55 protein-coding genes and 2 tRNA genes (2 of these 57 only partly in view) are annotated in these 55253 nt (G+C 73.2%); 12 read left to right on the top strand and 45 right to left on the bottom strand.

The annotated features are described in order from the left end of the window. The 3 genes from TPA0908_RS10755 to TPA0908_RS10765 form a co-directional block, all read right to left on the bottom strand. On the bottom strand, positions 1-1106 hold the start of the coding sequence (locus tag TPA0908_RS10755) for a BTAD domain-containing putative transcriptional regulator (protein ID WP_281937059.1). 2053 nt of this gene lie to the left of the window's left edge; 1106 of the gene's 3159 nt are visible here — the first part of the coding sequence; it begins with the start codon at positions 1104-1106; the stop codon falls past the left edge of the window. A 62-nt stretch (positions 1107-1168) separates the two neighbouring features. Further along, on the bottom strand, positions 1169-1765 hold the full coding sequence (locus TPA0908_RS10760) for a hypothetical protein (protein WP_281937060.1): 597 nt from the start codon (positions 1763-1765) through the stop codon (positions 1169-1171). A gap of 88 nt (positions 1766-1853) precedes the next feature. Further along, positions 1854-2438 (bottom strand): GNAT family N-acetyltransferase, encoded by a 585-nt coding sequence (locus tag TPA0908_RS10765; RefSeq protein WP_281937062.1) that lies wholly within the window; start codon positions 2436-2438, stop codon positions 1854-1856. 39 nt (positions 2439-2477) lie between these two features. On the opposite strand from TPA0908_RS10765, the gene TPA0908_RS10770 reads away from it, so the two are divergent. Beyond that, positions 2478-2945 (top strand): SRPBCC family protein, encoded by a 468-nt coding sequence (locus tag TPA0908_RS10770; RefSeq protein WP_281937064.1) that lies wholly within the window; start codon positions 2478-2480, stop codon positions 2943-2945. A gap of 50 nt (positions 2946-2995) precedes the next feature. On the opposite strand, the gene TPA0908_RS10775 is transcribed toward TPA0908_RS10770, so the two are convergent. Continuing rightward, positions 2996-3370, bottom strand: a complete 375-nt coding sequence (locus TPA0908_RS10775; protein WP_281937066.1) for a VOC family protein — start codon at positions 3368-3370, stop codon at positions 2996-2998. Positions 3371-3574: 204 nt separating this feature from the next. After that, on the bottom strand, positions 3575-3964 hold the full coding sequence (locus TPA0908_RS10780) for a winged helix-turn-helix transcriptional regulator (RefSeq protein ID WP_281937068.1): 390 nt from the start codon (positions 3962-3964) through the stop codon (positions 3575-3577). A 102-nt stretch (positions 3965-4066) separates the two neighbouring features. Between TPA0908_RS10780 and TPA0908_RS10785 the strand changes: the two genes are divergently transcribed. After that, positions 4067-4690: an NAD(P)-dependent oxidoreductase gene (locus TPA0908_RS10785; protein ID WP_281937070.1), complete on the top strand. Its 624-nt coding sequence runs from the start codon at positions 4067-4069 to the stop codon at positions 4688-4690. A gap of 37 nt (positions 4691-4727) precedes the next feature. Here the strand turns inward: TPA0908_RS10785 and TPA0908_RS10790 are convergent, their stop codons facing one another. Continuing rightward, a complete protein-coding gene (locus TPA0908_RS10790) occupies positions 4728-5072 on the bottom strand; it encodes a nuclear transport factor 2 family protein (RefSeq protein WP_281937072.1) in 345 nt (114 codons plus the stop codon). Next, complete coding sequence (locus TPA0908_RS10795) at positions 5069-5503, bottom strand: MarR family winged helix-turn-helix transcriptional regulator (protein WP_281937073.1); 435 nt, start codon at positions 5501-5503, stop codon at positions 5069-5071. Before TPA0908_RS10795 ends, TPA0908_RS10790 begins: the two co-directional genes overlap by 4 nt. Before the next feature lie 61 nt (positions 5504-5564). Between TPA0908_RS10795 and TPA0908_RS10800 the strand changes: the two genes are divergently transcribed. Further along, positions 5565-5966, top strand: a complete 402-nt coding sequence (locus TPA0908_RS10800) for a nuclear transport factor 2 family protein (protein WP_281937074.1) — start codon at positions 5565-5567, stop codon at positions 5964-5966. Between the two features lies 1 nt (position 5967). Here TPA0908_RS10800 and TPA0908_RS10805 read toward each other — a convergent pair whose 3' ends face one another. Together TPA0908_RS10805 and TPA0908_RS10810 are read right to left on the bottom strand one after the other, a co-directional pair. After that, a complete protein-coding gene (locus tag TPA0908_RS10805; RefSeq protein WP_281937075.1) occupies positions 5968-6156 on the bottom strand; it encodes a hypothetical protein in 189 nt (62 codons plus the stop codon). Between the two features lie 278 nt (positions 6157-6434). Beyond that, positions 6435-7016, bottom strand: coding sequence for a DinB family protein (locus TPA0908_RS10810; RefSeq protein WP_281937077.1), 582 nt, complete (start codon positions 7014-7016; stop codon positions 6435-6437). 72 nt (positions 7017-7088) lie between these two features. On the opposite strand from TPA0908_RS10810, the gene TPA0908_RS10815 reads away from it, so the two are divergent. From TPA0908_RS10815 to TPA0908_RS10830, 4 genes are all read left to right on the top strand, one after another. Then, on the top strand, positions 7089-7352 hold the full coding sequence (locus tag TPA0908_RS10815; RefSeq protein WP_281937078.1) for a hypothetical protein: 264 nt from the start codon (positions 7089-7091) through the stop codon (positions 7350-7352). Between the two features lie 152 nt (positions 7353-7504). Next, positions 7505-8245 (top strand): ALF repeat-containing protein, encoded by a 741-nt coding sequence (locus tag TPA0908_RS10820; RefSeq protein WP_281937080.1) that lies wholly within the window; start codon positions 7505-7507, stop codon positions 8243-8245. Between the two features lie 740 nt (positions 8246-8985). Continuing rightward, a complete protein-coding gene (locus TPA0908_RS10825; protein ID WP_281937082.1) occupies positions 8986-9114 on the top strand; it encodes a hypothetical protein in 129 nt (42 codons plus the stop codon). Positions 9115-9131: 17 nt separating this feature from the next. Next, on the top strand, positions 9132-9521 hold the full coding sequence (locus TPA0908_RS10830; RefSeq protein WP_374709215.1) for a squamosa promoter-binding protein 15: 390 nt from the start codon (positions 9132-9134) through the stop codon (positions 9519-9521). Between the two features lie 731 nt (positions 9522-10252). Here the strand turns inward: TPA0908_RS10830 and TPA0908_RS10835 are convergent. From TPA0908_RS10835 to TPA0908_RS10855, 5 genes are all read right to left on the bottom strand, one after another. After that, positions 10253-10501, bottom strand: coding sequence for a hypothetical protein (locus TPA0908_RS10835; RefSeq protein ID WP_281937086.1), 249 nt, complete (start codon positions 10499-10501; stop codon positions 10253-10255). Positions 10502-10570: 69 nt separating this feature from the next. Then, positions 10571-10647 (bottom strand) — tRNA-Ile (locus tag TPA0908_RS10840). A gap of 115 nt (positions 10648-10762) precedes the next feature. Beyond that, positions 10763-11995 (bottom strand): FAD-dependent oxidoreductase, encoded by a 1233-nt coding sequence (locus TPA0908_RS10845; protein WP_281937087.1) that lies wholly within the window; start codon positions 11993-11995, stop codon positions 10763-10765. Beyond that, on the bottom strand, positions 11988-14123 hold the full coding sequence (locus tag TPA0908_RS10850) for an MMPL family transporter (RefSeq protein ID WP_281937088.1): 2136 nt from the start codon (positions 14121-14123) through the stop codon (positions 11988-11990). The genes TPA0908_RS10845 and TPA0908_RS10850 overlap by 8 nt, the downstream gene beginning before the upstream one ends. Before the next feature lie 169 nt (positions 14124-14292). Continuing rightward, a tRNA-Asn gene (locus tag TPA0908_RS10855) sits at positions 14293-14365 on the bottom strand. Positions 14366-14561: 196 nt separating this feature from the next. Between TPA0908_RS10855 and TPA0908_RS10860 the strand changes: the two genes are divergently transcribed. Together TPA0908_RS10860 and TPA0908_RS10865 are read left to right on the top strand one after the other, a co-directional pair. Further along, positions 14562-14954 (top strand): hypothetical protein, encoded by a 393-nt coding sequence (locus tag TPA0908_RS10860; protein ID WP_281937089.1) that lies wholly within the window; start codon positions 14562-14564, stop codon positions 14952-14954. Positions 14955-15079: 125 nt separating this feature from the next. Then, a complete protein-coding gene (locus TPA0908_RS10865) occupies positions 15080-16264 on the top strand; it encodes an ROK family transcriptional regulator (protein ID WP_281937091.1) in 1185 nt (394 codons plus the stop codon). Between the two features lie 698 nt (positions 16265-16962). Here the strand turns inward: TPA0908_RS10865 and TPA0908_RS10870 are convergent. The 19 genes from TPA0908_RS10870 to TPA0908_RS10960 all read right to left on the bottom strand — a co-directional run bounded on the left by TPA0908_RS10870 (position 16963) and on the right by TPA0908_RS10960 (position 40382). Then, positions 16963-17970 carry a sugar phosphate isomerase/epimerase family protein gene (locus TPA0908_RS10870; protein ID WP_281937093.1) on the bottom strand — a complete coding sequence of 336 codons (1008 nt, stop codon included), beginning with the start codon at positions 17968-17970 and terminating at the stop codon, positions 16963-16965. A 172-nt stretch (positions 17971-18142) separates the two neighbouring features. Next, complete coding sequence (locus TPA0908_RS10875) at positions 18143-20239, bottom strand: ThuA domain-containing protein (RefSeq protein WP_281937095.1); 2097 nt, start codon at positions 20237-20239, stop codon at positions 18143-18145. A 20-nt stretch (positions 20240-20259) separates the two neighbouring features. Beyond that, positions 20260-23106, bottom strand: coding sequence for an RICIN domain-containing protein (locus tag TPA0908_RS10880; protein WP_281937097.1), 2847 nt, complete (start codon positions 23104-23106; stop codon positions 20260-20262). A gap of 168 nt (positions 23107-23274) precedes the next feature. Continuing rightward, positions 23275-24342, bottom strand: a complete 1068-nt coding sequence (locus TPA0908_RS10885) for a polyprenyl synthetase family protein (protein ID WP_281937098.1) — start codon at positions 24340-24342, stop codon at positions 23275-23277. Then, complete coding sequence (locus TPA0908_RS10890; RefSeq protein ID WP_281937100.1) at positions 24339-25733, bottom strand: alkaline phosphatase family protein; 1395 nt, start codon at positions 25731-25733, stop codon at positions 24339-24341. The genes TPA0908_RS10885 and TPA0908_RS10890 overlap by 4 nt, the downstream gene beginning before the upstream one ends. Then, the gene (gene eboE / locus TPA0908_RS10895; protein WP_281937103.1) at positions 25730-26917 is read right to left on the bottom strand and encodes a metabolite traffic protein EboE; all 1188 of its coding nucleotides are present in this window, start codon (positions 26915-26917) and stop codon (positions 25730-25732) included. The genes TPA0908_RS10890 and eboE overlap by 4 nt, the downstream gene beginning before the upstream one ends. Further along, a complete protein-coding gene (locus TPA0908_RS10900; protein ID WP_281937105.1) occupies positions 26917-27768 on the bottom strand; it encodes a TatD family hydrolase in 852 nt (283 codons plus the stop codon). Before TPA0908_RS10900 ends, eboE begins: the two co-directional genes overlap by 1 nt. Position 27769: 1 nt before the next feature. Then, a complete protein-coding gene (locus tag TPA0908_RS10905; RefSeq protein WP_281937107.1) occupies positions 27770-28375 on the bottom strand; it encodes an EboA domain-containing protein in 606 nt (201 codons plus the stop codon). Positions 28376-28413: 38 nt separating this feature from the next. Continuing rightward, the gene (locus TPA0908_RS10910) at positions 28414-29310 is read right to left on the bottom strand and encodes a sugar phosphate isomerase/epimerase family protein (protein ID WP_281937109.1); all 897 of its coding nucleotides are present in this window, start codon (positions 29308-29310) and stop codon (positions 28414-28416) included. Beyond that, a complete protein-coding gene (locus tag TPA0908_RS10915) occupies positions 29307-30326 on the bottom strand; it encodes an SCO3242 family prenyltransferase (RefSeq protein WP_281937111.1) in 1020 nt (339 codons plus the stop codon). Before TPA0908_RS10915 ends, TPA0908_RS10910 begins: the two co-directional genes overlap by 4 nt. Beyond that, a complete protein-coding gene (locus tag TPA0908_RS10920) occupies positions 30323-31459 on the bottom strand; it encodes an inositol-3-phosphate synthase (protein WP_281937113.1) in 1137 nt (378 codons plus the stop codon). Before TPA0908_RS10920 ends, TPA0908_RS10915 begins: the two co-directional genes overlap by 4 nt. Positions 31460-31683: 224 nt before the next feature. Next, a complete protein-coding gene (locus TPA0908_RS10925; protein WP_374709216.1) occupies positions 31684-32880 on the bottom strand; it encodes a Gfo/Idh/MocA family protein in 1197 nt (398 codons plus the stop codon). A gap of 55 nt (positions 32881-32935) precedes the next feature. After that, positions 32936-33979, bottom strand: coding sequence for a substrate-binding domain-containing protein (locus tag TPA0908_RS10930; protein WP_281937117.1), 1044 nt, complete (start codon positions 33977-33979; stop codon positions 32936-32938). 89 nt (positions 33980-34068) lie between these two features. Next, positions 34069-35154 (bottom strand): ABC transporter permease, encoded by a 1086-nt coding sequence (locus tag TPA0908_RS10935; protein ID WP_281937119.1) that lies wholly within the window; start codon positions 35152-35154, stop codon positions 34069-34071. Beyond that, the gene (locus TPA0908_RS10940) at positions 35151-36716 is read right to left on the bottom strand and encodes a sugar ABC transporter ATP-binding protein (RefSeq protein WP_281938536.1); all 1566 of its coding nucleotides are present in this window, start codon (positions 36714-36716) and stop codon (positions 35151-35153) included. Before TPA0908_RS10940 ends, TPA0908_RS10935 begins: the two co-directional genes overlap by 4 nt. A gap of 119 nt (positions 36717-36835) precedes the next feature. Then, positions 36836-38014 carry an ROK family protein gene (locus TPA0908_RS10945; RefSeq protein WP_107155761.1) on the bottom strand — a complete coding sequence of 393 codons (1179 nt, stop codon included), beginning with the start codon at positions 38012-38014 and terminating at the stop codon, positions 36836-36838. A gap of 205 nt (positions 38015-38219) precedes the next feature. Beyond that, a complete protein-coding gene (locus TPA0908_RS10950; protein WP_281937122.1) occupies positions 38220-39236 on the bottom strand; it encodes a YihY/virulence factor BrkB family protein in 1017 nt (338 codons plus the stop codon). Positions 39237-39399: 163 nt separating this feature from the next. Further along, positions 39400-39588 carry a DUF397 domain-containing protein gene (locus TPA0908_RS10955; RefSeq protein WP_281937124.1) on the bottom strand — a complete coding sequence of 63 codons (189 nt, stop codon included), beginning with the start codon at positions 39586-39588 and terminating at the stop codon, positions 39400-39402. Beyond that, positions 39579-40382 (bottom strand): helix-turn-helix domain-containing protein, encoded by an 804-nt coding sequence (locus TPA0908_RS10960; protein WP_281937126.1) that lies wholly within the window; start codon positions 40380-40382, stop codon positions 39579-39581. Before TPA0908_RS10960 ends, TPA0908_RS10955 begins: the two co-directional genes overlap by 10 nt. A gap of 212 nt (positions 40383-40594) precedes the next feature. Here TPA0908_RS10960 and TPA0908_RS10965 point away from each other — a divergent pair, with 212 nt between their 5' ends. Next, positions 40595-40840, top strand: coding sequence for a flavin reductase (locus TPA0908_RS10965; RefSeq protein ID WP_281937129.1), 246 nt, complete (start codon positions 40595-40597; stop codon positions 40838-40840). Positions 40841-40852: 12 nt separating this feature from the next. Here TPA0908_RS10965 and TPA0908_RS10970 read toward each other — a convergent pair whose 3' ends face one another. Continuing rightward, positions 40853-41392 carry a GNAT family N-acetyltransferase gene (locus TPA0908_RS10970; RefSeq protein WP_281937131.1) on the bottom strand — a complete coding sequence of 180 codons (540 nt, stop codon included), beginning with the start codon at positions 41390-41392 and terminating at the stop codon, positions 40853-40855. Positions 41393-41478: 86 nt separating this feature from the next. Between TPA0908_RS10970 and TPA0908_RS10975 the strand changes: the two genes are divergently transcribed. Then, complete coding sequence (locus tag TPA0908_RS10975; RefSeq protein ID WP_281937132.1) at positions 41479-42807, top strand: lanthionine synthetase LanC family protein; 1329 nt, start codon at positions 41479-41481, stop codon at positions 42805-42807. 15 nt (positions 42808-42822) lie between these two features. Here TPA0908_RS10975 and TPA0908_RS10980 read toward each other — a convergent pair whose 3' ends face one another. The 11 genes from TPA0908_RS10980 to ppdK all read right to left on the bottom strand — a co-directional run bounded on the left by TPA0908_RS10980 (position 42823) and on the right by ppdK (position 53449). Then, on the bottom strand, positions 42823-43224 hold the full coding sequence (locus tag TPA0908_RS10980) for a type II toxin-antitoxin system VapC family toxin (RefSeq protein ID WP_281937133.1): 402 nt from the start codon (positions 43222-43224) through the stop codon (positions 42823-42825). After that, on the bottom strand, positions 43221-43475 hold the full coding sequence (locus TPA0908_RS10985; protein WP_281937135.1) for a FitA-like ribbon-helix-helix domain-containing protein: 255 nt from the start codon (positions 43473-43475) through the stop codon (positions 43221-43223). The genes TPA0908_RS10980 and TPA0908_RS10985 overlap by 4 nt, the downstream gene beginning before the upstream one ends. Positions 43476-43539: 64 nt before the next feature. Beyond that, positions 43540-44076, bottom strand: a complete 537-nt coding sequence (locus TPA0908_RS10990; RefSeq protein ID WP_281937136.1) for a hypothetical protein — start codon at positions 44074-44076, stop codon at positions 43540-43542. Next, positions 44076-45968, bottom strand: a complete 1893-nt coding sequence (dnaG, locus tag TPA0908_RS10995) for a DNA primase (RefSeq protein ID WP_281937138.1) — start codon at positions 45966-45968, stop codon at positions 44076-44078. The genes TPA0908_RS10990 and dnaG overlap by 1 nt, the downstream gene beginning before the upstream one ends. Positions 45969-46041: 73 nt before the next feature. Then, positions 46042-46293, bottom strand: coding sequence for a helix-turn-helix transcriptional regulator (locus TPA0908_RS11000; protein WP_091071236.1), 252 nt, complete (start codon positions 46291-46293; stop codon positions 46042-46044). 10 nt (positions 46294-46303) lie between these two features. After that, positions 46304-47155, bottom strand: coding sequence for an ABC transporter permease (locus TPA0908_RS11005; protein WP_281937141.1), 852 nt, complete (start codon positions 47153-47155; stop codon positions 46304-46306). After that, the gene (locus TPA0908_RS11010) at positions 47152-48126 is read right to left on the bottom strand and encodes an ABC transporter ATP-binding protein (RefSeq protein WP_281937143.1); all 975 of its coding nucleotides are present in this window, start codon (positions 48124-48126) and stop codon (positions 47152-47154) included. The genes TPA0908_RS11005 and TPA0908_RS11010 overlap by 4 nt, the downstream gene beginning before the upstream one ends. Positions 48127-48148: 22 nt before the next feature. After that, positions 48149-49009 carry a siderophore-interacting protein gene (locus TPA0908_RS11015; protein WP_281937145.1) on the bottom strand — a complete coding sequence of 287 codons (861 nt, stop codon included), beginning with the start codon at positions 49007-49009 and terminating at the stop codon, positions 48149-48151. Positions 49010-49053: 44 nt separating this feature from the next. Beyond that, on the bottom strand, positions 49054-50283 hold the full coding sequence (locus TPA0908_RS11020; RefSeq protein ID WP_281937147.1) for a deoxyguanosinetriphosphate triphosphohydrolase: 1230 nt from the start codon (positions 50281-50283) through the stop codon (positions 49054-49056). Then, complete coding sequence (locus tag TPA0908_RS11025) at positions 50280-50627, bottom strand: VOC family protein (RefSeq protein WP_107155743.1); 348 nt, start codon at positions 50625-50627, stop codon at positions 50280-50282. The genes TPA0908_RS11020 and TPA0908_RS11025 overlap by 4 nt, the downstream gene beginning before the upstream one ends. A 113-nt stretch (positions 50628-50740) precedes the next feature. Then, positions 50741-53449: a pyruvate, phosphate dikinase gene (gene ppdK / locus TPA0908_RS11030; protein WP_281937149.1), complete on the bottom strand. Its 2709-nt coding sequence runs from the start codon at positions 53447-53449 to the stop codon at positions 50741-50743. A gap of 311 nt (positions 53450-53760) precedes the next feature. Here ppdK and TPA0908_RS11035 point away from each other — a divergent pair, with 311 nt between their 5' ends. Beyond that, positions 53761-55253, top strand: partial view of a beta-N-acetylhexosaminidase gene (locus TPA0908_RS11035; RefSeq protein ID WP_374709198.1) — the 5' portion only. It continues 286 nt past the right edge of the window; only the first 1493 of its 1779 coding nucleotides appear in the window; the start codon lies at positions 53761-53763; the stop codon falls past the right edge of the window.

Below are 55253 nucleotides of genomic sequence, written 5' to 3' on the forward strand. Positions count from 1 at the left end.
TCCAGCACGATCAGCGTCTCGTCGGCGGCGAGCGCGTCGACCAGCCGGCCGAGCGTGTCGCGGATCGGGGTCCGGGCCGGTTCCAGCGTCCGATCCCGGCGACCGAGCGTGTCGAGCACGGCGCGTGGCACGTCCGCCGGGTCGGTGATCGGGGCCAGCTCGACCAGCCAGACCCCGCCCGGTACGCCGTCCGCCAGCCGGCCGGCCGCCACGCTCGCCAGCCGGGTCTTGCCGGCGCCGCCCGGCCCGAGCAGCGTGACCAGCCGGTTGCCGGCGAGCAGCCCGGTGAGCCGACGCAGGTCGTCGTCCCGCCCGACGAACGTGGTGAGCGCGGCGCGCAGGTTCCCCCGCCGGCCGGTGGGCGCCGGTGGCGGGGCCGCCTCGCCCCGCAACAACGCCAGGTGCGCGGCCCGCAGCTCGGGCGAGGGGTCCACCCCCAGCTCCTCGGCGAGCCGCTGCCGGATCCGCTCGTACGCGGCCAGCGCCTCAGCCGGCCGACCGGCGGCGGCCAACGCCCGCAGGCGCAGCGCGGCCAGCCGCTCCCGCAGCGGGTACGCGGCGGTCAGCTCGTCCAGCTCGGCAACCAGCAGCTCCGGCCGGCCGATCCGCAGCTCCGCCTCGATCCGGTCCTCCTGGGCGGTGAGCCGCAGCTCCGTCAGGCGCGCCACGGCGGCGTCCGCGTACGGCGCGTCGGCGACCTCGGCCAGCGCGGGGCCGCGCCACAGCGCCAGCGCGTCCCGCAGTGACCCGAGCGCCCGCTGCGGGTCGCCGTCGCGCAGCGCCTCCCGACCCTGGCGGGCCAGCCGTGCGAACCGCTCCGCGTCCACGTCGTCCGGGGTCAGGTCGAGCCGGTACCCGGTCGGGCCGCGGCGAACCCCGAGCCCGGGCACCGCGCGGCGCAGCCGGGACACCAGCGTCTGCACGGCGTTCGCGGTGTCGGCGGGCGGCGCGTCCGCCCAGAGCGCCTCGACCAGCGCCGGCACGCTCACCGGGCGGCCCGGGTCCAGGGCGAGACGGATCAGCAGCGCCCGCAGCCGGGCACCGGCGACGTCGACGGCCTGTTCGCCGTCGCGGACCTCCAGCGGCCCGAGGATCCCCACCCGCACGCCGTCACTCTCTCATTCGCGTCCACCGAGTCCCGCGCGTCGTGGGAGACCAGTCACGGAGGTCAGTCCGCCGTGCCCGGCCAGACCGTCACCCGGATCTTCCAGCCGGCCTCGATCGGTGCGACGAACTCGACGAACGCGACGTGGACGTCCTCCCGCGTGTGCACGCAGTATCGGCTGCCCTTGCGGTAGGTGGAGTCGATCGTCGCAAAGCCGTTGAGCAGGGAGACGCAGTCCTCCCGGGTCGGTGAGCCGGTGCGACTCCACCTGGCCAGGCCGGCCCAGATGGGAAAGCTCTGGATCGAGCCACCCCCGTCGTAAATGTCGATCTCGGGGTCCGGCCCGGTGGCCACCCTGGGCGGGTCGGCGTCGAGATCGACGCCGTTGTTGTTGAAGAGCAGTTCGAAGGGGCCGTCCCCGGCACTCTCCGGGGTGGCGGCCTGCGGTGGGGACGTCTCCGCGCCTGCCTCCCGGGGCGAAACCGACGGAGTGGGCGACCGCGTCGCCGGAGCGGCGGTGGAGCCGCCACCGGTGACCTGGTAGACGAATGCCGCGACGCCGACGAGCGCGGTGATCAGGCCGGCGACGGCGGTGAGTATCCCCGCCATCGACTGCCAGAACGACGTCCGTGGCGCGGTGCCGCGCTGTGGCTCGCTCACACGCCCTCCCGCCGGTGATCCCGGCATCGATCATCACACACGGCCGCTCCTTGACGGTGTCCCGCGCACGACCGACCCGGCGCGTGGGTCACTGGTCGCCGCGGACGCGGGCGTGCAGGTGCATGTCGTGTCGTCCGTCCGGGTGCACGGCGGCGTTGCGCCTGGTGCCCTCGGCCCGGAATCCGGCCTTGACGGCGACCCGGCAGGACGCCTGGTTGCGGGTCGAGTGGTCGAGTTCGAGACGGTGGAAGCCGGCGCCGAGCGCCCAGTCACTCACCGCCCGCAACGACCGGGAGGCCACGCCCGCGCCGCGGGCGGCCGGCGCCACCCAGTACGCGCACACCGCCACCCCGTCACCGAGGTCCACGGCGCCCAGCACCATGCGCCCCAGCGGCTCACCGCCGCCGTGCGTCATCGCCCAGCTCGCCGCCGTCTCCTGGTGCCACGCCTGGCGGTAGTACGCGAACCACTCGCGGACCTGGTCCTCGGAGTCGGGTCGGCGGGTGTGCCAGCGGCGGATCTCGGGATCCTGGTAGGCGGCGAGGAACGCCGGCGCGTCGGACGCCTGCCAGGGCCGCAGGACGAGGTCGTCGCCGACGGCGAGCGTCGGCTGCGGACCGGACGCGAGGGTGCCGGCGGGAATGGCGGGCGGCGTCGAGAGGGGAAATCTCACCCGCCCATCCTCCACTCGGCCGGCTCCTAGAATCGAGTGGTGAGCAGGATCGATCGGGCGCGCAGGACGATCGCCGCGGTGCCGGCGACGGTCTACGACGCGCTTCTGCACCGGGACGCGCTGGAGGCGTGGCTGCCGCCGGACGGCATGCGCGGGCGGATCGAGCGCTGGGATCCCCGCCCCGGTGGCGGCTTCCGGATGGCGCTCACCTATCTCGACCCCACCGGCAGCCCGGGCAAGACGTCGGACGCGACGGACGTCGTCGACGTCGGGTTCGCCGACCTGGTCCGGTCGGAGCGGGTGGTGCAGACCGCCGTGTTCGAGGCCGACGACCCGGCGTACGCGGGGATCATGACCCTGACCTGGCACCTGGCCCCGGTCGGCGACGCGACCGAGGTGACCGTCACCGCGACCGGCGTGCCACCCGGCATCGACCAGGCGGTGCACGAGGAGGGCATCGCGTCCTCGCTGGCCAACCTGGCCGCGTACGTCGAATCGCCGCGCTGACGTGCCGGCCGGGCACCGGTTTCGGCGTCCGGCCGGCACATCGACCCGAACTACAGGTACGGGCGGGTGATCAGCTCGATGGCGTGGCCCCCGGGGTCCTTGAAGTAGACGCCCCGGCCGCCGTGCTCGTTGTTGATCTCACCGGGTCGACGCATCTGCGGATCGGCCCAGTGCTCGACGCCCCGGTCGCACAGCCGCTGGTACGCCCGATCGAACAGGTCGTCGTCGATCAGGAACGCGTAGTGCTGCATCTGGATCTCCACCGGCGGCTCGGCGAACTGGAGCAGCACGCCGTCGGAAAGCTGCACGTTGGTGAACGGACCCCAGGACGGCGCCTCCGGCAGCTCCAGCAGCTCCCGGAAGAACCGGGCCGACGCGTGGCGGTCCCGGGCGGCGACGATGGTGTGGTTGAACGAAACGGTCATGCGGTTGACCTCACGGTGCTCGACACGAATGGGAACCATCGGTGCGCGAGCGGCGGGAGGTCCGCGGGCCCGACCTGGCGGGTGCCCGTGGCGCACCCGCGGCGCGGTCAGACCTCCACCGGATCACCAATCCGTGCATGGCCTCGGGCCGGTCCGGTGTTCACGAACGCTGACGCTAGTCGGCCCGGTCGACAGTCGCAATCGTCACGCCGGCCCGGCCCGCCGGTCGGAAGGCGCCGCGGCGTCGTACGACTCGCGTGCGTCGAGCAGCTCGTCCCAGTGCCGCTCGGTCCAGGCGCACGCCACCGCGATCGGTTCGAGCATGCTGCGGCCCACCGGCGTCAGCTCGTACTCGACGGCGCGTCCGGCGTGGACGGTGCGCGTCACCAGACCGTCCCGTTCCAGGGCGCGCAGCGAGCCGGTGAGCACCTTCGGGGTGACGCGGCGCAGCGGCACCCGCAGCTCGGAGAAGCGCCGGGGGCCGCCTTCGAGGCAGCGGATGATGAGCGCCGCCCACTTGTCGCCGAACCGGATCGGGTTGAGCGAGGACGGGCACAGCTCGTCGAACATGTCGGCGGGCAACGGTTGCCTCATGCCGCTCACGATAGCCGGTATCCCCGAGGTAACCAGGCCCGTCGATACCGTCGGCGCACCGGCCGGGCACAGGGCTCCGGCCCTGGTGAGAGGCGTCTTCTCATGAACATCGTGATCTTCGGGGCCGGCGGCCGCGCCGGACGCCGGGCCGTGGCCGAGGCGCGGCGGCGCGGCCACCAGGTCACGGCGGTGGTACGCGACCCCGCCCGGCACCGCGACCCGATCGACGCGCCGGTGGTGGCCGGCGACGTCACCGACCCGGGCAGCGTGGCGCGGGCCGCCGCCGGGCAGGACGCGGCGATCAGCGCGGCGGCGGACCTGACCGTGCCAGCGCAGGACTTCTTCCCCGCGTCGTCGCGCGCGCTGGCCGCCGGGCTTACCGAGGCGGGCGTACGCCGCCTGGTGGTGGTCGGTCTCGCACCGGTCCTGCCCGGGCCGTCCGGCACGCCCCTGATGGACGAGCCCGGCTACCCGGACGAGTACCGCCCGTTCTTCCTCGGCCATGCGGCGGGCCTCACCGAGCTGCGACACTGCGACCTCGACTGGTCGTACGTGGCACCGGCGGGCGACTTCGACCACGACGGCGTCCGCACCGGCCGCTACGAGTTCGCCGCGCACGGCGATCCGGCCAGCCGGATCAGCTACCCGGACTTCGCGATCGCGCTGCTCGACGAGATCGAGGCGCCCCGCCACCTACGGGGGACCGCGAGCGTCCGCGAGGCGTGAGCCCCGAGCCGGCCGGGCCCCGTCCCGACGAGGCTGGTCAGTGTCCGCGGTTGAGGGCCGACAGGCCCCAGAGTTCGGCGATGCGTCCGTCGCGTACCCGGAGAAACTCCAGCATGGTCGACGGCGGCTGGCCGGGCACGCCGTGCACGCTGGTGCGGACCGCGACCCGGTCCCCCTCGACGACCGTGTCCTCGACGACGACCCGGACGTCGGGGACCGCCTCGTGGAACCGCCGCCAGGCCGGAGCCACGTGCTCCGGCCCGGTGGTCCCCAGCGGATGACTGCGGAAGTCCACCGCGAAGATCCCCGGCACGGCGTCGTAGTCACGATTGTTGAACGCCGCGTACATGCGCCGGGCCACGGCGCGCCCGTGGTCGGTCACCGGCCGTCCGGTTCGGTCGCGTTGGCCCGGACGCGTTGCAGGACGCGCCGCACGGTCTGCCGGTCGCGGGCGGTGACACCGTCGAGCAGCCGCTCCTGGTACGCCTGGTGGGCCCGCGCCAGGTCGTCGGCCACGCGTACGCCGGTGGGGGTCAACGCGGCCAGGGTGTAGCGGTTGTCCGCCGGGTCGAGACGGCGGCCGACCAGCCCTTCGGCCTCGAACTCCTTGACCAGCCGGGTGATGCTCGCGCCGTCGACGCCCAACGCCCGGCGCAGGTCGCGGTGACTGGTCTCCCCCGCGCGTCGCAGCCGGACCAGCAACTGCACGCGCTGCGGGCTGATGCCCACGTGTCGGGCGAACGCCTGCCGCAGCTCAGCGCAGGTGCCGCCCAACTCCCGGAAGAAGGCGTCCTCGGACGTCTCGTCGGTCACGGTCTCTTTATATCGTCAACTCTTGATAGCATCAAGAGATCATGCGACGAGGGGGCGACCGATGACGTTGCCGGTGGCGGACCTGCTGGCGATCCACGAGTTGTTGGCCCTGCACGGGCATCTCGTGGACGCCGGCGAACTCGACCGGATGGGCGAGCTGTTCACCGCCGACGTGGTCTACGACGTGACGTCCTTCGGATTCGGCGAGTTGCACGGCCCCGAGGCGATCAGGAGCGCGGCCCTCGCCCTGGGGGACCGCAATCCGGTCGGGCACCACGTCACCAACGTCCACGTGACCGAGGACGCGGACGGCACGGTCCGAGCGGTGTCGAAGGGGATCGGCATCCACGCCGACGGGTCGGTCGGCAGCGTCGTGTACGAGGACGTCGTCCGCCGCGAGGGTGCCGGGTGGCGGATCGCGCACCGGAAGGTGATCCCCCGCCGCACGCCCCTGCGACCCTGAGTCAGTCCCCCTCGACGCCGGCGGCCCGCAGGATCTGCCGGACCCGCTCGCGGCTGTAGCCGGTGCGGCGAATGAGATCTACCTGGCGGGCACCGGCCCGGTACTCCGCCACCATGACGCGATGCAGCTCGACGCGGGCCGCCTCGACCCGGGCGCGAGCCTCGGCCTTGATCTGCCGGGCGGCCTGCACGGCGCGCTCGTCAGCACCGGGCAGCGCCTCTTCGGCGTCCCGCAGTGCCCGTGCGCGACCCGGTCACGCCGCTGCTGAACCGGTGATGATACAGAGCGCGACAGACGACACAGGAGGCGCTCGGGTGGCATTGTCGATCGCTCAGGTACGCGCGTTGCGGTATCGGCTGGGCAAGTCGCTCGACGCTGCCGGGCGCAGCCGGAGATGACCTGCTGCCGCCTGCGACTGGCCCCGGTCGCCACGGTCAGGGACGAGATGGCGGCTGGCCCGAGCAGACCTCAGCGCCCGGCGGCCTCCCGCGCGTTCCGCTCCACCATGTCCCGATGCTCAGCCACGGCCGCCGGGTCCAGGGCCGGCACGTTCGTCATGGTGGGGAGCAGACCGACCGCGCCGTCGATCAGCTCGCGGACGATGTCGGCGTGACCGGCGTGGCGCTGCGTCTCGGCGGTCACGTGCACCAGGACGTGGTGCAGCGTCACCTCGCCGCCGTCGCCCCACCACGGCACCCGACCGACCGCGTCCAGCGGCAACGCCTCGATCGTGGCGTCCGCGTGCGCCCAGGACCGTCGGTACAGCTCGATGACGGACTCGCGCGACTCGGTCGGCAGGGCCCATGCCTCCCACGTCTCCTCGCCCGCCGGCCACTGCGGAACGGCGTCACTCGGCCGACCGAAGGTCTCACCGAAGTAGCCGAACTCGCCTCGGGCCAGGTGCTTCACCAGGCCCAGCAGGTTCGTGCCGGTGGGCGTCAGCGGGCGGCGGATGTCGTACTCGCCCAGCCCGTCGAGCTTCCACACCAGCACGCTGCGCGCCCCGCGCAGGTAGTCGAGCAGGTCGGCCTTGGGGTCGAAGATCGTCATGGCGGACAGCATGCGGCATCCAACTCTGGCGGCACAGCCCCGACTCCCGACGATCGCCGCTAGGGTGGGTCGATGGCTGAGCTGCTGGCGATCGTGCTGGTCGTCGGTGTCCTGGCGGCCGTCCTGGGGCCTCTCGCGTGGCTGGCGGCCCGGGTCCGTCGCCGGGGTGTCGGCGACAACGTGATGGGGCCGTTCGAGGAGATCTGGCATCCGGCCGCGCACCGCTTCCGGGCCGAGATCCGGGTGTACGAGGAACGCATGGTTCCGTTACCGCCGGCGGAGGATCCGCGACGACGGGGTGACGTTCCTGGGCGCTCCCGGCCGGCTGATCGCTGACGGTTGTCGCTCGGACAGTGGCCGCGGGCTGCCGCCTCGAAGAGCTCGCGTGCCGCCCGTCACCGACGAAGGTCGATCCCACGGGGCAGTGCGGTTCGGCCGCTGTCAGTAGCATCTCCATGTTTTTGCCTGCAACGGGGAGGACCATCCACGTGCGATGGAAGTTGTCGGCCGGCGTCCTGGTGGCGCTGGCCTTTTTGATTCCGGCGGCGCCGGCGGCGGCTCAGGCTCAGGCGCCCGGGTTGGACGGAGCCTGCCAGACGGTCGAGCGGAAGGTCTACAAGGACTTCCGTGAGCTCATCGCCATCGACCTGGACACCGCCACCAACGCCGAGTTGCGGTTGCTGGCCTACCGGCTCCTCGCCGAGGCGAGCGCCGAATCGTTGCCCGGTCTGCCCAAGGCCATCGAGGACCAACTGAACGGCACCGCTGACGAGCTGCGCGCGTTCCTCAAGTCGGGCGTGCGGAGCGCCTGGCAGACGGCCCTGCGGGTCAAGACGGTCCAGACCTTGACCGGCGCCGGCCCCAACGTGCGGGCCGCGACGCAGAAGGCCCTCGATGATGGGTCCGTCGACGTTCTTCTGGCCTACCTGAACATCGGCCTGCACGACGCCCGCGCGCTCGACTGCGCGGCTCAACCGACGCCCACGCCCACGGCGACCTCAACGGTTCAGCCCACGCCGACGGCGAGCGCCACGCCCAGCGCCTCGGCGACGGCCGTGCCGACCGCTGCCCCCTCCGTCAGCCCGGGTGCTCCCCTCGGCGAGGGTGGCGGGCTGCCCGTGACCGGTTCCGACACCGCGACCGTAGCCAGCATCGGTGGTGCGCTTCTGCTCCTCGGCGGCGTGGGCTTCGTGATCGGCCGCCGGCGCCGTTCCCGCTTCGTGGCATAGCCGCGACGTGCCCGGCTCGATGCTCCGTCCGGCCGGGCACGGTCGGCGCGGTTCGTCCGGGCCGTCGACAGCACGGTCGACCAGGGATTCGACGTGGTGGGGCCGGCGGGGTTCGAACCCGCGACCGAGGGATTATGGGATCAAACTACCCGTTTCGCCGACCTGGGCACACGGCGGCTCTGCAGCGGAAACACCTCTCGACTTCTCACACCACTCCCCGCTGGCCGTCGACCTCTTGCGGACCGTCGCGCAGGCACGGTCACCTCGGAGCGCTGACAACCCTCCGCCCTTGCGTCTTCACAGGGCGGGGCCAACAATGTTGCCGTGCCCGATGGCTTAGGTCCGTTTGTATGCATGCTGATTCTGCTGTGCATTTGGTCAAGCGTGATCAGTGCACTGCTCGGCCGCCTGAGCTCGTGGGAGGCAGTACCAGGAGCATCGCCGTGGCGGTTTTGGGGACCAGGCGTCCTGGCGTGGTCATGGCCCATCGTCGTGGTCGGGTGCTTCGTCCTCAATTTCATCACGCCCTGGGCCGTGTATCTACTGGTCCTGGCTCCACTGACGCTCTTGGCCGCGACCGCACTGACTGTGGTGGAGTTCAGACGTCGGGGTGCTGAGGACCTTGAGGCAGAGACGCCTCGGCGCGCGACAGAATGACACCAGCTCGGGAAGTTGGCGCAGTGCCGCCAACAGTGGATTTTACCCGGCGGCCGGGCCTGAGGTTCAGAAGAAGATCGCGGATGGCTGGCAGCCTGGGCTCGACGCTGGTCGGCCTGTCCGTCACCGTCCGGCGCTATCAGCGCAAGCGGATGGTCTTGGCTGTACGAATGGCTGTACGGTCCCTGGTCGTGGATTGGGGGATGCGGTGAGCTGGGTTGCCAACGTGATGCTGTCGGTGGGTCCGGAGGACCGCCACAACGCTGAGGCGTTCAGCGGGTGGCTCGACAATGAGTGCCCCCGTCGCGAGCTAGGCATGAGGCCAGGCGGCAGCGGTAACCTGCGCCTGATTACCGCTGCGGACAACCAGTGGGGCGGACATAAGAACCCCGAATGTGAGGTGTTCGCCGGGGCGCTTAACCACGCCGACCTTACTGCTGTCGTGGAGCATTTCGGTTTCCTGGCCTGGCACAATCCCAATGCAGTGCAGCTCTTCGTGATGGACCAGGAGGAGTCCTTGTTCCGCGTCTGGATGATCCGCAACGGCGCTCTGCGGCAGTACGCCCCTTCGTCACCGGACGAGGAGGACGACGAGTTTTGGCCCACCGCCGGGTCGTAGCCGCAGTTCGGAAGGACACCTCGTCTGTCACGTACCGCCCCTCTACCTCAAGCCATCTCCGCCGCCCCATCTCTGTCGAAGATCCCCGCCGGAGGCATCGGTTCCGGGCACTTGGCGCAGTCTGCAATCGGCCGGCGCGCCGGCCGATGCCGGCGCTTGCGCCGCCAGCAGGCCGAGCGCGGGCGGCGCGGCCCGCTTGCGGGCCGCCTTGATGAGGCGGCAGACCGATGAGCGTGGTCAAACGGCCGAACGGCAAGTGGCGAAGTACGGCAGCAATTTTCAATCTGTTTCCGTGCTCGATACCTTGGTGGCGAAACGAAGCCGAGTATTCCGGTGCCGTTGGTGGGTGCGGGTTGGGCTGTGGCATCCCGGGCTTCTCCGCTTGATCTGCCGGGTTGACCGCGATCCAGCGCCACCGAACGGCCCGGCTCAGCGCACCGGACAGGATCCAGTGAATCTGCCGAATCGAGGCAGGGGCAAGCGGCTTGCACTCGTGCGGCCGGCACTTGTCGGTGCAGTCGTGGGGCCCTGCCTTCCGGTGCTCGATGGCCTTCCAGGCACCTCCACAGTGGTCCCGGCACTTCCGCAGCACCGCATAGAACGACTCCAGCGTCTCGGCGTCCAGCCGACCGACCGGCAGCTTGCCGAGCAACGGCCGTACGTGCTTGTTCACCTTCTTGACGTACCCCTGCCGGGTCGACGCCTCGACGTCGAACACTTCAAGCCACCGGTCAAGCAGCTGGTCGACCGTCGCGCGCGTCCGTGGGTTGCGCCGCTCGTCCACCTGGGCGATAAACCGCGTACGCGCCTTCTCGGCTTCCCTTCCGGGCCGTCGCACCGGGCGGAATCGTCTCAGTCAGGTAGTGCCGCTTCTTCGTGATGGGGTCGATGCCCGCGTAGACCTTCACCCTCAGTGAGCCGCTGGGCAGTTCCTCGATCTCGCCGCGCTGGCGCTTCCCGCGCCCGTTCGCCGTCGCCATGGGGGCCGACCGTAGCGCGCTCGCACCACGAGTAGCACCACGCGAAGATCGACGATCTAGTGTTTGCGCTGGTGGGGCGGGCGGGGTTCGAACCCGCGACCGAGGGATTATGAGTCCCCTGCTCTAACCGGCTGAGCTACCGCCCCGTCACGCGCGCGTCGGATCGTAACCCGCCGATCGGTCACCGGCCACGACGGCGTACGCCGCCGCCATGCCCACGACGAGCAACGTGAGGATAACAGCGCGCAGCCGAGCCCCGGATCAACCCCGCAACTCGTCGAGCACCGCGCCGGCGGTGCGCCAGCCACTGGCCAACGCGCCCTGGATGGACGGGCTGTCGCGGTGGTCGCCGGCCACGAACAGGCCGTCGCCGAGCGCCACCGGCTTGCGCAGCCGGCCCTGCGGCGGCGGGGCGGCCGGCAGCGCGTCGGGCACCGAGACGGTGGTGAGGTGGGTCCAGTCGGCGGTGGACCGGCCGTAGAGGCGGTCCAGCTCACGGCGGATCACCGGCTCGGGCGGGGCCTGCGGGCCGACCACCGACGTGGCCACCAGGTGCTGGCCGGCCGGCGCGTACGTGGGGGCGGCGTTGCTGATCACCACCGTGTTGACGACCAGTTCCCGCCGGTCGCCGTCGAGCAGCAGGATCGGCTCGTCCAGCGGCGGCGTGTCGGTGCGGTGGTAGTAGGTGGTGTACGCGTGCATGCGTACCCGCTCGACGGCCGGCAGCAGCGTGGCCGCCGCCTGCGGGTCGGCGGCGACCACGACGGCGCGGCAGGTGATCTCGCCGGTCTCGGTGCGGACCCGGCCGGGCGCGACTCCGGTGACCGGCGTGCGCAGGGCGAGCTGCTCGGCGGGCAGCGGCGCGGCGACGGCTCGGGGCAGCGCGCCCATCCCCCGCGCGGGCAGGCCGATCCGGCCCCGGGCGAACGAGCGCAGGATGACCGCGAGCACGTGGCTGGAGGTGGCCAGCTCACGGTCGAGCAGCACGCCGGCCAGGAACGGTCGGATCAGTTCCTCGATGATCGCGTCGGAGAGCCCGGCCCGGCGTAGCGCCGTCTCGGTGCTGGTCTCCGTGGCGGCGAGCAGCCGCCCGACGGGCAGGGTGGCGCAGCCGGCGGCGAGCGCGGCCAGGCGCAGCCGGTCGCGCAGCGACCCGACGCCGGCGGTCAGCGCGCCGGGCGCGCCGGTGGGCTCGCGCAGCGGGTTGACCAGCCGGGCCAGCCGGTCGCCGCGGCGTACCAGCACGCCGGAGGTGAACCAGCCCAGGTCGAGCGTGTCGAGGTCGAGCAGCGCGCCGAGCCGGGGGTAGGCGGTGTTGAGCACCTGGAAGCCGCGGTCCAGCAGGAATCCGTCGACCTCGTCGGTGGCGACCCGGCCACCGAGCCGGTCGCCGACCTCCAGCAGCCGCCACGACACCCCGGCGCGGTGCAGCCTGCGGGCGGCGGCGAGGCCGGCCAGGCCGCCGCCGACGATCACCACGTCGGTGTCAGGCACGGTCCACTCCCGCGCCGGCCCGGTCGCCGTCGCGGTGCGACCGGGACAGGCGGCTGGGCCACCACACCTTCGGCCCGATGTCGTACGCGAGCGCGGGCACCAGCAGCGAGCGGACCACGATGGTGTCGAGCAGCACCCCGACGGCGACCGCCACGCCCAACTCCACCAGCACGACGAGCGGCAGCACGGCGAGCGCGGAGAACGTGGCGGCGAGCACGATGCCGGCGGAGGTGATGACGCCACCGGTGACCGCCAGGCCGGCCAGCACCCCGGCGCGGGTGCCGCGTCGTACCGACTCCTCGCGGACGCGGCTCATCAGGAAGATGTTGTAGTCGATGCCGAGCGCGACCAGGAACACGAAGGCGAACAGCGGGAAGGACTGGTCGACGCCGGGGAAGTCGAAGACGTGTCGGAACAGCAGCGCGCAGAGGCCGAGCGTGGCCAGGAACGACAGCACCACGGTGGCGATCAGCAGCAGCGGGGCGACCAGGGCGCGCAGCAGCAGCGCCAGGATGATCGCGATGACCAGCAGCACCACCGGGATGATCACGTTGCGGTCCCGGACGGACGCGTCGGCGGTGTCCACGTTGATGGCGGTGAAGCCGCCGACCACGGCGTCCGCCCCGGGCACCGCGTGCACGGCCTCGCGCAGGTCCCGGATGGTCTGTTCGGCGCCGTTGCTGTCGGGTGGGTCGGCGAGCGTGACGTTGAGCTGCACCCGGCCGTCGACCACCTTGGGCGGGGCGTTCGGGTCGGGCGGCGCGTTCTGGCCCTGCTGGCCGAGCGGCAGCACCGAGGCGACGCCCTTGACGCCCTGGGCCACCTGGGCGACCCGCTGCGCGGCGGCCTGCTCGGTGAAGATGGTGGCCGGGCTGCCGGTGCCGGCCGGGAAGTGCCTGTCGATGACCTCCTGGCCGGCCACCGAGTCGGTGCGCTGGGTGAAGAGCTGGGACTGGCCGAGCGTGGTGGCGCCGAGCTGGGTCACCCCGATCGCGAGGGCCGCCAGCACCACGGCGGTGACGATCCAGACGGTACGCGCGCGGCGCGCCACGAAGCCGGCGATCCGCCCCCACAGGCCGTGCTCGGTACGCGGGTCGGCGTCGTCGTGCCGGGGTCGCCGGGGCCAGAACGCCCACCGGCCGCCGAGCACCAGCAGGGCGGGCAGGAACGTCAGCATCACCAGCAGCGTGGCGGCGATGCCGACGGCGCTGACCGGGCCGAGCGCCCGGTTGGAGTTGAGGCTGGACAGCAGCAGGCAGAGCAGGCTGACGATGACGGTGGCGCCGGAGGCGATGATGGCCGGGGCGGCGCCCTTCCAGGCGGCCTTCATCGCGTCCCAGGGGCGTTCGTGCCGGTGCAGTTCCTCCCGGTAGCGGGCGATGAGCAGCAGCGCGTAGTCGGTGCCGGCGCCGAAGACGAGCACGGTGAGGATGCCCTGCGCCTGCCCGTTGAGCTTCACCACGTCGTGCTTGGCGAGCTGGTAGACGACGACGGCGGCCAGCGAGTACGACATCCCGGCGGCCAGCAGCGGGAAGACCCAGAGCACCGGGCTGCGGTAGACGATCAGCAGGATGATCAGCACCACGACCAGGGTGACCAGCAGCAGTGGCCCGTCGATGGCGGAGAACACCTCGATCAGGTCGCCGAGCAGGCCGGCCGGGCCGGCCACGTCGACGCTGAGCCCGTCGCGGTCCGGGCCGGTGATGGCCCGCAGCTGGTCGACCACGCTGCGGATTTGTTCGCCCTCGGCGCTGTCGATCGGGACTATCACCTGGGCGGCCTGCTTGTCCTGGCTGACGACCGGCGGTGGCAGCGGGCCGACCACGCCGGGCACCTGGGCGAAGCGGGCCACGTCGGCCTGGATGCGCTGCTGGTCGGCGGCGGTGATGCCGCTGGTGCGCTCGTAGACGACCAGGGCCGGGGTGGTCTCCCGGTCGACGAAGCCGGCGGCGAGGTCCTGGGCGCGGGTGGCCTCGGCGTCGGCCGGGAGGAAGGACGCGTTGTCGTTGGTGGCGACGTCGCCGAGCTTGCCGGCGTACGGGCCGGCGACGCCGCCGACGATCAGCCAGCCGAGCACCACCGCCACCGCGATCAGCGTCGCGGTCCAGCGGCTGCGTCCTGCGGCCATCTCCACCACCCTCGAATCGACGCAACAATCGACGCAGCGGGAGTCTAAGTCGACCTCGACCATCCTGCCGTCCGAAACGGCGTTCGCGGGCGGAAACCGGGCGGCCGTAGCGGACCCGGCAATGAGAAACGCCCGTCGGCGTGGCCGACGGGCGTGAGGTGGAGCGAAGCTCCCCCGATTGGACTCGAACCAATAACCTGCCGGTTAACAGCCGGCTGCTCTGCCAATTGAGCTACAGGGGACCGTGCACCGCCCGGCTCGGATCTTCCCCGCGCCGTGCGACGGGAAAAGAATACAGGACATCGGGGGGTGGCGCGCCAGGGGGTTTGCCGGCGGCGCAGAATCGGGATAAATCGTCATCTCGGCACAGGCAGGCATGAGCGGCGAGCAGGATGGGTAGTTAGCCACCAACAGAGTTCAGGGACGGAAGGAGCCGCCATGCGCGGAAAGATCATGTTTCTTGGCGGGCTGGCAGCGGGGTTCGTCCTGGGCGCCCGTGCCGGCCGCGAGAAGTACGAGGAGCTGGTGGTCCGCGGGCGTAAGGTGCTCGACCACCCGACCGTCCAGGAGGCGGCCGGCGTCGCGCAGGCTCAGGCGACCCGGCTCTACTCCGAGGGCAAGGACAAGCTCGGCCAGACCAAGATCGGTGAGAAGATCTCGACCGGCAACGGCAGCAAGCCGGGGCTGAGCGACGCCGACAAGCCGTTCGCCGGCACGCCGGCCGCGGTGGGCAGCAAGGCCGGCACCAGCGGTACGGGGTCGACCGGCGTGACCGGTTCGACCACGACCGGCACGAGCACCAAGCCCAACGGCACGAGCAGCACCCTCTGACACAGACGGACAGCGGGCCGGCTCACCCTCGGGTGACCGGCCCGCTCCCGTGTGTCCTCCCCCCGCACGTCACGCCGCCGTGACGCCGGTGTGGCACATTCTCCGGTGGGGAGGTGGACGATCACATGACGATGGTCGGACCGGAGACCGCGGATCAGGCGCGGCTGCTGCGACTGCTGCGCGACGACGGCCCCCGGTCCCGGGTCGAGCTGGTCGACGTCCTCGGCCTGCCCCGGGCACGATTCGCCGCCGAGGCGGACCGGCTGGCCGCGCAGGGCCTGGTGGAGACCGCGGGGCCGGCCGCGTCCCGGGGTGGTCGCCGCTCGTCGTTGCTGCGGGTCGGCGCGCAGGTGCGCTTCGGCGCGGTGCTCGTCGGCGACGGCCGGCTGCGGGTCGCGCTCACCGACGGCGAGCTGAACCCGCTCACCCGGATCGACGAGCCCGTCGACGTGCGACTCGGCCCCGAGGTGGTGGTCGGCCGGGCGGTCGAGCTGCTCGGCAAGCTGCGGGCCGAGGCCGGGCTGACCCGGCTGACCGGCGTCGGGGTGGCGCTGCCCGCGCCGGTGGCGGTCAGCGACGGCACGCCCGTCTCCCCGCCCGCGCTGCCCGGCTGGCACCGGTTCCCGGTACGCGACACGCTCGCCGCCGAGCTGGGCTGTCCGGTGCACGTCGACAACGACGCGAACGCGATGGCGCTCGGCGAGTCGCACGCCGGCACCGGCCGCCCGTTCGACGACTTCCTGTACGTCAAGCTCGGCGACGCGATCGGCTGCGGGCTGGTGCTCGGCGGTTCGCTCCACCGGGGCGCGACGAGCGGCGCCGGCGACATCGGGCACCTCCAGCTGGCCGAGGACGGGCCGCTCTGCGGCTGCGGCAACACCGGCTGCGTCGAGGCGTACTGCGGGGACGCCGCCCTGGTCCGGGAGGCGGTGACGGCCGCACGGGCCGGGCGCTCGACGGTGCTGGCGGAGCGGCTCGCGGCGGCCGGCGCGCTGACGGTGGCGGACGTGGCCGCGGCGGCGACCGAGGGCGATCCGGCGGCGCAGACGCTGGTCCGGGACGCCGCCCGCCGGCTCGGGCAGGTGCTGGTCGGGCTGGTCAGCTTCGTCAACCCGGCCATCGTCATCATCGGCGGCGCGGCGCCCGGCATCGGGCCGGTCCTGCTCGCCGAGATCCGGGGCGTGGTCTACCGGCGCTCCACGCCGCTGGCCACCGGCAGCATGCCGATCGTCCTGTCCGACCTCGACGACCGCGCCGCCCTGATCGGCGCCGCCCGCCTCATCAGCGACCAGGTCTTCACCACCCGCTGACCCCGAACGCCACCGCGTCTGCCCCGCCCGCGCTGGTCGCAGCCACTACCTCAGCTCCGAACCTGACCAGCGGCTCGTTGCGGCAGCCTGTCCCCTGCGTCGGCCCGCTGGCGCGAACAGTGGTGCGACGCCGCTCGTTTGCCTCTCGCGTCCTACAAACTTGATGGCGCAGGTGGGTCACGGGCGGCGCGTCCAGCCGGACCGCCTCACGGGACCGGCGGTGGGACGCCAAGGAATGCCACGCAGGCCATCAGACATCCATACCGTTCCACCCACGCCGTCACCCCGCCGGGGTGGGTGTCCGGCCGGCAGCGAGGCGGCCCGCCGGGTTGACACAGCCGTCCGGATCAATGGAACCACGACGACAGGGCAGGCCAGGGCAACGGCAGCGGCCGGACCAGCGAGACCAGGGCGGCCTGCGGCGGGCCCAGCCGGGCCGCGACAACCACCGGACGAGTGGAGTCACGGCAACCGCCGGGCGAGTGGGGCCGGGGCGGCGGGCGAGTGGGCCGGGGCGGCGGGCGAGTGGGGCCGGGCCGGCGGGCGAGTGGGGCCGGGGCGGCGGGCGGGAGAGGCGCGGCGGTTGGCGACTCGTCTGTGCCATCAAGGTTGTAGGCGCCGCGAGGAATGCCCCGGGGTCGCGCCAGGGCTGCCGCGGCCGACGTGCCGGAGGGGGCACGTCGGCCGGGCCGGGGGTGTCAGTCGCGGCTGCTGAAGGCGGCGTCGAAGGCGGCGGACGGGGCGTCGAAGGCGAGGCGGCGGACGAACTGGAGCGCCTCCGGCGCGCCGACCAGGCGGTCCATGCCGGCGTCCTCCCACTCGATCGAGATCGGGCCGTCGTAGCCGATCGCGTTCAACGCCCGGAAGCAGTCCTCCCACGGGACGTCACCGTGGCCGGTGGAGACGAAGTCCCAGCCGCGCCGCAGGTCGGCCCAGGGCAGGTGGGAGGCGAGCCGGCCACGCCGGCCGTCGCCGGTGCGGACCTTCGCGTCCTTGCAGTCCACGTGGTAGATCCGGTCGGCGAAGTCGAAGATGAAGTTCACCGGGTCCAGCTCCTGCCAGACGAAGTGCGACGGGTCCCAGTTGAGCCCGAACGCCGGCCGGTGCCCGATCGCCTCCAGCGTGCGCTTCGTGGTCCAGTAGTCGTACGCGATCTCGCTGGGGTGCACCTCGTGCGCGAAGCGCACGCCCACCTCGTCGAAGACGTCCAGGATCGGGTTCCACCGGTCGGCGAAGTCCTGGTAGCCGCGCTCGATCATGGCGGGCGGCACCGGCGGGAACATCGCCAGCGTGTGCCAGATGGACGACCCGGTGAAGCCGACCACGGTGCGTACGCCGAGCTTCGCCGCGGCCCGCGCGGTGTCCTTCATCTCCTCGGCGGCGCGGCGGCGCACCCCTTCCGGCTCACCGTCGCCCCAGATCCGGGCCGGCAGGATGTCCTGGTGCCGCTCGTCGATCGGGTGGTCGCAGACCGCCTGCCCGACCAGGTGGTTGGAGATGGTGAACACCTGGAGGTTGTGCTTGGCGAGCGTGTCCCGCTTCCGCTCGACGTACGAGTCGTCGGCGAGCGCCTTGTCGACCTCGAAGTGGTCACCCCAGCAGGCGATCTCCAGGCCGTCGTAGCCCCACTCGGCGGCGAGCCGGCAGACCTCGTCGAACGGAAGGTCGGCCCACTGGCCGGTGAAGAGCGTGATGGGTCGCGCCATTGTCGTTCTCCCCTGTCGTGATGGGGGATTCCGTTGCGGGCCGGGGCGAGGGCGACCGGGGGACGGCGACGGCCGGCACCGGTGGACGCGTGAGCGTCTGCGCCCGACGGGTTGCGCCTCCCGACGGGTCACCGGCCACCTCGCGGTCGCCGTCCCCACTCTATGGCCTACCTCACGGCAGGGTCCAGCGCTGGTTGGCGGCCCCGGTGCAGGTCCACAGGTGCACCGGCGTGCCGTCGGCCGAGTTGTTGCCGGACACGTCCAGGCACTTGCCGGACTGCGGGTTGCGGACCGTGCCGTCGGCCTGCGCCGACCAGTTCTGCGCGCCGCTGCCGTTGCACGTGTAGAGCTGGATCTTCGTGCCGTCGGCGCTGCCGCCGCCCGAGACGTCCAGGCACTTGCCCAACGCCTTCACCGGCCCGTTCGGGGTCACCGTCCACGTCTGGGCCGTGGACCCGTTGCAGGTGTATAGCTGGATCTGGGTGCCGTCGGCGGTGGCCGCGTTGCGCACGTCCAGGCACTTGCCGGCCAGGCCCTTCACCGGGCCGGTCCCGGCCGTGCCGCCGCCCCGCACCAGCGTGAAGTCGTCCACGTCGAACAGCCCGGACCCGCTGCCGGTGAACGTCAGGTACACCGTCTGGGTTCCCGACGGCACGCCGCTCAGCGCGGTGGTGACGTCGGCGAACGTGGTCCAGCTCCCGGTGTTCGGCACCGCCACCTGGCCGAGCAGCGTGCCGGTCGGCGAGCCGGTGCGCACTCCGATGGTGCCGCCGGGCCCGCCGGAGACCACCCGGGCCCGCAGCGACGTCACGCCGGTCAGGTCCAGGTTCTGGTACGCGGCCCAGTCGCCCGGGTCGACGTACCCCAGGGTCTGCCCGCCGTTGGCGCCGGCCTTGGCGAACGCGCTGACGCCGCTGGCCGAGCTGAACGCCTCGGCCTGGACGGTGGTGGTGCCGCCCGGCGGCGGGGTGCCGCCCAGTTCCTTGATCCGGATGTTGCGGAACGACGCGTCGTCGCCGGTGCCGTGGTTCTGGATGCCGATGTGCCCGGCGAGCGACCGGACCGGGTCGGTGTTGGTGAAGTCGTTGACGCGCACGCCGTTGAGGAAGACCTGCAACCGCTCGCCCTCGACCAGGATCTCGTAGGTGTTCCACTCCCCCGCCGGGTTCAGCGCCGCGTCCCGGGCGGCCAGGTCGGCGGACTTGAAGCCGTAGATCGCGCCGGTGGTCTTGTCCGCCGAGTCGGTGGGGTCGATCTGCACCTCGTAGCCGTTGTTCACCGCCGAGTTCGGGTCGCTCGACGGTGGGAAGCCGACGAACACCCCGGAGTTGTCGTCGCCGGCCAGCCGCCAGTCCAGCTTGAGCGAGTAGTTGGTGAACTGCTTCGCGCTGTACCAGTAGAGGCCCATGCCGCCGACCGAGGTCAGCGTGGCGTCGCTGTTGGTGAAGCTGCCCGGCCCGGCCTGCGACCAGCCGGTGGTGCCGCCGTCGTAGAGCGCGGTGTAGCCGGTCTCCGGTCGGCAGTCGGCCTTCGTGCGGCCGGCGGCGTAGCGGATGCCGCCGAGCAGGTGCGCGCGGAACGCGGGCTCGGCGTACGACGCCTGGGTGTGCCCGCCGCCGGTGTAGAACGACCGGCCGCCGCTGTACGTCTTGCACCAGGCGTGCGGGTGGTCGCCGCCCATCGAGCCGCCGCTGTACGTGGACTCGTCGAGGCTGGCCAGCACGTGCGCGGTGGAGCGTGCGTTGGTGCGATAGTCGTACCACTCGTCGGTGCGGTTCCACCGCTGCGGCAGGTGCGCGGTGGCGGCGTGCGCCCGGTCCTCCACCTTGACCGTGGCCGGCTGGATCGCCGGGTGGGACGCGAACCAGGCGCCGACCAGGTTGCCGTAGAACGGCCAGTCGTACTCGGTGTCGGCGGCGGAGTGCACGCCGACGTACCCGCCGCCACCGCCGATGTACGCCTCGAACGCGGCCTGCTGGGTCGCGTTGAGCACGTCCCCGGTGGTGTTGAGGAAGATCACCGCCTCGAAGCGGGCCAGGTTGGCGGTGGTGAACTGGGTGGCGTCCTCGGTCGCGGTGACGGTGAAGTTGTTCGCCGCGCCCAGGTCACGGACGGTCTGCGTGCCGACCGCGATGGAGTCGTGCCGGAAGCCGGCGGTCTTGGAGAAGACCAGCACGTCGTACGGGGCGTCGGCGGCGCTCGCCGGGGTGCCGGCGACGGTGGCGGCGACGGCGGTCACCGCCACCAGCGCGGTACGGAGGAGTCTCATCGGTGTTCTCCTTGCCATCCTCACGGCAGCGTCCACTTCTGGTTGGCGGCCCCGGTGCAGGTCCACAGGTGCACCGGCGTGCTGTCGGCCGAGTTGTTGCCGGACACGTCCAGGCACTTGCCGGACTGCGGGTTGCGGACGGTGCCGTCGGCCTGCGCCGACCAGTTCTGCGCGCCGCTGCCGTTGCACGTGTAGAGCTGGATCTTCGTGCCGTCGGCGCTGCCGCCGCCGGAGACGTCCAGGCACTTGCCGTACGCCTTGACCGTCGAGTTCGGCGTGACGGTCCAGGACTGCGCGGCCGTGCCGTTGCAGGTGTAGATCTGGATCTGGGTGCCGTCGGCGGTGGCCGCGTTGCGCACGTCCAGGCACTTGCCGGCCAGGCCCTTCACCGGGCCGGTGCGCACGCTCGACGTGGTGATCGTGAACGCGTCCAGGTCGTAGAGCGCTCCGGTGCCGCCGGCGAACGTGAGGTAGAGCGTGGTGGTGCCGGCCGGCGGGTTGGTGATCGTGCCGGTGACCGTGGTGAACGAGTCCCAGGCGCCGGTGACCGGGACGGTGGCCGAGCCGAGCACGGTGCCGGTGGCGGAGCCGGCCCGCACCTGGAGCGTGCCGCCCGCGCCGGCCGAGGAGACCCGGGCGGTGAAGCCGGTGGCGTCGGCGAGCAGGTACGGCTGGAACGCGATCCAGTCGCCGTTGTTGATGTCGCCGACGGTCTTGCCGCCCTCGGCGGTGCCCTTGTCGAACGTGTTGATCCCGGACGAGGTCTTGAAGTGCTCGGCCTGCCGGTGCCGGGGCTGGAGCGTGTGCTGGGTGTGCGTGGTGAGGCCGCCGGCGTCGGTGTACTCGGCGTCGAAGATGGCGAAGATGTTCGCCGCGTCGTCGTGCTCGCCGTCGACCGGGATGGCGATCGTGCCGGTGCAGCCGGTGGCCGAGGTGATCTGGTGGCCGTGCTGGTCGTGCCCGAGCACGTAGGTCATCTTGACCTTGGTGCAGTCGATCGTGCCGTCCTCCGGGTCGGTGACGGTGATCCGGAACGGCACCGTGTCGCCGAAGGCGAACAACTTGCCGTTGCCGGGCGTCTCGATGACCACGGTCGGCGCGGTGTTGCCGACGGTGATCGTGACGCTGGCGGTGCCGGTGGCGCCCTGCGGGTCGCGGACGGTCAGCGTGGCGGTGTAGCGGCCGTTCGCCGCGTAGGTGTGCGACGGGTTGGCCGCCGTGGAGGTGCCGCCGTCACCGAACGCCCAGGCGTACGTCAGCGCGCCGCTCTCCGGGTCGGACGAGCCGGCCGAGGAGAACGCCACGGTCAGCGGCGCGGTGCCGGAGGTCTTGTCGGCGGCGGCGCGGGCCACCGGGGCGCGGTTGCCGCCGCCCAGGTAGTCGAAGCGGTACAACGCCGAGTTGGCGTCCCCGTTGAAGTAGCCGGTGCCGTAGTCGAGCACGTAGTAGGCGCCGTCCGGGCCGAACGCGGAGTCCATCACCTGCTTGCCGGTCCACGGGAACGCGTCGATGGTGCCGGGTGAGCCGTCCGCGTTGACGTGGATCGGCTTGATCCAGCCGCGGCCGAACTCGGTGGCGAAGAACTGCCCGTCGAAGGACTGCGGGAACTTGGTGGTGGACGGGTTCGCCGCGTCGTACCGGTAGACCGGGCCGCCCATCGGCGACTCGGAGCCGCCGCCGAACTCGGGCGGGCTGCCGGCGTCACCGGCGTAGCGGATCCAGGCCGGCTTGGCGGCCGGCAGCGTGGTCAGGCCGGTGTTGCGGAACGAGTTGTTGGTCGGGCCGCCGGTGCAGTTGAACTTCGCGCCGGCGGTGCCGGTGGCGAAGTCCCACTCGGCATACGTCTCGGCGGCCGTGTTGGTGCCGGTGCAGTACGGCCAGCCGTAGTTGCCCGGCCCGGTGACCCGGTCGAACTCGACCTGCCCGGACGGGCCGCGCGCCGAGGTGGTGCCGGCGTCCGGCCCGTAGTCGCCGACGTAGACGACGCCGGTGGCCTTGTCGACGCTCATCCGGAACGGGTTGCGGAAGCCCATGGCGTAGATCTCCGGGCGGGTCTTCGCGGTGCCGGGCGCGAAGAGGTTGCCGCTCGGGATCGAGTACGTGCCGTTGGCGTTGACCTTGATGCGGAGGATCTTGCCGCGCAGGTCGTTGGTGTTGCCGGCGCTGCGTTGCGCGTCGTATCCGGGGTTGCGGTTGGTCCGCTCGTCGATCGGGGCGTAGCCGGCGGAGTCGAACGGGTTGGTGTCGTCACCGGTGGAGAGGTAGAGGTTGCCGGCGGCGTCGAAGTCGATGTCGCCGCCGACGTGGCAGCAGAGTCCGCGGTCGGCCGGCACGTCGAGCACGTCGACCTTGCTGGCCTGGTTGAGCGTGAAGTCGGCGTTGAGCGTGAACCGGGAGAGCCGGTTGACGCCCTGCCAGGCGGAGAAGTCGGTGCCGGTGGCCGGCGCGTCCCCGGCCGGGGTGGACAGCGGCGGCGCGTAGTAGAGGTAGATGTGCCGGTTGGTGGTGAAGCCGGGGTCGACGCCGACGCCCTGCAACCCCTCCTCGTCGTGGGTGTAGACCGGCAGCGTGCCGATGGCGGTGGTGACGCCGGCCGCGTCGGTGCGGCGCAGCGTGCCGTTGCGGGCGGTGTGCAGGACCGACCGGTCGGGCAGCACCGCGAGGGAGATCGGCTCGCCGGTCTCGGCGACGCCGCGGGCGAGTTCGACCTGCTGGAAGTCGCTCGCCGAGATGGGGTGGGCGGACGCCGGGACGGGCGTCGTGGCCAGCGTGACGGTGCCGGCGGTGACCGCGAGCAGCAGCGCCGCGCCGGCGGCGAGCCGTCGTCGGGCCGGAGGGTGGGGGTGGTGGTGGGGGTGGCTGGACATGCCGTGCTGTCCTTCCTGACGCGCGCAGCCAGGACCGGGCGCGCGTCGCGCCGGATGCCGAAAGGGGGGAGCGTTGTGCTGGCCACGACATTAGGACCTTTCGATCAGCGTGTCCATAGCTTCTGATCGATCAGCTTTGACTTTTGACGCGTCACGACAAAAGTCGGGTCAGGCGCGGCGCTCGACGGCGTGTTCCGCGAGCGTGGCCAACGCCCGCCGCGCCGACGCCGCCAGCGGCAGCGCGTCCAGCGCGACAAGCGCCGCGTCCGCCCGCGCGCGGATCATCCGTTCCACCGTGTCCCGGGCCCCCGACGCCTCGATGAGCGCGCGGGCCTCGGCGGCCCCCGCCTGGTCCAGGGCCGAATCGCCGACCAGTGCCCGCAGCCGGGCCGCGCCGGCCGGACCGGCCGCCGCCCGGGCCAGCGCCAGCAGCACCGTCGGCTTGCCCTCCCGTAGGTCGTCCATGGTGGACTTGCCGGTCACCGCCGGGTCCCCGAACACGCCGAGCAGGTCGTCGCGGAGCTGGAACGCGTCCCCCAGCGGATCACCGAAGCCGGCCAGCGCGGCCACCACGTCCGGCGCCGCGCCGGCCAGCGCGGCCCCCACCTGGATCGGCCGGGTCACCGTGTAGCGGGCCGTCTTCAGCCGCACCACGGTGAGCGCGCTCGCCACCGAGCCGTCACCGGTCGCCGCCACCACGTCCAGGTACTCCCCCGCGATCACCTCGGCCCGCATCCGGGCCAGCAACGGATGCCCCCGGCGCAGCCGCCCGGCCGGCAACCCGCAGCCGTGGAACATCTGGGCCGACCAGGTGGCGCAGAGGTCGCCGCAGAGCAACGCCGCCGCCCGCCCGTACGCCGCCGGGTCGCCCGGCCAGCCCGCGCCGGCGTGCAGCCCGGCGAAGTGCCGGTGCAGCGTCGGCTCGCCGCGCCGCCGGTCGCTGCGGTCCAGGATGTCGTCGTGGATCAAGGCGAACGCGTGGAACAGCTCCAGCGCCGACGCGGCGACCACGATGGGCTGCCCGTCCGGGCCGCCGAAGCCCCGCCAGCCCCAGTAGCAGAACAGCGGGCGCAGCCGCTTGCCACCGGCCAGGACGAAGCGGCGCAACGCGGTGTGGACGGCCCCCGTACCGTCGTCCGGCCGACCCGGCCGCCGCGCGTCCAGGAACGCGGCGAGCGCGGCGTCGAAGCGGCCCCGCAGCAGGGCCGGGTCGGTCCGGTCGACGGCGACGGTCATGGGGCCTCCCGGGCCAGTCCGGCGAGCTGGAGCAGCAACGCCTTGACGTCGGTCGCCGCGACCCGGGAGCGGGCCGCGGCCGGGTCGGAGCAGAGCAGCACCGGCCCGTCCGCCGGGTCGGCGGGCAGCCGGCCGTGCGAGCCGCGCACCGCCCGCGCCCCGGCGTCCAGCCCGACCACGCTCATCAGGTAGCGCATCCCCAGCTTCTTGCGGGCCAGCGCCACCGCCGCCCGGCGCTTCGCGGCACCCGGGGCGGCCGGGTCGAAGAACAGCTCCGCCGGGTCGTAGCCGGGCTTGCGGTGGATCTCGACCAGCCGGGCGAAGTCGGGCGCCCGCGCGTCGTCCAGCCAGTAGTAGTAGGTGAACCAGGCGTCCGGCTCGGCCACCAGCACCAGCTCACCGGCTCGGGGATGGTCCAACCCGTACCCGGCCTGCCCGGCCGCGTCCAGCACCTCGGCGACGCCGGGCAGCGCGGCACAGCGCTTCGCCACCGCCGGCACGTCCGCCGGGTCCCGCACGTAGACGTGCGCCACCTGGTGGTCGGCGACCGCGAAGGCCCGTGACGTCCACGGGTCGAGGTACTCCATCCCGGCCTGCGTGTAGACGCGCAGCAGCCCCTCGGCGCGCAGCATCCGGTTGACGTCCACCGGGCGGGAGACGTCGGTGATGCCGTACTCGGAGAGGGCCACCACGGTCGCGTCGCGCTCCCGCGCCGCGTCCAGCAGCGGCCCGAGCACCGCGTCCAGCTCCGCCGCCGCGGCGGCGGCCTGCGGCGCGGACGGCCCGAAGCGTTGCAGGTCGTAGTCGAGGTGCGGCAGGTAGACCAGGGTCAGGTCGGGGGCGTGGTCGGCCAGGATCCGCTGCGCGGCCCGGCTGATCCACGCCGACGACGGCAGCCCCGCGCCCGGCCCCCAGTAGCTGAACAGCGGGAACGTGCCGAGCGCGTCGGTGAGCGTGTCGTGCAGCTCCGGCGGGTCGGTCCAGCAGTCCGGCTCCTTACGCCCGTCGGCGTGGTAGACCGGGCGCGGCGTGACCGTCCAGTCGACGTCCGCGCCCATGGCGTACCACCAGCAGACGTTGGCGACCCGGTAGCCCGGCTCGACCCGGCGCGCCGCCTGCCACACCTTCTCGCCGCCGACCAGCGCGTGGTGCTGCCGCCAGAGCAGCACCTCGCCGAGGTCCCGGAAATACCAGCCGTTGCCCACCACGCCGTGCCCGGCGGGCGGCTCACCGGTCAGGAACGTGGCCTGCGCCGAGCAGGTCACCGCCGGCAGCACGGTGCCCAGCTCGGCCGCGAAACCCGCCTCGGCCACCGCGCGCAGCCGGGGCATGTGCGCCAGCAGGCGCGGCGTCAACCCGACCACGTCGAGCACCACCAGCCGCCGGCTCACGAGGGCACCCCCGCCGCCGTGGCCAACCCGAGGCCGGTCAGCTCGTCGCGGGCGAAGGCCAGTTCGGCGGCGATGCCGGCGGCCAGCTCCGCGTCGCCGCGCGGCCGACGCGCCGCCGGCAGCACCCCCCAGGTGTACGTCTCCACGTCGAGGTGGTCGCAGCCGGCGGCCGGGCCGGCGAACAGCGCGGCGAGCGCGGCCCGCAGCACCGGCACCGTGGAGCGCAGCGGCGGCTCGGGTGGGGCGTGCAGCGGCACGTGGTAGTGCACCCGCCACGCCCCGGGCAGCCGCGCGTCCAGTGCCGCGTCCAGGTCGTCGGCGGCGTACGCCGGGTCGGCCGGATCGGTGGCGCCGGCGCAGCCCGCCGCGCGGGTCTGGTGCAGGAAGCGTGGCTCGACGAAGCGGCGCAGCGCGGCGGTCGCGCCGGCCGGGTCGGGGGCCTCGACGGCGGCGGAGACCTGCACCTTGACCACCGGCAGGCCGGCGTCACGCAGCCGGGCCAGCGCGTCGGCCGGCGCCTCCCAGGCGCACGCCAGGTGCGCCAGGTCCAGGCAGATCCCGAGCCGCTCGGTATCCATGGCTGACAATACCGCGCGGGCCTGTCCGGTGGACTCCACCAGACACCCCGGTTCCGGCTCGAAGCCGACCCGGACCACCCGGCCGGTGTCCCGCTGCACGTCGGCCAGCCCGGCGGCGAGCGCGTCGAGCATCCGCCGCGCCGACTCGGCCCGGCCGGCGTCCCACGGCGTGCGCCAGGCCACCGGCAGCGTGGAGACCGAACCCCGGGCCGCGTCGTCGGGCAGCAGGTCGGCCAGCACCCGGGCCAGGTCCAGCGTGTACGCCAGCCGCGCCGGCGTGGTCCAGTCCGGCTGGTACACCGCGCCCTTGACCACCGGGGCCTGGAACGCCGCGTACGGGAAACCGTTGAGCGTGACCACCTCCAGCCCGCGTACGGTCAGCTCGTGACGCAGCCGGCGGCGGGCCGCCGGGTCGGCGGCGAGCGCGGCGGCGGCCGGGGCGGCCAGCCACAGTCCCAGCCCGAGCAGGTCCGCGTCGAGGCGGCGACGTACCGCGACCGCGTACGTGTCGAGCTGCGCCAGGACGCCCGGCAGGTCCTCGGCGGGGTGGACGTTGGTGCAGTAGCCGAGATGGACGGTGCTGCCGTCGGCGTGCCGCAGCCGCATCACTCGCCTCCACGCAGGATGGAGTTGCCGGCGTACGTGGGCGCGGGCGCGTCCACGTCGCTGAGGTCGAGCCGGCCGGACTGGCCGTAGAACTCCACCGGGTTGCGCCACAGCACCCGGTCCACGTCGTCGGCGTCGAACCCGGCGGCCAGCATCGCCTCCCCGGTGTCCCGGGTGAGCAGCGGGTCGGAACGCCCCCAGTCGGCGGCGGAGTTGACAAGCATCCGCTCCGTCCCGTATCTCCGCAGCAGCTCGACCATCCGCGGCGGCGACATCTTCGTCTCCGGGTAGATCGAGAAGCCCAGCCAGCAGCCGGTGTCCCGGACCAGCTTCACGGTCACCTCGTTGAGGTGGTCGACGAGCACCCGCCCGGGCGCGATGCCCGACTCGGCGACCACCGCGAGCGTGCGTTCGACGCCGCGTGCCTTGTCCCGGTGCGGGGTGTGCACCAGCGCGGGCAGGTCGTGCGCGACAGCCAGCGCGAGCTGACCGGCGAACGCGGCGTCCTCGGCCGGGGTCATCGCGTCGTAGCCGATCTCGCCGACCGCGACCACGCCGTCCTTGTCCAGGTAGCGCGGCAGCACGTCGAGCACCGGCCGGCAGCGCGGGTCGTTGGCCTCCTTCGGGTTCAGCGCCACGGTGGCGTGGTGCCGGACGCCGAACTGCCCGGCCCGGAACGGCTCCCAGCCGACGAGCGAGTCGAAGTAGTCGACGAAGCTGTCCACGCTGGTACGCGGCTGGCCCAGCCAGAACGCCGGCTCGACCACCGCGCGCACCCCGGCGGCGGCCATCCGCTCGTAGTCGTCGGTGGTCCGGGACGTCATGTGGATGTGCGGGTCGAAGATGCGCATGTCACGCCTCCGTGGTGGGGATGGTGAGCCGGTCCAGCAGGTCGGCGGCGTCGTCGGGCATGCGCCGGCCGGCGGCGTGCCGTTCGGCGGCGTACGCGGCCAGCATCTGCGCCAGCTCGCCGTCGGCCCGGTCGGTCAGACTGTCGACCACGGCCAGCGGCACGCCGGTGAAGACGCACTTGAGCACCGCCTGCCGCCAGGCCGGCTGTTCCAGGTGCCGGGCGTAGGGGCCGAGCGCGGCGGCGACCAGCCGGGTGTCGTTGGTGCGGATCGCGTCGTGCAGCAGCGGCACGCACTCCGCCCCGATCGGCAGCAGCGGCAGCGCCCGCAGCACGGCCCGCTTCTCGGCCGCGTCGCCCTCCCGGTAGAGCGTCTCGGCCGCGCCGGCGTGCCCGGTGGGCAACGCGGAGAGCAGCAACGCGCGGGCCGCCTCGTCGACCGTCCAGCCGGGCGGGTCGGGCACCGGCCCGCGCCCGCACCGCCGGGCGGCGGCGGCGAAGTAGCGCGGGATCGCCGCGGGTTCGGTCGCGACGCGGCGCAGCGCCGCGTCCAGCCACTGCGGATCGGGTACGCCCCGCAGCGCGGCGCGCAGTCGGTCGGGTGTCATGCCGTCTCCCCTCTGCCGGGTGGTGGATGGTGGTCGCCTCACCGCCCCTCGCCGCGCCGGGCGGCGGCGCGCAGGAAGTCGAGTGAGCGGGCGGCGACGGTCGGGGCGGCGTGCGAGTGCCGGGGCAGTTCCACCGCGACCAGCCCTCGATAGCCGGCGTCGGCCAGCGCGGCCAGCACCGGCGGGAAGTCGATCTCCCCGGTGCCGAACTCCAAGTGCTCGTGCACGCCCCGGCGCATGTCGTCGATCTGCACGTTGACCAGGTGGTCGGCGACCGCTGCCACGCAGTCGGGCACCGGCAGCGGCTCCAGACAGCGGCAGTGTCCGATGTCGAGCGTGATGCCGAAGCCGGGCGGCGCGTCGAGCGCGTCGCGCAGCCGCCGCCAGCCGGCGATGTCCTCGACCAGCATGCCCGGCTCGGGTTCGAAGCCGAGCGGCACGCCGGCCGCCGCCGCCTCGGCGCACACCGTCGCGCAGCCGGCGACCAGGCGCTCCCACGCGACCGGTGGCGGCACCTCCGGCGGGCGTACGCCGGCCCAGCAGGAGACCGCCTCCGCGCCCAGGTCGGCGCCGATCCGGACCGCCCGGCGGAGGAACTCGACGCGGCGGGCCGGCTCGTCGTGCAGCAGCGTCGGGGCGTGCTTGTGCCACGGGTCGAGCAGGTAGCGCGCGCCGGTCTCGACCACCACGGCCAACCCCAGCGCGTCCAGCCGGCGGCGTACGGCGGCGACCCGGCCGGCCAGCCCGCTGGCGAACGGGTCCAGGTGGTCGTGGTCCAGGGTGAGCGCCACACCCTCGTACCCGAGGTCGGCGAGCACGGCGAGCGCGTCGTCGAGCCGGTGGTTGGCGAAGCCGTTGGTGCCGTACCCGAGGCGCAGCCGGCCCGGCTCGGGCGCGGGCCGGCGGGGCGCGGCGGCCGGGGTCACGGTGGTCATGTCGGCGAGACCAGCCGGGCCAGGCGGCGGCCGAGCGGCGCGGCGGCGGCCACCGCGAGGCCGAGCAGCCCGACGCCGGCGCGGGCGGTCAGCGCGCCCTGCAACGCGGGCAGCCCGGTGATGCCGGCGCCGACCGCGGCGCGCACCCGGGCCGGCGACGGGTCGGCGAGCACCCGGGCCTGCGCCCGCCCGTACCGCACGGCGTAGCCGGCCGCGAGCGCCACCGGCACCAGGGCACCGAGCCGAAGGAAGGGCCCCCTCTTAACGCATTCGGTAGAGGAGGGGGCCCCGCTTAACACGGTCGGCCGGCCCGGGGCGGCGAGCGCGATCAGCGCGGTGCCGGCCAGGGTGAGGCCCGGCAACCGCCGGTCCGCCACCCCGGTCACCTCGCGGCGGGACAGCGCGGTGACGGTCCAGGTGTGCGCGGCGACGGTAAGCGCCGCCGGCAGCGCCCGCAGCAACGCCGGTCCGACGCTCCCGCCCGACCCGCCGGCACCCCGGCCGCAGCCGGTGCCGGACGGGCCGCCGCCGGGCCACCGGTCGCCGCCTGCGGCGCATCCCCGGGCGGTCGGGGTCGTGGTCGCGCCGAGCAGGACGTCCAGCCCCCGGCAGGCGGCCATCACGGCGGGACCGGCGGCGGTGTCCTTCGCGCGCAGGTCGTACCCCCAGATGGTGGCCGCGAGCGGGACCGCGACGGCCGCCGCGCGGACGCCCCCGGCGGCGGTGGCGACGGCGAGGCCGGCGGCGGTCAGGCCACCGGCCAGGCCGAGCGCGACGCCGGGGCGGACCCGGCCGGACGGGATCGGCCGCTCCGGGCGCTCCACCGCGTCGAGCCGCCGGTCCGCCCAGTCGTTGGCGGCCATCCCGGCCCAGTAGAGCAGCACCGACGCGCCGGCCAACGCGGGCGTACGCCGGCCGAGCGTCCCGGCCGACGCGGCGCCGGCCAGCACGTCCCCGGGCACGGAGAGCGCGGCCGGCGCGCGGACCAGCTCGGCCAGGTCGGCGAGCCGGGTCACCGGGCCGCCTCCGCGTGCAGGCCGGCCACGAAGTCGCACAGCACCGCCCACTGCTCACCGAGCGCGTGGCCGGTGTCGCCGAGCGGGTCCTTGAAGAAGAACGCCAGCTCGGCGAGGGGGCCCCGGCGGCCGGCGGCGTGCGCGGCGGCGGTCAGCCGGGCCAGGTCGAGCACCAGCGGGGCGGCCAGCGCCGAGTCGCAGCCGTGCCAGGTGAACTCCATCCGCATCCCGGTGCCCAGGAAGCCGGCGAACGTGACCAGGTCCCAGGCGGTCTTGAAGTCGCCCAGCTCCTCGACGTAGTCGATCCGGGTGCTGCCCTGCGGCAGGTAGCCGAGCGTCTCCGCGAGCACCCGCTGCTTGCTGCCCACCTTGGCGGCGTTGGCGGCCGGCTCGGCGAGCGTGGCGCCGTCGCCGCCGCCGAGCAGGTTCGTCCCGGACCAGGAACGCACCGCCAGGTGCCGCATCGCGAACATCGGCGCGAGCACCGACTTGAGCAGCGTCTCGCCGGTCTTGCCGTCGTGCCCGGCGTACGGCAGACCGCGCTCGTCGGCCAACGCGGCCAGCGCCGGCAGCCGGGCCCCGGTGGACGGGGTGAAGTCGACGTACGGGCAGCCGGCGGTGAACGCCGCGTACGCGTACCGGGAGCTGGCCGGCAGCACGTCGAGCGCGGCGCGCAGCGCGGTCAGGTCGTGGTGGGCCGGGTGCGGGGCGGGCGCCGGCTCGGTGGCGGCCACGTTGACCACCACCACCCGGTCCAGGTCGTACCGGCGGCGGAAGTCGGTCAGGTCGTCGACCACGGCGGCGATCCGCGTGGCCGGGTCGCCCTCGGTCGGCGCGGGTCGCAGCGCCGCCTCGACGTCGGCCAGCTCCGGCGCGACGGCGTCGGCGAGCCGGCCGGGCAGCACGCCGGCGGCGGCGAGCGCCTCGGCGCGTTTGGTCAGCGGGGTGGCGACCACGTCGTGGCCGCCGAAGACGAGATCGGCGAGGCCCGGCAGCGCGGGACCCCGCAGGTCGGGCAGTTCGGTGACGCAGCCGGTCGGCGCGGTGAGCCCGGCCCGCAGGGCGAGCGCCCCGACCACGCTTGTGGTCGCGACCGAACCACGTGCTCCCACCAGCCAGACACCCGTACGCATCGCGTTACCTCCCCAGGTCGGTGCCGGTCCACCGGTGCGGCCGGGGAATCCCGGTCCGGCCGCACCGGAGGGCCGTGCTGGTCGTGCCTCCCGGAGGACTCCGGCGGCACGCTCCCCGACGCCGGCCTCGTGCCCGCCGCGGGGCGCAACCGCGGTGGGCCCTCGCCGGCCGGCGCCGGAAGGGTGTCGGCGGCGCTCGCGCGCCGCGCGGAGTGGGCGGATTGTTAAGCGGGGCCCCCTCCTCTACCGGAGGCGTTAAGCGGGGCCCCTTCCTTCGCCACCTCCGTGAAGGCGGCGGCTTCGGCGGAGCGCTCGACCGCGTCCAGCACGAGCTGCACCTGCAACGCGTCGGCGAACGACGGGGTCGGGTCGGTTGCGGTGGCGACCGCCTCGACGAAGTCGCGCATCTGGTGCGTGAAGGAGTGCTCGTAGCCGATGATGTGGCCGGGCGGCCACCACGCGTCCAGGTACGGATGCTCCGGCTCGGTCACCAGGATCCGGCTGAACCCCTGCTCGGCGGCGGGCCGGGTGGCGTCCAGGAACTCCAGTTCGTTGAGGCGTTCCAGGTCGAACACCACGCTGCCGCGTGAGCCGTTGATCTCGACCCGCAGCGCGTTCTTGCGGCCGGTGGCGAACCGGGTCGCCTCGTACGTGGCGAGCGCGCCGCCGTCGAGCCGGGCCACGAAGACCGCCGCGTCGTCCACGGTGACCGCGCCGGTGCCCCGGCCGTTGCCGTCGGCCTGCGCGGCCAGGCCGCTCGACCCGGCCGGCAACGGCCGCTGCCTGACGAACGTCTCGGTGAGCGCGCTGACGCCGGTGACGAGCTGCCCGGTGACGTACTGGGTCAGGTCGATGATGTGCGCGCCGATGTCGCCCAGCGCGCCGGAGCCCGCCCGGTCCTTCTGCAACCGCCACACCAGCGGGAACTGCGGATCGACGATCCAGTCCTGGAGGTAGACCGCCCGGACGTGCCGGATCTCGCCGAGCCGCCCGTCGGCGACGAGCTGCCGCATCAGGGCGACCGCGGGCACCCGCCGGTAGTTGAAGCCGCACATCGCGCGGACCCCGGACGCCCGGGCCCGGGCCGCGGCGGCGGTCATCTCCCGCGCCTCGGCGACGGTGTTGGCCAGCGGCTTCTCGCACAGCACGTGCTTGCCCGCGGCCAACGCGGCGAGGGCGATCTCGCCGTGGCTGTCCCCCGGCGTGCAGATGTCCACCACGTCGATCTCGTCGGACTCGACGAGTCGCCGCCAGTCGGTGGTGTACCCGTCCCAGCCGAGCCGGTCGGCGGCCTCGGCCACCTTCGGTTCGTCCCGGCCGCAGACGAGCGCCATCCGCACCCGCGCCGGCAGGTCGAACACGCGGTTCACGGTGCGCCACGCCTGCGAGTGCGCGGCGCCCATGAACGCGTAGCCGACCATGCCGACCCGCAGGATGCTGTCGTGACTGGACAAGCTGGGTCTCCCCCCGTGTGTGTCAGAACCCGAGCTTCAGGTAGTCGCCCGAGTTCTCCTTGGTGATCGTCTCGGAGGAGAGCACGATCTCCTTCGGTACCTGGAGTTCCACCAGGTCGGACATGCCCTTGCCCTGCCCGATCAGCCGGGCCAGGGAGATGGCCGAGGAGGCCATCGACGGGCTGTAGGTGACGGTGGCCTTCAGCACCGTGTTGTCGGCGGCGATGTCCTCCATGGCCTTCTTCGAGCCGGCGCCGCCGACCATGAAGAACTCCTTGCGGTTGGCCTGGGTGACGGCGGCGAGCACGCCGATGCCCTGGTCGTCGTCGTGGTTCCAGACCGCGTCGATCTTCGGCAGCGCCTGGAACAAGCCGGTGGCGGCCTGCTGGCCGGAGTCCACGGTGAACTCGGCCGGCCGGCGGTTGGCCACCTTCAGCCCGTACGAGGCGAGCGTGTCGGCGAAGCCCTTGGAGCGTTCCTGGGTCAGCTCCAGCGACTCGATGCCGGGGATCTCGCCGATCACCGGGTTGCTGACTCCCTTCGCCTTGAGCTGCTCGGCGATGTAGGTGGCGGCGGCCACCCCCATGCCGTAGTTGTCGCCCTTGATCTGGAGCCGGTAGGCCTTGGGGTCGGGGAACGCCCGGTCCAGGTTGACCACCGGGATGCCGGCCTTCATCGCCTCCAGGCCGAACGCGTTGAGTTCCTTGCCGTCGTGCGGCAGCAGGACGATGACGTCCGGCTTCTGGGAGATCAGCGTGGACAGCGCCGCCCGCTGGGCCGCCGCGTCCGCGCCGGCCTCCACCGACTTCAGCTCCACGTCGGAGTACGCCCCGGCCTGCGCCTTGGCGTTGTTGGTGATGGCGGCGATCCAGCCGTGGTCGGCGGCCGGGGCGGAGAAGCCGATGGTCACCTTCTTGCCCGGTTCGGCGGCGGCGCCGGTCGCGGCGGCCTTGGTCTGCGCCTCGGTCGGGGACTGCTCGTTGCTCGTACAGCCGGCGAGCAGCACCCCGGCGGAGACGGCGGCCCCGCCGAAGAGCAACCGACGGCGTGACAGGTCACTGGGCATGACGGCCTCCTGATGAGGTGGTGGGGGTGGTTTCGGGTGCGGTGGGCCGGGCCACCGTCTGCGCGACGGCGGCCTGGCGGTGCGGTGGGTCAGGTGGTGGTGGCCCGGTTGCGGGCGAGGAACTGGGTCAGGCTGCGGAACTGCACCTGCTGGACCAGGACGGCGGCGACGATGATGCCGCCCTTGACCATGTTCTGGGCCTCGGCGGAGAGGTTGTTGATGGCGAACAGGTTGGTGATCGTGGAGAAGATGATCACCCCGAGCAGGGAGCCGATGATGGTGCCCCGCCCGCCGCTGAGCAGCGTGCCGCCGATGATCGCGGCGGCGATCGCGTCCAGCTCGTAGAGGTTGGCCATCGCCGCCTGGGCGGAGGTGGCCTGCGCGGTCAGCATCACCGCGGCGATGCCGCAGCAGAGGCCGGAGAGCGCGTAGAGCAGCACGGTGTGCCGGCGTACGTTGATGCCGGCGAGCCGGGCCGCCTCCGGGTTGCCGCCGACCGCCACCGTGCGACGGCCGAACGTGGTCCGGTTGAGCAGCACCCACCCGGCCGCCACCACCGCGATCAGGATGTAGACGAGCAGCGGGATGCCGAGCACGTTGGTGGTGGCGATGCCGTTGATGAACGAGCTGGTGGAGACCTGGGTCTGCTTGTCGGAGATCTCCGCCGCGAGCCCTCGGGCGGCCACCAGCATGGCCAGCGTGGCGATGAACGGCACCAGCCGCCCGTACGAGATGAGCAGGCCGTTGACCACGCCGACGGCCAGCCCGACGGTGAGCGCGCTGAAGATCATGCCGCCGGCGCCGTAGCTCTGGGTGGCGAGCGTGGTGGACCAGACGCCGGCCAGCGCCACGATCGCGCCGACCGACAGGTCGATGCCGCCGCCGATGATCACGAAGGTCATGCCGACGGTGACCACGCCGACCACCGAGGCGAGCTTGAGGATGGTGAGCGTGTTGCCCCACACCCAGTTCGGGTCGCCGTACAGGTCGGGACGGGTCAGGATGCCGATGACCACCAGCACCACAAGCGTGGCCAGCAGGCCGAGGTTGCGCTTCGCGCCCTCCCCGCCGTCGCCGCGCCACCAGGAGAGCCGGGCCGGCGCGTCGACCTTGGCGGTCTCCGCCCGGTCCACCGGCGGCGACTGCGCGGGCAGCGTGGTGTGGGTATCGCTCATGCCGGTGCGCCTTCCATGAGGGACCCCGCCATCACGAGGTCGAGCACGGTGTTCTCGTCGAGTTCGCCGGCCGGGGCCTCGCGGACCACCCGACCCTCCCGCATCACCAGCACCCGGTCGGCCAGGCCCAGCACCTCGGGCACCTCGCTGGAGACCAGCAGCACCCCGACGCCCCGGGCGGCCAGGTCGCGGATCACCTGGTACAGCTCGGCGCGGGCGCCCACGTCCACGCCCCGGGTCGGCTCGTCGAGCAGCAACAGCCGGGTGTCCCCGAGCAGCCACCGGCCGACCACCACCTTCTGCTGGTTGCCGCCGGACAGCGTGCGCACCGGCCGGCGGACGTCCCGGGGGCGCAGCTCCAGCGCGGCGGCGATCCGGTCCGCCTCGGCCCGTTCCCGTCCGGCGTCGGTGAAGCCCAGGCGGGCGTACCGGCCGAACGTGGCGAGCGTGACGTTGCGGTAGATCGGCTCGCCGAGCAGCAGCGCCTGGCTCTTGCGCTCCTCGGGCGCCATGCCCATGCCGGCCCGGACCGCCGCGCCCACGCTGCCCGGACGCAGTGCCTTGCCGGCCAGCCGGACCGTCCCGGCGTGCGCCCGGCGGGCGCCGAAGATGGTCTCCAGCAGCTCGGAGCGGCCGGAGCCGACCAGCCCGGCGATCCCGACGATCTCCCCGGCCCGTACGCCGAGCGAGACGTCGGCGAACTCGCCGTGCCGGGTCAGCCCGTCCACCCGGAGCAGCTCCGCGCCGGCCCCGTCGTCGGCCGGGCGCTGCGGGAAGACGTACTCGATGGTCCGCCCGGTCATCCGGGCGACCAGGTCGCGGGTCGGGGTGTCACGCGCCGGCAGGCTCGCCGCCGTGGTCCGGCCGTCCTTGAGTACGGTGACCCGGTCGCCGATCTCGCGGATCTCCTCCATCCGGTGCGAGATGTAGATGACCGCGATGCCCTGCGCGGTGAGTTCCCGGATGATCCGGAAGAGGTTGCCCACCTCGTCGTGGGCCAGCACCGCGCTCGGCTCGTCCATGATGATCAGACGTGCCTCGTGGGACAGCGCCCGGGCCATGCTGACGATCTGCTTACCGGCCGCCGGCAGGTGCCGCACCAGCCGCCCGGGCGGGATCTCCGGGTGGCCGAGCCGGGCCAGGATCTGCCGGGTACGCCGGGCCATCTGCCCGCGCCGGACGAAGCCGAGCCGGCGCGGCTCGTGGCCGAGGAACGCGTTCTCCGCCACCGACAGGTCGTCGACCAGGTCGAGTTCCTGGTAGATGGTGGCGATGCCGGCGCGCATGGCGGCCTGCGGGTTGGCGAACGCGGCCGGTTCGCCGCGCCACACCACCTCGCCGGAATCCGGCCGGTGCACACCGGCGAGCACCTTGATCAGGGTGGACTTGCCGGCGCCGTTCTGCCCCAGCAGGCAGTGCACCTCGCCGGCCCGCACCTCCAACTGCACGCCGTCCAGCGCGCGTACGCCGGGGAACGTCTTCACCACGTCGGTGAGGCGCAGCACCACCTCGCCCGCGACGGCGTCGGCGGGCGCCTCGACCAGCGGCTCCTTCCCGGACATCTTCACCCCCTCGTTCATGCTGTGCTGGCTGGGCATGCCCTCACGGCCCTCGCTCCGCTCGGTGCGCTCGGTCATGCGGTGCTGGCTGGGCATGCCCTCACGGCCCTCGCTCCGCTCGGTCATGCGGCTTCCCCGAACGCGACGTCGCTGGCGAGCACGGCCGCGCCGGCGACGCCGGCGCGCGGGCCCAGCTCGGAGAGGACGACCGGCAGGTTGCCGGTGGCCAGTGGCAGCGAGCGGCGGTAGACCACGCTGCGGATCTCGGCGAGCAGGATGTGGCCGAGCTGGGCGAGCCCGCCGCCGATGACGATCATGGACGGGTTGGTGAAGCTGACCAGCCCGGCCAGCACGCTGCCGACCCGCCGGCCGCCGTCGCGGATGAGCTGGATGCAGGTGACGTCGCCCTCGATCGCGCCCTGGGCCACGTCCAGCGCGGTGACCGCGCCCCGGGCGGTGAGCCGCTCGACCAGGGCCGGTGAGACCTCGGCGCGGGCCGCGGCGGTCGCCTCCCGGGCCAGCGCCGCGCCGCTGAACACCGCCTCCAGGCAGCCGAGGTTGCCGCAGGAGCACATCGGGCCGTTCGGGTCGACCTGGATGTGGCCGATGTCGCCGGCACAGCCGTCGGTGCCCCGGTAGACCTCGCCGTGCAGGTAGATGCCGCAGCCGATGCCGGTGCCGATCTTGATGAAGAGGAAGTCGTCGACGGAGTGGGCGACGCCGCCGTGCCGCTCGCCGATCGCCATGATGTTGACGTCGTTGTCGACCACGGCCGGGCAGCCGTGCTCGCGGGTCAGCAGCTCGCGGACCGGGAAGCGGTCCCAGCCCGGCATGATCGGCGGCGAGACCGGCACCCCGTCGCGGAAGCTCACCGGGCCGGGCACGCCGATGCCGATCGCGTCGAGCCGCTCGTACGCGCCGTCCACCTTGGCCTTGTGCAGCAGGTCGTTGACCCGTTGCAGGGTCACCTTGGGGCCGGAGCGGATGTCGGCCGGTTCGGTGTACGCGGTCACCGGCTCCAGCCGGCCGTTGACCACCTCGACGTCGATCGAGCTGGCGCCCAGGTCGACTGAGGCGAAGCGCAGGTGCGGGCTCAGCTCGACCAGGGTGGAGCGGCGTCCGCCCCGGGAGGCGGCCAACCCGGCCTCGGCCACGTAGCCGAGGGAGACCAGCCGCTCCAACTCGGCGAGCAGCCGCGGGCGGGGCATCTGGAGGCGGTCACCGAGCTCGGCGCGGGAGATCGCGCCCTGGTCCCGGAGCAGCCGCAGGAGCCGTACGTGCAGGGGATCGACCGTCCGCACCGGCAGTCACCTCCGCATCGGAGTCGTTCACATCGACGCAATGCCGAGGTGTTGTGTCCGACACAGTAGGAGCCTTCCGGGTCGCCTGTCCATAGCTTCAGCGCATTTGGCGAAAACTTCTGTCCGTATGAACAAAAGCGTCTTCCGGATCATGAAAACGCGCCGCCCCGCCCGGTCGAACCGGGCGGGGCGGCGACGTTCGAGGTCAGCGTGGTGCGGGCGCGTTGCGCTTCTTCCGCAGCTTGCGGTCGTCGCGCAGCTCGACGTAGGGCTCCTTGTCCTCGGGGAGGCCGGCGGCGATGGCGCGACTGCGCTCCAGCTCGGCGTCGAACTCGGCGCCGAGCAGGATGGCCACGTTGCTCAACCAGAGCCAGACCAGGAAGATGATCACGCCGGCCACCGCGCCGTACGTCTTGTTGTACGAGCCGAAGTTGCTCACGTAGAGCGCGAACAGGCCGGACACCACCAGCCAGAGCACCACGGCGAGCACCCCGCCCGGGCTGACCCAGCGGAAGCCGCCGTGCCGGGCGTTGGGCGAGGCCCAGTAGAGGATCGCGAACATCAGGCTGACCAGCAGCAACAGCACCGGCCACTTGGCGATGTTCCACACCGTGACCGCGGTGGAGCCGAGCCCGATGGCGTTGCCGGCCTGCTCGGCCAGCCCGCCGGTGAACACCACGATCACGGCGCTGATCAGCAGCAGCACGCCGATCACCGCGGTCACGCCGAGCCGGATCGGCAGCGTCTTCCAGATCGGCCGCCCCTCCGGCACGTCGTAGATGCTGTTTGAGGCGCGCATGAAGGCCGCCACGTAGCCGGACGCCGACCAGAACGCGGCGATCACACCGATGACCGCCGCGACGCTCGCCAGCCCGCCCGCCTGACCGGCCTGGTCGATCGCCGTCTCGATGATCTTCCGGGTGTTCTCCTCCGGCACCGCCTGACCGACCGTGTCCCGGACGCCGTTGGTGGCCCGGTCACCGAGCAGGCCGAGCACCGAGATCAGCACCAGCACGCCGGGGAAGATGGAGAGCACGCCGTAGTAGGTGAGCGCGGCGGCCCAGTCGGTCAGGCTGTCGTCCTGGAACTCCCGGACGGTCCGCTTGAGCGTCGCCACCCAGCCCGGACCGGTCAGGTCGGTCGGGCTGTCCGGACCGTCGTCCGGCCCCACCGGCCCGGTGCGCTCGTGCCCCTCGCGGGCGGGAGACTCGTCGCTGGCCATCGCACCTCCCTCGTCGTCGTGTCGTCACTGCACGACTTGCCCCGAGGTCGGGTCGGATAACCAGCCAACGCCCAGACAACCTGCCGGTCCGCCGGAACGGGCGGGGCCGCATGAGCGGGGCGGCCGGGCGGGGGTCATCCCCGTCACACCGCCCCGGTGTGGGTCAGCGGTCGGGGAGCCGGTCGACGAACGCGCGCCAGGCGTCGGGCGCGAAGGCCAGCACCGGGCCGGCCGGGTCCTTGGAGTCACGCACCGCGACCACGCCGATCATGCCGTCCGCCACCTCCACGCAGGCTGCGCCCTGGCCGTTGCTGCGGCTGCTCTTGCGCCACCGGGCACTGCTCAGGTCCATGTCTCCGCCACCTCCGTCAAAAAGTCGAGGGACTGCTGGTGCGACAGTGCCTCGCCGCGGATCGACTCCCACACCTCGACCATCTGCCGCACGTGGTCGGCTCGGTCGATCACCTGCGCGTGGAGCTGCCCGTCCTGATAGACGACGTCCTCGCCGTGCGGCGGGGTGGCGAGCACGAACGGGCCACTCAGGCCAGGGTAGGCCCCGACGGTGAGCGGCACAACGTGGATCCGCACCCGGGGCAGCCCCGTGCCGGCCTTCACCAGGTGGCGCACCTGCTCGCGCATCACCTCCGCCCCGCCGACCCGGCGGCGCAGCACGTGCTCGTCGACGACGAACGTGAGCAGCGGGGGCCGCTCACGGGTCAGCAGCGCCTGGCGGTCCAGCCGCATCGTCACCTGCTGCTCCACCTCGTCCGGCGCGAACAGCCCGTCGCCTGAGAGCAGCGCGCGGGCATAGCCCTCGGTCTGGAGCAGGCCGGGCACGCAGAGCGGCTCGAACCAGCGCAGTGCGGTGGCCTCCGCCTCGATGCCGGGCCAGTCGCGGAACCACGGCACCACGGCCTCCCGGCCGATCCGCCGCTGGATGCGCTCGAAGCGCCCGTCGGTGCCGAGCACCGTGTCACAGCGGCGGGCGAAATCCAGGCTCGGGCGGCGCTCGCAGGTCTCCACCTTGGCCACCAGCGCGCCGGAATAGGTAAGCGCCTCGGCCAGCGACGTCTGGGACATGCCGTTGGCCGCGCGGGCGAGCCGTAACTCCTCCGCGAAGTGCTCCAGCATGGACGACAGTTCCACGGACAGCCTCCGTACATCCTCGACACACCCGGGGCCGGCCGCCGGACGCGCTGGTCGTCGCCGTGCCGGAGGCCCCACCGTAGTCGCCCCGTCACCAGACTGTCACGCAGCGGAACCGCTCACGGGATCGGACGGCGGGCGGAACCAGGCCGGGGCGTCGGCGCACGACGAGGTCCGTCGACGCCCCCTCCCACCGCGACGGAGGTTCACAGATGCCCCGGTACCGTCCGCACGTGGCGGCCCGCCCGTCCTGGCGCTGCCGGATCTGCGGCGCGGCGTGGCCGTGCTCCCCCGCCCGGCTGGCGCTGCTCGGTGAGTACCGCGAGGACCGGATCGCGCTGCTGGTGTACCTCGGCACGCTGCTCTGCGAGGCCACCGCCGACCTGGCCGCCGGCCGGGACGACGCCACCCCGCAGGGCCTGGCGCAGCGCTTCGTCGGCTGGGCGCGGGCCCGCTGACCGGCCCGCCGACTACGGCGTCCAGTCGCGCCGGAGCAGGCCGTAGATCACCAGGTCCGAGAAGCCGTCGCCGTCGTACGCGCGCTCCCGCTGGGTGCCCTCGTGGACGAAGCCGCACGCCTCGGCGGTGCGCCGCATGGCCGTGTTGCCGGCCAGTGTCTCCAGCTCCAGTCGGCGGAGGTTGCGGCTGCGGAAGCCGTACCGGCAGAGCAGCCGGATGACCTCCGTCCCGTAGCCCTGGCCACGCGCCTCGGGGACCAGCGAGATGCCGAGGTGGGCGAACCGCTCGAACGCGCTGATACCCCACAGCGTGCACCCACCGAGGAACGTGCCGTCGGCCACGGTCTCAGCCAGGAACGACACCCAGGTGCGGCTGTCTGGCGGCTCGGTGACCTGCTTCTCCAGCCGGGCCCGTTCCTGCCCGACGTGGCGCGGCAGGAACGGCTCGTCGTCGGTGAGCAGATGCAGCTCGGGGTCACCGTGCAGCCGGAACATGCTCGGCGCGTCGTCGGGCGTGGGCGGGCGTAACCGGACCCGGTCGGTGGCGAACATCCCGCGACGCTAACAGCCGATGAGCAACCCGCACGACCGGATAACCGGGGCACCGCGAGGTCGTCCGGCGCGCCTAGGGTGGCGGTGTGTCTGGTGCGGAAAGATACCGCGAGGTGGGGGAGGCCGGCTGGGCCTGGGTAATGAGCCAGGTCCGGAACGACGACGGACCGTGGCTGCCCGAGGTGGTCGGCGACGATCAACCTCGGCCGGCCGAGGACCGCGACTCGCTCTACGCGGGCATCGCCGGGCTGGCTCCCGTGCTCGCGGAGATCGGCCGGCACCGCGAGCACGACGGCGCCGAGACGGCACTGGCGGCGGGCATCGTCGACCGGCTGAGCCGCACGTTGCCCGCGGACCGCCTCGACGCGTCCCTGTACGACGGCCTCGCCGGTCGGGTGACCGCGCTGCGGTTGCTGGCTCCCGGGCGGGAGCGGGTGGCGATGCGGCGGCTGGCCGAGTCGCGCACGCCCGCCGGCTGGGACCCGCCGCCAAGCGTGGCGGCGGAATCGCACGGCCCGACGACGGACGTCGTCTCCGGCAGCGCCGGAGTGGTCCTGACCGCCGCCTGGGCCGGGGGTGAGGCCGCCGCCGCGGTCATGACGACCGGGTGTGAGGCGATCCTGCGGGTGGCCGAGCCGACCGAGGCAGGCGTGGACTGGCGGATGTGGCCGGGGTACCGGTCGAGCTGCCCGAACTTCTCCCACGGCACCGCCGGGGTGGCCGCGGCGCTGGCCGTGGCCGGGCACGCGCTGGACCGGCCCGACTTCGTCGACGCCGCCCGGCGGGGCGCCGAGCACCTCGTGCGCATCGCCTCGCTCGACGACGGCGGGTTCGTCGTGGAGCACACCATCCCCCGCTCGCAACGCGAGGTGGAGCCCGTGACGTACAACTGGTGCCACGGCCCGTCCGGCACCTCCCAGTTGTTCGCCGCGCTGGCCTGTGCCGGGGTCGAGCGGGTCGGCGGGTTCGAGGTCGGCGAGCTGCGCCGCCGCTGCCTGCACTCGGTCCTCAGGTCCGGCATCCCGCATCGGCTCCGCCCCGGTTTCTGGGACAACGACGGGCGCTGCTGCGGCACGGCGGGCGTCGGGGACATCCTGATCGACGCCGCCCAGGACACCACGGACGCGCCCTACGCGGCACTACTGCTGCGGGGCGCCGGCATGATGGCCGACGCCCTGGTCGAGCGCGCGATCCGCGACGACGCGGGGGCGCGCTGGCAGTTCGTGGAGCACCGGCAGGATCCGCCGCTGCTGCCGCCGCGTACGGCCTGGATGCAGGGGGCGGCGGGGATCGCCGCCTTCCTGCTGCGGTTCGCCCGCGTCCTGGAGGACGGCCCGACCGCTGCGGTCGTCGACCGTCCCGACCAGTGGTGGACCGTGCCCGAGCGGCTGTGCGTCAGCCGGGCCCGGCGGTGAACCCGGGCGGCCCGGTCAGGACGCCGCCAGCAGTCGGATCTCGCAGCGGACGCCACTGGCCTTGGCGAGCCGACCATCACCGGTCACGAGTGGGCAGGCCATCAACTCCGCCGCCGCGACGTAGGCCGCGTCGTACGCCGTGACGTTGCCCCGCAACTCCCACATCCGGTCGAGCAGCATCGCGACACCGACCTCGTCGATGACCAGCGACGACAGAGTGTCGATCGCCTCCTGAGCCCGAGCCTGGGCGAGCTTCCTCCCGAGGACCTTGCCTCTGATCACGGACATGACCTCGACCAGAAGATGGCTCGGCGCGGCCCAGTGCGGATCCCCGGTCAGTTCCGCCCGCGCCGCGGCGCCGACCGGTCCGTCATCGACCAGGGCATCGGCCAGAACCGACGCGTCCACGACGATCACGCGGCGCGCCCCCCAGGCCCGCGCTGCTCCCGCTGGTCGTTCAACTCTGCGGCACTCTCTCCCGGCAGGGAACGAGTGCCGTCCGACCGGCCGGCGAAGCGATCAAGGACCGCCGTGTTGCCCAATCGTCGAGCCTGCGTCTCCACCAACTCCAACAGGTACGCCTGGAGTGACTGCCCGCGCGCCCTGGCCTGGGCCGCCAGGGCGTCTCGTACGTCTTCCGGCACGTCCCGGATCTGGAGAGCAACCATGCATTCATTATGCATGCAGCATCGCTCGCTCGCGGGAAAACACGCGAACCCGCGCCGGTCGCGGTCAGACGTCGGCGGGCGTGGTGGCGGCGCGGGCCTCGGCCACCAGACGGCCGGTCTCGGCGACCACCGCCTCGTCGTCGGCCGGCGTCCCCGGGTCGTAGCGGACCGTCCAGGTCAGACCGTCCACGCCGGGCACCCGCCGGGCCGCGATCCGGCCCGCGCCGCCGGGCACCGGGTGGTGCGCGGTGTACGCCACCGAACCGGTGACCCGCGTCCGCACCTGGTGCGGCAGCTCCCCGGGATCGAGCAGCAGGTACGTCTCCGCCGGGGCGTCGGCGACCACCAGGTAGCCGTCCCGCTCGGTGACCGGCTCGGCCAGCGTGACGGTGAGTTCCCGGCCGGACCAGACCGCCTTGAGAACGTCGTGCCAGCCGAGGCGCTCGCCCCGGCCGGGCAGCCAGAGCCCCCGGTTGCTGGCGACCAGCACGCCGTCGCCCTCGCCGTTGCCGGCGGCGGCCCAGGCGAGCACCCGCTCGTCGGCGGCGAGCGGCGGACGGTCGGCCGGCGGCAGCTTCGAACGGCGGCGGAAGAGTCCCATCACAGTCCTCCGGCGGCCTGCTCGCGCAGGGCCCGCGCGTGTTGTTCGAGCGAGAGCAGCTCCCCGAACAGGGCGAAGTATTCGTCCTTGTTGCTCACCGGGTTGACCCGCTGGATCTTCGACTTGAGGTCGCGGATCCGGCCGGTGACCGAACTCCACTGCAACCGGGCCATGGTGATCGAGACGTACCTCGGGTCGGGCTCGCCGTCGATGCGCAACGGCTCCACCGCCAACTCCCCCACCAGGGCCTGGGCGGCCAGGTCGGCGCAGGCGTCACGGACCCGCTCGATCCAGACCGCACCGCCGGTGGCGCCGGCCGCACCGCCGGCCTCGGCGACGGCGACGCGCACCGCGGCGTGCACCGGATGTTGGTAGTCGCCGGCCTCGACCGCGTCGAACATCGGGCCGGCCAGCACCGGCTCCTGCAACGCCAGCTTCAGCGCCTCCCGCTCCACCATGGAACGGGGACTGTCCACGGCGGGCGTGGCGGGGCCGGGGCGGGTCGGCGCGGGCCGACCGTTGGCCGGCTGCCCGTTGCCGGCGGTCAGCACGGCGCGCTGCACCGGCTCGATCTCCATGCCGAGGTCACCGGCGAGCTTGCGGACGTACTCCGGGCGTTTCTCCCGGTCCTTGATTTTCGCGACCAGCGGCGCGGCGCGGCGCATCGCCTCGACCCGGCCGTCGACGGTGTCGAGGTCGAACCGGTTGATGACGTGCCGGAGCGCGAAGTCGACGAGCGGCTCGCGGCGGGCCACCAGGTCGCGGACGGCCAGGTCGCCCTTGGCCAGCCGCAGGTCGCACGGGTCCATGTTGTCCGGGCTGACCGCGATGAACGTCCGCCCGACGAAGCGTTGGTCGTCCTCGAACGCGCGCAGCGCGGCCTTCTGGCCGGCGGCGTCGCCGTCGAACGTGAAGATGATCTCCCCGGCCCGCTCGTCGCTGTCGAAGAGCACCCGGCGCAGCACCGAGATGTGGTCGCCGCCGAACGCCGTGCCGCACGTCGCCACCGCGGTCGGGACGTCGGCGAGGTGGCAGGCCATCACGTCGGTGTAGCCCTCGACCACCACCACCTTGCCCTGCTTGGCGATCTCCCGTTTGGCCTGGTCGATGCCGTAGAGGACGTGCGACTTCTTGTAGATCGGCGTCTCGGGGGTGTTGAGGTATTTCGGGCCGTCGTCGTCGTCGAACAGCTTGCGGGCGCCGAAGCCGATCACGTCGCCGGTGATGTCCCGGATCGGCCACATCAGGCGACGGCGGAACCTGTCGATCAGCGAGCCCGACCGGGCCGGGCGGGACAGGCCGCCGGTGACCAACTCGTCGTGGCTGAAGCCCTGCTGGCGCAGGTGCCTGGTGAGCAGGTCCCACCCGTCGGGGGCGAAGCCGCAGCCGTAGCGCTCGGCGGCGGCCCGGTCGAAGCCCCGCCGGGCCAGGAACTCGCGGGCCGGGCGGGCGCCGGCGGTGGTGAGCTGGGCCCGGTAGAACTCGACGGCGGCGGCGTGCGCGGCCACCAGGCGCTGCCGCTGCCCCTGCTGCGGCCGGGCGCGCGGGGTGGACCTGTCGTCCTCGACGTAGCGAAGCTGGATGCCCGCGCGGGCGGCGAGGCTCTCGACCGACTCGATGAAGCCGAGATGCTCGGCGTCCATCAGGAACTTGATCGCGTCACCGCCGACCCCGCAGCCGAAGCAGTAGAACACGTTGCGGGCGGGCGACACGTTGAACGAGGGGCTCTTCTCGTCGTGGAACGGGCAGAGCCCCTTGAGGTTGCCACCCCCGGCCGACTTGAGCGTCACCACCTCGGAGATGACGTCCGCGATGGAGGTGCGCTCGCGGACCAGCGCGATGTCCTCGTCCCGGATCCGCCCCGCCATGACCGCCACCTCCTCGGCGTACATCCTGCCCTGCCGGACCGACGATCCGGCGGCCGGGGGGACGGACGTGTGGCGGACGCCGCCCGTCCCGCCGGCCTCACGCCGAGCGGCCGGCCCCGGCCGCGGCGTCGCCGATCCGCGGGAACGGTTCGATGGAGAAGACCACCTCGACCGGCACCTCGAAGTACGCGGCGATGCGCAGCGCCAGGTGCAGGCTGGGCCGGAACTCACCGCGTTCCAGGTAGCCGACGGTCTGGTAGTGCACCCCGAGCGCGTCGGCGAGCTGCCGGCGGGAGACGCCCCGTTCGGCGCGCAGCACCGCGATCCGGTTGTGCACGGTCTCGCTCATCGCCGCCCTCTCATCCGAACCGCTGCATGGCCCGCTCCCGCCGGGCCGCGACCCGCGAGCCGGACTCCCGGCGGGCCATCCGGCGCAGCACCACCGGGGCCAGCACCCGCCCGAGCACCGCCCAGGCGCCGAGCACGCCCAGCGTCTCCAGGTGCCGCCAGGAGCCGCCCAGCTCGACCGCCGCCAGGTCGGCCGGGAGCAGCGCCGAGCGCATGCCCAAGCCTAGCCAGTAGAGCGGGAAGACCTGCGCGACGCCCTGGAGCCAACCGGGCAGGCCGTTGATCGGGTAGAAGATGCCGGAGAGCGCGATCAGGCCGAAGATCGGCAGCACCACCAGGCCCATGTTGCGCGGATTCTCGATCACCGAGCCGATCACCGCGCCCAGCGGCAGCGTCGCGACCAGCCCGAGCGGCACCACCCAGGCCAGGGTGAGCCAGGCGCCGGGGTCGCCGAGCCGCAGCCCATCCAGGAAGAACAGACCGGGCACGAGCTGGATGACCACGCCGATCAGCGAGATCGCCGAGATCAGCACCAGCTTGCCGACCAGGTAGCCGAGCATGCCGTTGGGGATCGCCTTGGCCCGCAGCAACGTGCCGTCCTCCCGGTCGACGATGAGCTGCTGGGCCAGCCCGAGCAGGCCGCCGAAGAGCAGGCCCATGCCGAGCGCGCTGGGCAGCGTCCGGGCGCCGAGCGAGAAGTCGGTGCCGGGCACGGTCGAGCCGCGCATGAAGAACATGGCGACCAGCAGCACCGCCGTGGGGAAGAAGTAGTTCCACAGGTCCTGGCCGTTGGTGAACGTGGCGCGCAGCTCGATCAGGCCGCGCCGCAGCCCGGCCCGGAGCGCGGTGGTGGTCGGGGTCATCGCGTCGCCTCCTGCTGCCACGCCCGCTCGGCCCGGCCGGTGCGGATGCCGGTCTCCTCCTCGTGCACCAACGCCAGGTACGCGTCCTCCAGGCTGGCCCGGCGCACCTCCAGCTCCCGGACCCGGTCGCCGTGCTCGCGGAGCAGGTCGCGCAGGAACGCGGTGGCGTCGGCGGTGGCGTGCACGTACCGCTCGCCGTCGCGGGTCCAGCGGACCTCGGCGTCGGAGGCAACGCGGCGGGCCAACTGGTCCGGTGACCCCTCGGCGACGATCCGGCCGCCGGCCAGGATGAGGATGCGGTCGGCCAGCTTCTCCGCCTCGGCCAGGTCGTGCGTGGTCAGCACGATGGTGGTCTCGTCGAGGTCGGTGAGGCGGTGCACCAGCTCGTGGAACTCGCGCCGGGCCGCCGGGTCGAAGCCGACCGTCGGCTCGTCCAGGAACAACAGCTCCGGCCGGCCGACGATGCCGACCGCCACGTCGAGCCGGCGGCGCTGCCCGCCGGAGAGCCGGGCCACCCGGGTGTCGGCGTGCCCGGTCAGCCCGACGGTGGCCAGCAGGTCGTCGACCGGCCAGGGCCGCGGCGTCCGGTCGGTCGCGTACGGCGCGTAGAAGTCGCCGAGGTGGGTGAGCAGTTCCCGGACCCGCCACTTGCCGTGGTCGCGCCAGGACTGGAGCACCACGCCGAGCCGGGCGCGCCAGCGCTCGTCGCCGCGGGCCGGGTCGACGCCGAGCACCCGGACCGTGCCGGCGGAGGGCAGCCGGAAGCCCTCCAGGATCTCGATGGTGGTGGTCTTGCCGGCGCCGTTGGGCCCGAGCAGCGCGACCACCTCGCCGCGCCGGGCGGTGAGGTCGACGCCGTGCAGCACGTCGACGGCGCCGTAACGCATGCGCAGGTCGCGGACGTCGAGGACCAGATCCTCGTCGGGAGGCCGGGGGGCCGCGACCGCCCCCGGGAGTTCGACCGCAGTCATGCCTCGGAATGTAGCACTCCTACTACATTCCGAGGGATACCCACTCACTCGCGGGGGTGGGGGTGGGTTCCTCGGCCTCGGCTTCGGCGTTCCAGGTGCGCTTGGTGGCGCGCCAACCCTCGTCGTCCAGGCCCAGGCGCCAGTAGCCGGAGATGGACAGGTCGGCCCGGGGCACGCCGCGCTCGACCCGCAGCAGCCGGCGCAGCTCCTTCACCGCGCCGGCCTCGCCGTGCACGAACACGTGCACCCGGCCGGGCGGGAACTCCAACGCCCGGACCGCCTCGACCAGTGCCGCGCCGACCGGACGCCCGGCCCGGTGCAGCCACCGCAGTTCCACCGCGCCGTCGCTGGCCAGCGGCAGCTCGTCGGCCGGCCCCTCGACCTCGACGAAGACCTGGGCCGGCGCGCCGGCCGGCAGCCGTTCCAGCGCGGCGGCGATCGCCGGCAGCGCGCTCTCGTCGCCGGCCAGCAGGTGCCAGTCGGCGGTCGGGTCCGGCGCGTACGCACCGCCCGGCCCGGTGAACAGCACCCGGTCGCCGGGGCGCAGCGCCGCCGCCCACGGCCCGGCCAGCCCTTCTTCGCCGTGGTGGACCACGTCCACGGTCAGCTCGCCGGCCGCCGCGTCCCAGGCCCGCACCGTGTAGGCCCGCAGCCGCGGCCACCGCGCCGCCGGGAACTCGCGTTTGATGGTGGCCAGGTCGGTGGGGTGCGGGTAGGTCACCCCGGCCGGCGGGAAGACGAACTTCACGTAGTGGTCGGTGTACGCGCCCACCGGCAGGCCGGTCAGCTCGTCGCCGCCGAGCACGAGCCGGATCAGGTGCGGGGTGGGCCGCGTGGTCCGGACGACCGTGGCGGCGGTGAGCGTCTTCGGGCGATCCGTCATGCAACTGAGGCTACCCTCACCTGCCCGCCGGGCCGGGCGGGCGGTCAGCTCGCCGACACCAACCGGGCGTGCCAGGCCAGCGCGGCCGGATCGGTGAGCGAGGCGACCTGGTCGATCACCACACGCAGCCGCGCGGCGTCGTCCGGGGCGTCCCGCCAGAGCGGCGCGAAGACCTCGTCGAGCGCGTCCGGCGCCCGGTCGAGCAACACGGCGACCAGCTCGGCGAGGAGTTCCCGCTGCCGGTCGTAGCGGCCACTGGCGCCCGGCCGACGCATCACGTACCGCAACGCGATGCCCTTGAGCAGCGCACACTGCGCCCGGATCCGGCGCGGCACCACCAGGTCGGCCGCGTAGCGGCGGTGCGGGCCGGGACCGTGGCGCGCCTCGGTGGCGGCCACCACGCTCGACACGAACCGGCCGGTGAGCACGCTGGTGGTGGCCTTCAACGCGGCGAGCGCCCGGTGGCTGCCGTCGTACGCGGCGAGCGGGGCGAGCACCGGATCGGCGAGCAGCTCGGCCAGCACCCCGCCCAGGTCCTCCGGGGCCTCGCCGGAGTAGGCCGCCGCCACGTCGGCGCAGAGCGCCCGCCGCTCGTCCTCGTCGGCCAGCAGCGGGCGCAGGTCGACGTAGCCGCCGTGGATGCCGTCCTCGACGTCGTGCACCGAGTACGCCACGTCGTCGGCCCAGTCCATCACCTGGGCCTCCAGGCAGCGCCGGTCGCCGGGCGGGGCGCCGGCGCGCAGCCAGTCGAAGACCGGGCGGTCGTCGGCGTACAGGCCGAACTTGCGCTGGCCGGGGCGGCGCGGCCACGGGTACTTGCCGACCGCGTCGAGCGCGGCCCGGGTCAGGTTCAGCCCGGCGGACCGCCCGTCCGGGGTGAGCACCTTCGCCTCCAGCCGGGTGAGCACCCGCAGCGTCTGCGCGTTGCCCTCGAAGCCGCCGCAGCCGGCGGCCAGCGCGTCGAGCGCGTCCTCGCCGTTGTGCCCGAACGGCGGGTGCCCCAGGTCGTGGGCCAGCCCGGCGGTGTCCACCACGTCCGGGTCGCAGCCGAGCCGGGCGCCCATCTCGCGGGCGATCTGCGCCACCTCCAGCGAGTGGGTCAGCCGGGTACGCAGGAAGTCGTCGGTGCCGGCGGCGTGCACCTGGGTCTTCGCGGCGAGCCGGCGGAACGCCGCGCAGTGCAGCACCCGGGCCCGGTCCCGCTCGAACGGCGACCGACCGTACCCGGTGTCCTTCGGCGCCTCGGCGACCAGCCGCGCCGCGTCGTCGGTCAACGCGGTGGGAGAACGCAGAACTCGTTGCCCTCCGGATCGGCGAGCACCGTCCACCCCGCCTCGCCCTGCCCGACGTCGACGTGCCGCGCGCCCATGTCGACGAGCCGTTCCACCTCGGCCTCCAGGTCGGTCGGGCGCAGGTCGACGTGCAGCCGGTTCTTTCCCTGCTTCGGCCCGGAGACCGGGACGAAGACAAGGCCGGGGAGCGTGTCGGGCGTGCGGCGGATCTCCACCTCGTCCGGCTTGTCGGTGATCACCTGGTAGCCGAGCGCCTCGGCCCACCAGCGGGCGAGCCGGGACGGATCCCGGGCGTCGACGGTCAGGTTCTCCCAGACGGCGGTCATGCGGCCACCCCTCCTGTCGACACGTGGCGGAAGCTCAGGTTACGCCCGAGTGGCCGGAAAGGCGCGCCGGGCGGGGCCGCCGGTGGTCACCGGCGGGCCCGCCCGGGGAGTGCTCAGCGGGAGTCGGAACCGGTGGTGCTGACGGCCGCGCGGCCGGCCTCCAACCGGGCCACCGGCACCCGGAACGGCGAGCAGGAGACGTAGTCCAGTCCCACCTCGTGGAAGAAGTGCACCGAGTCCGGGTCGCCGCCGTGCTCGCCGCAGACGCCGAGCTTCAGCCCGGGCCGGGCCGCCCGGCCCTCCTCGGCGGCGATCCGGACCAGCCGGCCGACGCCGTCGGCGTCGATCGACTCGAACGGGGAGATGCCGAAGATGCCCAGCTCCAGGTAGCGCCAGAAGAACGCACCCTCCACGTCGTCGCGGGAGAAGCCCCAGGCCATCTGCGTCAGGTCGTTGGTGCCGAAGGAGAAGAACTCGGCCGCCTCGGCGATCTGCCCGGCGGTCAGCGCCGCCCGGGGCACCTCGATCATGGTGCCGATCAGCACCTCGACGCCGCTGTCGCCGACCACCTCGGCGATGATCTTCTCGGCCTCCGCGCGTACCGTCTCCAGCTCCTGGACGGCGCCGACCAGCGGCACCATGATCTCCGGACAGGCCGTGCCGCCGTCGCGGGTGACCGCGACGGCGGCCTCCGCGATCGCACGGACCTGCATCGCGAACAGGCCCGGGATGACCAGGCCGAGCCGGACGCCGCGCAGGCCCAGCATCGGGTTCTCCTCGTGCATCCGCCGGACGGCGGAGAGCAGCGCCTCCTCCTTGGCCACGTCCTCGCCGCGCTCCTGGGCGACCGCGACGTTGACCGCGAGCTGCTCCAGCGGGGGCAGGAACTCGTGCAGCGGCGGGTCGATCAGCCGCACCGTGACCGGCAGGCCGTCCATCTCCCGGAAGATCTCCACGAAGTCGGCCCGCTGGAGCGGCAGCAGCGCGGCGAGCGCGTCCTCCCGCTCCCGCTCGCCGGCGGCGAGGATGAGCCGCTCGACCAGCTCCCGACGGTCGCCGAGGAACATGTGCTCGGTGCGGCACAGGCCGATGCCCTCGGCGCCGAAGCGCCGGGCCCGCGCCGCGTCCGCGCCGGTGTCGGCGTTCGTCCGCACGCGCAGCCGCCGCGCCGCGTCGGCGTGCGTCATGATCCGGTGTACGGCGCGGACCAGCGGGTTGTCGATGTGCTCCGGGTCGAGGCTGCCTTCGAAGTACTGCACCACCTCGGACGGCATGACCGGCACCTCGCCGAGATAGACCTTGCCGGTGGTGCCGTCGATCGAGACCACGTCGCCCTCGCCGACGGTGTGCCCGCCGACGGTGAACTTCTTCGCCGGGACGTTCACCTCCAGCTCGTCGGCGCCGGAGACACAGGTCTTGCCCATGCCCCGGGCCACCACCGCGGCGTGGCTGGTCTTGCCGCCGCGCGAGGTGAGGATGCCCTTGGCGGCGATCATGCCGTTGAGGTCGTCCGGGTTGGTCTCCCGGCGGACCAGGATCACCGACTCCCCCTCGGCGGCCAGCTCGACCGCGCGGGCCGAGGTGAAGACCACCTTGCCGGAGGCGGCGCCCGGGGACGCGCCGATGCCCTTGGCGACCGGCGGGACGTCGTGGTCGAGCTGGAAGCGCGGGAACATCAACTGGGCGAGCTGCGCGCCGTTGACCCGGTGCAGCGCCTCGTCCAGGTCGATCAGGCCCTCGTCGACGAGCTGCCCGGCGATGACGAACGCGGCGGCGGCGGTGCGCTTGCCGACCCGGGTCTGGAGCATCCAGAGCTTGCCGCGCTCGATGGTGAACTCGATGTCGCAGAGGTCCTTGTAGTGCTCCTCCAGCCGGGCCATGATGCCGAGCAGCTCGTCGTAGGAGCGCTTGTCGAGCTGCTCCAGCTCCTGCAACGGCACGGTGTTGCGGATGCCGGCCACCACGTCCTCGCCCTGGGCGTTGGCCAGGTAGTCGCCGTAGATGCCCTGCGCGCCGCTGCCCGGGTCGCGGGTGAACGCGACGCCGGTGCCGGAGTCGGGGCCGAGGTTGCCGAACACCATGCTCACCACGTTGACCGCGGTGCCCAGGTCGGCCGGGATGCGCTCCTGCCGGCGGTAGAGGATGGCCCGCTCCGCGTTCCACGAGTCGAAGACCGCCCGGATGGCCAGGTCGAGCTGCTCGCGCGGCTCCTGCGGGAACTCCCGCCCGGTGTGCTTGGCGAAGATCTTCTTGTACGCGTCGACCAGTCCACGCAGGTCGTCGGCGTCCAGGTCGAGGTCGTTCCGCGTGCCCTTGGCGTGCTTGGCCTCGTCCAGCGCGTGCTCGAACTCCTCGCCCGGCACCTCGCAGACGGTCTTGCCGAACATCTGGATCAGCCGGCGGTAGGAGTCCCAGGCGAACCGGTCGTTCTGGCCGGCCTGCTTGCTCAGCCCGATGACGCTGCGGTCGTTGAGGCCGACGTTGAGGACGGTCTCCATCATGCCGGGCATGGAGAACTTGGCGCCGGAGCGTACCGAGACCAGCAGCGGGTCGCCCGGGTCGCCGAGGCGGCGGCCCATCTCGCGTTCCAGGGACTCCAGGTGCGCCTCGATCTGGCCGGCCAGCCCGTCCGGCTCGCGCCCGGTCGTCAGGTACGCCTGGCATGCCTCGGTGGTGATGGTGAAGCCGGGTGGGACGGGCAGGCCGAGGTTGGTCATCTCGGCCAGGTTGGCGCCCTTGCCACCGAGCAGGTCCTTGAGGTCCTTGTTGCCCTCGGCGAAATCGTAGACGTACTTGTGCTCGACCGTTTCCTGCGTTGCCACCAGAGCCTCCCACGCGCGCCATTGACACTTAACGAAGGTTCAGTTCGGACATACCCCGGGAGCCACCACCGGCAATCCCGGCTCGTCAGCGATCGGTGGGCGAAGGTTAAGCGAACTTCGCAGGACCTGGGACCGTTCGGTGACGATCGGCACAAGAGTCACCACTGCCCACGTCCGTACCGGTTTTTGGGAACGCTTCCACGCGCAGGATCACGCAATTCCGGATTCCCCTCGTACCCTTGACGGCACTGGATATCGCCGAACCTGACCTTTGCCATATCCCGCACGAATACACCCCCGGAGCCGTCGCCGTGTCGACCAACCCCACAGCACCCGAGACCGGGCCGCAGCCACGCCCCCTGCCCGCCGACGCGCCGTCGCCCGGCGTCGACCTGCCCGCCGCGCCGGCCACCGCCGCCGAGCTGGCCCGCATCGCCGCCGATCGGGCCACCGGGCAGCTCGCCCCGCCCGCACCGGCCCGCCTCCACGACGTGGTGCCGGCGCCCGAGCAGGTGCGACCCGACCCGGCCGGCGACTTCACGCTGTCGCCGGACGCGGCGATCCGGGTCAGCGCCGCCGCCCGGGACGTGGCCGGGCAGCTCGCCGACTGGCTGCGCCCGGCCACCGGCTTCCCGCTCCCGGTGACCGACTCGGCCGGCCCGGGGCCGGACGGCCCGCTGACGCTCACCCTGTCGTCGATCGCCGCCCCGCCCGCGGGCTCACCGGCCCCCGCCCCGCCGACCGACCGCACGAGCGCCGCCGGCGCGGCCGGCGGCGACGTGGCGCTCGGGGACGAGGGCTACCGCCTCGACGTCACCGCCACCGGCGTCCGGATCACGGCCGACACGCCGGCCGGGCTGTTCCACGGCGCGCAGACGCTGCGGCAACTCCTGCCGGCGGCGATCGAGAGCGCCACCCCGGTCGCCGAGCGCTGGGCGGTGCCCGGCGGCACCATCGTCGACCGGCCACGCTTCGCCTACCGGGGCGCGATGCTCGACGTCGCCCGGCACTTCTTCGGCGTGGACGACGTGCTGCGCGTGGTCGACCACCTGGCCCGGTACAAGCTCAACCACCTGCACCTGCACCTCACCGACGACCAGGGCTGGCGGATCGCCGTCGACTCCTGGCCCCGACTCGCCGAGGTCGGCGGCGTCACCGGCGTCGGCGGCGGCCCCGGCGGCTGGTACACCCCTGACGACTACCGGCGGATCGTCGCGTACGCCGCCCGCCGGCACGTGACAGTGGTGCCCGAGATCGACCTGCCGGGGCACACCAACGCGGCGCTCGTCGCGTACCCCGAACTGGCCCCGGGCAAGACCGCGCCACCGCCGTACACCGGCACCGACGTCGGGTTCAGCTACGTCGACCCCACCGACGAGCGGACGTACGCCTTCGTCGCCGACGTGTTCGGCGAGCTGGCCGCGCTGACCCCCGGTCCGTGGCTGCACCTCGGCGGCGACGAGGCGTTCAAGGTGCCGGCGGAGCGCTACCGCGCCTTCGTCGAGCGGGCCCAGACCCTGGTCGCGGCCACCGGGAAGACGGTCGTCGGCTGGCACCAGCTCGCCCCGGCCGCACACGTCGACGGGCGCGTCCTCCAGTGGTGGGGCACGAACGGCGACGACCCCGGGACAGCCGACGCGGTACGCCGTGGCGCCCGGCTGATCCTCTCCCCCGGCAACCACGCCTACCTGGACATGAAGTACGCCCCGGACACCCCGATCGGGCACGACTGGGCGGGCCTCGTCGACGTGCGGCGCGCGTACGACTGGGACCCCGGCACCCACGTCCACGGCGTACCGGTCGA

Origin of the sequence: Micromonospora sp. AKA38, assembly GCF_027925725.1 — a bacterium.
Taxonomy (GTDB): Bacteria; Actinomycetota; Actinomycetes; order Mycobacteriales; family Micromonosporaceae; genus Micromonospora.

Coding starts and splice junctions, on each gene's coding strand:
- TPA0908_RS10775 (WP_281937066.1), bottom strand. CDS start 3,370: ATGACCGTTTCGTTCAACCACACCATCGTCGCCGCCCGGGACCGCCAC.
- TPA0908_RS10780 (WP_281937068.1), bottom strand. CDS start 3,964: ATGAGGCAACCGTTGCCCGCCGACATGTTCGACGAGCTGTGCCCGTCC.
- TPA0908_RS10785 (WP_281937070.1), top strand. CDS start 4,067: ATGAACATCGTGATCTTCGGGGCCGGCGGCCGCGCCGGACGCCGGGCC.
- TPA0908_RS10800 (WP_281937074.1), top strand. CDS start 5,565: ATGACGTTGCCGGTGGCGGACCTGCTGGCGATCCACGAGTTGTTGGCC.
- TPA0908_RS10810 (WP_281937077.1), bottom strand. CDS start 7,016: ATGACGATCTTCGACCCCAAGGCCGACCTGCTCGACTACCTGCGCGGG.
- TPA0908_RS10815 (WP_281937078.1), top strand. CDS start 7,089: ATGGCTGAGCTGCTGGCGATCGTGCTGGTCGTCGGTGTCCTGGCGGCC.
- TPA0908_RS10825 (WP_281937082.1), top strand. CDS start 8,986: ATGGCTGGCAGCCTGGGCTCGACGCTGGTCGGCCTGTCCGTCACCGTC.
- TPA0908_RS10830 (WP_374709215.1), top strand. CDS start 9,132: ATGCTGTCGGTGGGTCCGGAGGACCGCCACAACGCTGAGGCGTTCAGC.
- TPA0908_RS10835 (WP_281937086.1), bottom strand. CDS start 10,501: ATGGCGACGGCGAACGGGCGCGGGAAGCGCCAGCGCGGCGAGATCGAG.
- TPA0908_RS10850 (WP_281937088.1), bottom strand. CDS start 14,123: ATGGCCGCAGGACGCAGCCGCTGGACCGCGACGCTGATCGCGGTGGCG.
- TPA0908_RS10860 (WP_281937089.1), top strand. CDS start 14,562: ATGCGCGGAAAGATCATGTTTCTTGGCGGGCTGGCAGCGGGGTTCGTC.
- TPA0908_RS10865 (WP_281937091.1), top strand. CDS start 15,080: ATGACGATGGTCGGACCGGAGACCGCGGATCAGGCGCGGCTGCTGCGA.
- TPA0908_RS10870 (WP_281937093.1), bottom strand. CDS start 17,970: ATGGCGCGACCCATCACGCTCTTCACCGGCCAGTGGGCCGACCTTCCG.
- TPA0908_RS10875 (WP_281937095.1), bottom strand. CDS start 20,239: ATGAGACTCCTCCGTACCGCGCTGGTGGCGGTGACCGCCGTCGCCGCC.
- TPA0908_RS10880 (WP_281937097.1), bottom strand. CDS start 23,106: ATGTCCAGCCACCCCCACCACCACCCCCACCCTCCGGCCCGACGACGG.
- TPA0908_RS10885 (WP_281937098.1), bottom strand. CDS start 24,342: ATGACCGTCGCCGTCGACCGGACCGACCCGGCCCTGCTGCGGGGCCGC.
- eboE (WP_281937103.1), bottom strand. CDS start 26,917: ATGCGGCTGCGGCACGCCGACGGCAGCACCGTCCATCTCGGCTACTGC.
- TPA0908_RS10900 (WP_281937105.1), bottom strand. CDS start 27,768: ATGCGCATCTTCGACCCGCACATCCACATGACGTCCCGGACCACCGAC.
- TPA0908_RS10905 (WP_281937107.1), bottom strand. CDS start 28,375: ATGACACCCGACCGACTGCGCGCCGCGCTGCGGGGCGTACCCGATCCG.
- TPA0908_RS10910 (WP_281937109.1), bottom strand. CDS start 29,310: ATGACCACCGTGACCCCGGCCGCCGCGCCCCGCCGGCCCGCGCCCGAG.
- TPA0908_RS10920 (WP_281937113.1), bottom strand. CDS start 31,459: ATGCGTACGGGTGTCTGGCTGGTGGGAGCACGTGGTTCGGTCGCGACC.
- TPA0908_RS10925 (WP_374709216.1), bottom strand. CDS start 32,880: ATGGTCGGCTACGCGTTCATGGGCGCCGCGCACTCGCAGGCGTGGCGC.
- TPA0908_RS10930 (WP_281937117.1), bottom strand. CDS start 33,979: ATGCCCAGTGACCTGTCACGCCGTCGGTTGCTCTTCGGCGGGGCCGCC.
- TPA0908_RS10935 (WP_281937119.1), bottom strand. CDS start 35,154: ATGAGCGATACCCACACCACGCTGCCCGCGCAGTCGCCGCCGGTGGAC.
- TPA0908_RS10940 (WP_281938536.1), bottom strand. CDS start 36,716: ATGTCCGGGAAGGAGCCGCTGGTCGAGGCGCCCGCCGACGCCGTCGCG.
- TPA0908_RS10950 (WP_281937122.1), bottom strand. CDS start 39,236: ATGGCCAGCGACGAGTCTCCCGCCCGCGAGGGGCACGAGCGCACCGGG.
- TPA0908_RS10955 (WP_281937124.1), bottom strand. CDS start 39,588: ATGGACCTGAGCAGTGCCCGGTGGCGCAAGAGCAGCCGCAGCAACGGC.
- TPA0908_RS10965 (WP_281937129.1), top strand. CDS start 40,595: ATGCCCCGGTACCGTCCGCACGTGGCGGCCCGCCCGTCCTGGCGCTGC.
- TPA0908_RS10970 (WP_281937131.1), bottom strand. CDS start 41,392: ATGTTCGCCACCGACCGGGTCCGGTTACGCCCGCCCACGCCCGACGAC.
- TPA0908_RS10985 (WP_281937135.1), bottom strand. CDS start 43,475: ATGGTTGCTCTCCAGATCCGGGACGTGCCGGAAGACGTACGAGACGCC.
- TPA0908_RS10990 (WP_281937136.1), bottom strand. CDS start 44,076: ATGGGACTCTTCCGCCGCCGTTCGAAGCTGCCGCCGGCCGACCGTCCG.
- dnaG (WP_281937138.1), bottom strand. CDS start 45,968: ATGTACGCCGAGGAGGTGGCGGTCATGGCGGGGCGGATCCGGGACGAG.
- TPA0908_RS11000 (WP_091071236.1), bottom strand. CDS start 46,293: ATGAGCGAGACCGTGCACAACCGGATCGCGGTGCTGCGCGCCGAACGG.
- TPA0908_RS11005 (WP_281937141.1), bottom strand. CDS start 47,155: ATGACCCCGACCACCACCGCGCTCCGGGCCGGGCTGCGGCGCGGCCTG.
- TPA0908_RS11010 (WP_281937143.1), bottom strand. CDS start 48,126: ATGACTGCGGTCGAACTCCCGGGGGCGGTCGCGGCCCCCCGGCCTCCC.
- TPA0908_RS11015 (WP_281937145.1), bottom strand. CDS start 49,009: ATGACGGATCGCCCGAAGACGCTCACCGCCGCCACGGTCGTCCGGACC.
- TPA0908_RS11025 (WP_107155743.1), bottom strand. CDS start 50,627: ATGACCGCCGTCTGGGAGAACCTGACCGTCGACGCCCGGGATCCGTCC.